Genomic DNA, 55,291 nt, shown 5'->3' with positions numbered 1-55,291 from the left:
AACATGAAGGGTTTCGAGGCCGCCGTCTTGTCCAAACCCGATGAAATTGTCGTGTTCGCTGCCGCCAGCGAGGCTTTCAGCCAGCGCAACATCAACTGCTCCATCGCCGAGAGCATTGAGCGTTTCCGTCCCGTGGCCGAGGCCGCCCGGGCCCACAACATCCGTGTGCGCGGTGCGATTTCCTGCGCCGTGGGCTGCCCTTACGAAGGCGAGGTCGCGCCCGAACGTGTCGAGATGGTGGCGCGCCTGCTCAAGGACATCGGTGTGCAGCACATCGGAGTGGCCGACACGATTGGCGTGGGCACGCCGCTGAAGGTGCAGCGCGCGATGGAAGCCGCGCTGAAACACTACGCCATCGACGAGCTGTCCGGGCATTTTCACGACACCTATGGCCAGGCGCTGGCCAACACGCTGATCTGCCTCGAAATGGGTATCTGGAACTACGACACCTCGTCGGCCGGCCTGGGCGGCTGCCCGTATGCCAAGGGCGCAACCGGCAATGTGGCGACCGAAGACGTGGTCTACCTGCTGCAAGGTATGGGCATAGACACCGGCATCGACCTCGACAAGCTGATCGATGCCGGCAAGTTCATCAGCGACTACCTGGAGCGCAAGCCCAATTCGCGCGCCGCCACCGCCTTGCTCAACAAGAGGTTGGGGTGATGTGTGGCAGTGAGCTCAAGGTGTTGCCAGAAGGCGTGCAGCGCGTTGCCGCGGAACTGCAGGCCAGGGGCCACCCGCATTCGCCGGTGATGCTGGACGACGCGGCGCGCACTGCGCAGCAGGCGGCCGATGCCCTGGGCATTGCGTTGGGCCAGATTGCCAAAAGCATCATCTTTCGCCGCAAGTCCGACGACGCGGCGGTGCTGGTCATCACGGCCGGCGACCAGCGTGTCGACGAGCGCAAGGTCGAAGCCCTGGTCTGCCCCGATGGCAAGCGGCTGGGCCGGGCGGACGCAGAGTTTGTCAAAACCCGCACCGGCTTTTCGATAGGCGGCGTCTCGCCGCTGGCGCATGCCACACCGCCCGTCACCCTGATCGACCAGAGCCTGTTCCGTTTTGAAGAGGTCTGGGCAGCGGCCGGTCACCCGCATGGCGTGTTCAAACTCAGCCCGCAGGCGCTCGTTGCTCTCACCGGCGCGCCTGTGGCCGACGTGGCGGTGGACCCGGTGCAGGAACAGGTCGCGCAGCAACATGCTATCTTTTTTGTAGCGGCCCGCGCCCGTGACATAAAGGATCAGACCGAAAACCTTCCTTCGCCCTGCATCTCGGTGTGCCGCATGGACGCGGTCAGCGGCTGGTGTGAGGGCTGCTTCCGGACGCGCGACGAAATTGCCGGCTGGAGCGGGGCGACGGATGCGGGCAAACGTGTGGTCTGGACCCTGATCGAGCAGCGCATGGCCGCGCTGCAAGCCTGACGGACACCGTCCTCAACGCATCCACTCCGGCGAGCGTGCCATGAAACACATCACCTGCTACCTTGACTTCATCTCGCCCTATGCCTACCTGGCTTTCGAGAAGCTGCCCGAGGCCCTGAAGGGTCTCAGCTACAGCGTGACCTACAAGCCGCTGCTGTTTGCCAGCCTGCTCAAGCACCACGGCCAGCTCGGTCCCGCTGAAATCCCCGCCAAGCGCGACTGGACTTACCGCCAGGTGTTGTGGCTGGCCCACCAGCACGGCATCAGGCTGCAACTGCCTGCCAGTCACCCGTTCAACCCGCTGGGCCTGCTGCGCCTGGCCGTGGCCTGCGATGCGCACGGCACGCCCAACCGGTATGTCTGCGAGACCGTGTTTCGCCATGTGTGGCAGAGCGGGCTGGAGGCGGCCGATCCGCAGCGGCTCGTTGCACTGGCGGCGTCACTGGCGCCGCAACGCGACATCGAGGGTGCGGACGTGAAAGCGCAGTTGAAGGCGCACAGCGACGAGGCCATCGCGCAGGGTGTGTTTGGCGTGCCCGCGCTGGCGGTGGACGGCAAGCTGTTCTGGGGTCTGGATGCGCTGCCCATGCTGCGCGCCTTTCTGCTCGGCGATGCCTGGTTTGACGGCCCGGACTGGGACGCGGCCAGTCAGCTTGCGACGGGTGTCGCGCGCCGGAAATAGCTTGCCGCCCCGGCATTCTCCGCATGCCGAAAATTTCTCCGGGGGTTTTCCCTTGACTTGTCAGGGGGCGATAAGTTTGGCGCAAGCTCCTGTTGGTTTCGCGTCAGAGCAGGGTCAGCGTCTCCAAAAATAATCTGCACAACCTCCATGTCGGGGGTGTTCAATTATTGGAGACAACATCATGGCAACTGCAGCCGCCCCCAGGCCGATGAGCGCCGAGGAGAAGAAAGTCATCTTCGCTTCGTCACTCGGCACTGTTTTCGAGTGGTACGACTTTTACCTCTACGGTTCGCTGGCAGCCATCATTGCCAAGCAGTTCTTTAGCGGACTCGATGAAGGTTCGGCCTTCATTTTTGCCCTGCTCGCGTTTGCGGCCGGTTTCATCGTGCGTCCCTTCGGCGCACTGGTGTTCGGCCGCCTGGGCGACATGATTGGCCGCAAATACACCTTCCTGATCACCATCCTGATCATGGGCCTGTCGACCTTCATCGTCGGCCTGCTGCCCAACTACGCCACCATCGGCGTTGCCGCGCCCGTGATCCTGATTGCGCTGCGCATGTTGCAGGGCCTGGCGCTTGGTGGCGAGTACGGTGGTGCAGCCGTGTATGTGGCTGAGCACTCGCCGCACGGCAAGCGCGGTGCCTATACCTCGTGGATCCAGACCACGGCCACGCTGGGCCTGTTCCTGTCGCTGATGGTGATCCTGGGTACGCGTACCGCGCTGGGCGAGGCGGCTTTTGCCGACTGGGGCTGGCGTGTTCCTTTCCTGGTGTCCATCCTGCTGTTGGGCGTGTCGGTGTACATCCGACTGAGCATGAACGAGTCGCCGGCCTTCACCAAGATGAAGGCCGAAGGCAAGACCTCCAAGGCACCTTTGTCCGAATCCTTTGGCCAGTGGAAGAACCTGAAGATCGTCATCCTGGCGCTGATCGGCCTGACGGCCGGTCAGGCGGTGGTCTGGTATTCGGGCCAGTTCTATGCACTGTTCTTCCTGACACAGTCCCTCAAGGTGGACGGCGCCACAGCCAACATCTTTGTTGCTGTTTCGTTGCTGATTGGCACGCCTTTCTTCGTCGTTTTCGGCACGCTGTCGGACAAGATCGGTCGCAAGCCCATCATCCTGGCCGGTTGCCTGCTGGCTGCGCTGACCTACTTCCCGGTGTTCACTGCACTGACCAAAGCTGCCAACCCTGATCTTGCTGCTGCCCAGGCGAAGAACAAGGTCGTCGTGACGGCTGACGCGAGCGAGTGTTCGTTCCAGTTCAACCCGACTGGCACCGCCAAGTTCACCAGCTCCTGCGACATCGCCAAGCAGGTGCTCGCCGGCGCGTCGGTGAGTTATGAGAACGCGCCTGGCGCCACCGGTGTGCCCGCCACCATCAAGATCGGCGAAACGGTCATCTCCAGCTATTCCTCCAAAGGCCTGCCTGCGGATGAAGCCAAGAAGAAGGACGCTGCCTTCAAGAAGCTGGTTGCGGACGACCTGAAGGCTGCCGGCTACCCGACCAAGGCCGATCCGGCCAAGGTGGACAAGTTCATGGTGATCGCCATCCTGACCTACCTGGTGCTGCTCGTGACCATGGTCTACGGCCCGATTGCGGCCATGCTGGTGGAACTGTTCCCCACGCGCATCCGCTACACCTCCATGAGCCTGCCGTACCACATTGGCAATGGCTGGTTTGGCGGCTTGCTGCCCACCACGGCCTTTGCCATCGTGGCGCAGACCGGCAACATGTACAACGGCTTGTGGTATCCGATCATCATTGCCGGCATGACCGTCGTGATTGGCACCTTGTTCATCAAGGAAACCAAGGACGTCGACATCTACGCTGACGACTGAGCCCGGGAATGACAGCCCTCTGGTTCCGCCCGCTCCCGGGCGGAACCAGCGAACCAATTTTTTTAAAACCCCCGCGTTGCCGGGGGTTTTTTTCTGGAGACATAGCATGTGGAAAATAGCACTCGCCTTCGTGGCCTTTGCCGGTCTGGCCATCTTCATCCTGAGCAAGGGCGGAGACATTGACATGGGAGGCGAAAAACATGGCATCGACGTTACGCATGAAGCCCCGCCGCCGGCATCGGCCGCTTCAGCTGCTGCGTCTGCCGCGTCCGCGCCTGCACGTTAGCCCACCCCCGCACCGGACCCGCACCATGATTTACGCCAAGACCGAGGCCGGGCAGCAGGCCTTGAAAGACCGGTCCCTGCTCACGCCCCGACAGCGCTCCGCCTTCATCCTGTTTGACGGCAAACGTTCCGTTTCGCAGGTGCTGGAGGCGACGGTGGGCCTGGGTGTCACATCGGCGGAGTTGGTTCAGCTGGTGGAGTTGGGTTTTCTCACCCCCAGCCAGCAGTCACTCGACACGGCCGCCACCGCGGCGGCGCAGGCGGCGGCCATGGTGGCCAGGAAGGAGGGCAGCGATGCCGCCAATGACCGCTACAAGCAGGCCTACCCGATCGCTGCACAGTTGACGGGCGCGCTGGGGCTCAGGGGGTTCAGGTTGAACCTGGCCGTCGAGGGTGCGGCAGATGTGGAGGCCCTGCTCGCGCTGTTTCCCAAAATCAGGGAAGCCGTCGGGGCCGACAAATGCAGCGCGCTGGAACAGGCCCTCAAGGGCTGAGGGCCCTGGGCTGTTCTAGCGCTTGAATTTCCCGTCTGTGCCAATGATGGACAGGTCGGCGAAGTCGAGTCCGGTGTGGTCCTCGAGCGAGTAGTTCACTTCCAGCCCGCCGATGTCGAACCTGCGTATGTTTTCCAGGGCGGCCTGGATTTTTTCGCGCGTTGGTTTGGCGCCGGCCCGTTTCAACCCTTCGACCAGCACCTTGGCAGCGGCAAACCCTTCGAGCATGGCCGGGCTGATGTCGCCAGCGCCTTTGGCTTTGGCCAGTTCCTGGGCTTCCTTGACCATGGCATAGGCAATGGAGCGTTCATAAGGAAAGACCTGGGTCACGATCACGCCGCGCGCATTGTCGCCCAGGCTTTTGATGAAGCCGCTGGATGCATTGTTGGATAGCGTCACGATCTGCGCAGCGGAGCCGGCGGCACGAAAGGCTTTCATGCCATCGACCACCGCCTGGCCGGAGGCCACCATGATGATGGCTTGCGCATTGGACTGGACCACCTTGGGCGCGATCGGCCCGAAGTCGGGCTTGCCTCGGTTGAATTTTTCCAGCACCACAGGCTGCAGCTTGGCGGCAGCGAAGCCTTTTTGCGCGCCGGCCACGCCGTCGGCACCGAAGCTGTCGTCGGAATAGACAATGCCGATCCGGGTGATGCCCATGGAATGGAGGTGGGTGATGGCTTTTGCAGCCTCGCGCTGGTAGGTGGCGCGCACATTGAAGATATGTTTTTGGACGGGCTGGTGCAGCACCATGGCGCCGGTGGACGGGCCGACGAGCGGCACGCCGTATTTGTCGAGGAGAGGAAGCATGGCTTCCGTGTGGGGTGTGCCACGGGTCAGGAACATGGCGGCGACGTTCTGTTCCTCGATCAGCTTGCGGGCATTTTCGCCGGCCAGCTTGGGGTCGAACTTGTCGTCGAGCGAGATCAGTTCAATCTTCTGCCCATTGACACCGCCCTTGGCATTGATGGCGTCGATGTAGAGCTTCGCTCCGTCCGTGGTTTCCTTCACGCCGGCGCCCACGGGGCCGGTAAAGCCCGCGGTCTGCCCGATCAGGATTTGTGCCTGGCTGGCGTGGCTCACGGCCGCGAGCAAAAGTGCAGCGCACCAGAAATTCAGCTTTTTCATGTCATATCTCCTTGGTCTGTCGAGTTTACGCTGTCAATCTCACCGTTAGCTGGGGAAACTACGGGCGGGATAACCAGAAGACGGGTCAACGCCAAGGGCTGGCGGACGGCTTATTGGTTAACCCTACGCTGCCGACTCGCACGAGCGCTGTCTAGAATGTTTGACCTACAAGGAAAGCCCCCCACCCATGACCCAGGGAACCATCCGCATTCGCGGCGCGCGACAGCACAACCTCAAAAACATTGATCTGGATATCCGCACGGGGGAAATGACGGTGGTCACCGGCCCCAGCGGGTCCGGCAAGTCCTCGCTGGTGTTTGACACGCTGTTTGCCGAAGGCCAGCGCCGTTATGTGGAAACTTTCTCGGCCTATGCACGGCAGTTCCTGGACCGTATGGACAAGCCGGCGGTGGACAAGGTGGAAGGCGTGCCACCGGCGATTGCGATCGACCAGACCAACCCGGTCCGCAGTTCGCGCTCCACCGTGGGCACCATGACCGAACTCAACGACCACTTAAAACTTTTGTACGCACGTGCCGCGCAGTTATTCGACAAAAAGACAGCGCAGGCCGTGCGCCATGACACACCGGAGTCGATTTATGCCGAGTTGATGGCGCGCACCGCAGGCAGCGATGCAAGAGTCATCATGACCTTCCCGGTGGAACTTCCGGGCAATACCAGCGCCGAGGAAGTGACGCAGTGGCTGTCGGCCAGCGGCTTCACGCGTGTGCATGCGGAGCGCGACGTGGCGACACCTGCCGGGCCGCATAAATTGCTCGACGTGGTGGCCGACCGCTTTCGTGTGCAGACGGCCGAGAAGGCGCGGGTGATCGAAGCCATCGAGTTGGCGCTGAAGCGGGGCGGCCGGCTCAATGTGTATGTGCAGCCGGCGCAGGAGGGTGCCGTGGAGGAGATGTGGCGCTTTTCGACCGGCCTGCATTGCCCCGAGAGCGACCTGCGTTACGGCGAACCGACACCCTCGCTGTTTTCCTTCAACTCGGCCATGGGTGCCTGCGACACCTGCCGCGGTTTTGGCCGCGTCATCGGGGTTGACTACGGCCTGGTGATTCCCAACGACAAGCTGACGCTGCGCTCGGGCGCCATCAAGCCCATGCAGACGCCGGCCTGGAAAGAAGCGCAGGACGACCTGATGCGCCATGCCGAGACGGCCGGCATCCCGCGCGACACGCCCTGGTACAAACTCACACCCGAACAGCAGGGCTGGGTCATCAACGGCTCGCCGAACTGGAATGGCAAATGGAACCAGCACTGGTTCGGCATCAAGCGCTTTTTCGCCTACCTGGAAAGCAAGGCCTACAAGATGCACATCCGGGTGCTGCTGTCCAAGTACCGCAGCTACACGCCGTGCGAGACCTGTGGCGGCGCGCGCCTCAAGCTCGAGGCCCTGCTCTGGCGTCTGGGCTCGAAAGAAGCCGCCGATGCGGCGCTGCCGCCGGCCAAACGTTTCATGCCGGTCGGTGTGGACTGGACACGTGCGCAGCTCGAGGCCCTGCCCGGGCTGAGCCTGCACGACCTGATGCAGTTGCCGATCGACCGGCTGCGCGAATTTTTCAACGGGCTGGCACCGGCCGCGCTGCAGGACGGCAGCGCGCCCGATGCCGAGTTCAAGGCGCTCAAGTCGCTGTTCGAGGAAATCCACACCCGCCTCAAGTACCTTTGCGATGTCGGCATCGGTTACCTGACGCTGGACCGGCAAAGCCGCACGCTGTCGGGCGGTGAGGTGCAGCGCATCAACCTCACCACCGCGCTCGGCACATCATTGGTCAACACGCTGTTTGTGCTCGACGAACCCTCGATCGGCCTGCATCCGCGCGACATGAACCGCATCACCCAGGCCATGCACCGGCTGCGCGACGCCGGCAACACGCTGGTGGTGGTCGAGCACGACCCGGCGGTGATGCTGGCCGCCGATCGCATGATCGACATGGGTCCGGGCCCGGGCGAGAAGGGTGGCCAGATTGTTTTCGACGGCACGCCGGAAGACCTCAAACACGCCGACACGCTGACCGGTGCCTACCTGGGTTCGCGCAAGCAGGTCGGCATGGGTTTCAAGCGCCCGGTGACGGACAACACGCCGCGCCTGATTCTGGAAGGCGCGCGCGACCACAACCTGAAAAACCTCACGGTGGAATTTCCGCTGCAGCGCCTGGTCTGTGTGACCGGTGTCAGCGGGTCCGGCAAGTCCACGCTGATGCAGGACATCCTGGCGCCGGCGCTGCTGCGCCAGTTCGGCAAGGCCACCGAAACACCGGGCCTGCATGACCGCCTGCTGGGCGCGGACTACCTGACCGATGTGGTGTTTGTCGACCAGTCGCCGATCGGCAAGACGGCGCGCTCCAACCCGGCCAGTTATGTGGGCGCCTGGGACGCGGTACGCGAGCTGTTTGCGCAGGCGCCCCTGGCCCGCCAGCGCAGCTACACCGCCTCCAAGTTCAGTTTCAACAACGGCGACGGGCGTTGCCCGACCTGCGGCGGCTCAGGCTTCGAACATGTGGAGATGCAGTTCCTCAGTGACGTCTACCTGCGTTGCCCCGACTGCGACGGCAAGCGTTACCGGCCCGAAATCCTGGAAGTCACGATTGAACGCCAGGCGATCGGCAAGGTGCGCGCGCGCCTGCTGAATGTGTCCGATGTGCTGGACCTGACGGTCAGCGAGGCCTGCGCGCTGTTTGCGCAGGACCGCGAGGTGATCCGTGCGCTGCAGCCGATCGTGGATGTCGGCCTCGAATACGTGAAGCTGGGCCAGCCGGTGCCCACGCTGTCGGGCGGCGAGGCGCAGCGCCTCAAACTGGCCGGCTTCCTGGCTGGCGCCTCAAAAACTGCCAGCCACAGCCGGCAGCCGCTGGCGCTGAAAAACATCAACCGCGGCACGCTGTTCCTGTTCGACGAGCCGACCACCGGCCTGCATTTCGACGACATCGCCAAACTGATGCGTGCGCTGCGCAAGCTGCTCGACGTGGGCCATTCGCTGATCATCATCGAACACAACCTCGACGTGATCCGTTCGGCCGACTGGCTGATCGACCTGGGTCCCGAAGGCGGCGAGGCCGGCGGCTTGCTGGTGGCCCAGGGCACGCCCGAAGCCGTGCGCGAGCACCCGACCTCGCACACCGCGCTGGCGCTGCGCGAGTACGAGCAGGCCATGGGCAAGGTGCACGGGGTGGAGGAAGCCCGCGCCAAGGTCTGGACCACCAAACCGGCGTTTTCCAACCTGATCCAGATCGTCAACGCCAAGGAGCACAACCTCAAGAGCCTGTCGGTCAACATCCCGCGCGGCCAGTTCAACGTGGTGACCGGCGTGTCGGGGTCCGGCAAGTCCACGCTGGCGTTTGACATTTTGTTCAACGAGGGCCAGCGGCGTTACCTGGAGTCGCTCAACGCCTATGCCCGCAGCATCGTGCAGCCGGCCGGCCGGCCCGAGGTGGACGCGGTCTACGGCATTCCACCGACCGTGGCGATCGAGCAGCGCCTGTCGCGCGGCGGGCGCAAGTCCACCGTGGGCACCACCACCGAGGTCTGGCATTTCCTGCGCCTGCTGTACGTGAAGCTCGGCATCCAGCATTGCACCAAAGACGGTGCGGCGGTGATGCCGCAAAGCGCCGAAAGCATTGCCGCGCAACTGCTGAAGGCGCACCGCGGCCAGCACATCGGCCTGCTGGCGCCGCTGGTGATCAACCGCAAGGGCGTCTACACGGAACTCGCCGACTGGGCGCGGCCGCGCGGCTACACGCATCTGCGCGTGGACGGCGAATTTTTGCCGACCACGGGCTTTCCGCGCATCGACCGCTTCAAGGAACACACGGTGGAGCTGCCGGTGGCCGACATCCACGTGACCCCCGCCAACGAGGCCGCGCTGCGCCAGGCGCTGGCCACCGCGCTGGAGCACGGCAAGGGGGTGGTGCATGTGCTGGCCCCGCTGGATGGCCTGCGCGGCGCGATGCTGGCCGGCACCTCCACCCGGCAGATCGGCAGCTTGCAGGCCTCGTCCACCAAGCGCGCTTGCCCGGTCTGCGCCATCTCTTACCCTGAACTCGATCCGCGCCTGTTCAGCTACAACAGCAAACACGGCTGGTGCCCGGACTGCGTGGGCACCGGCGTCAGGCTGACCAAGGAGCAGCGCAAGGTGTTTGACGACTCGGTGCGTGACGACGACAACAAGGGCCGCGAGCAGAGTTTTGTCGAGGCCGATGTGGACGAGGTGCTGGACACCGTCTGCCCGGCCTGCGCCGGCTCACGCCTGAATGCGCAGGCGCGCGCCGTGAAGTTCGCGGGGGTGGGCATTGCCGACATCGCCGCGCTGTCGGTGACCGACGTGCGCTGCTGGGTGGAAAAACTCGCGCTGTCCGGGCGCGAGGCCGGCATTGCGCGCGACCTGATCCCGGAGATCAAGAGCCGGCTCGAATTCCTCGAAGACGTGGGCCTGGGTTATCTGACGCTGGACCGTGGCGCACCCACCCTGTCGGGTGGCGAGGCGCAGCGCATCCGGCTGGCGGCGCAGCTGGGTTCCAACCTGCAGGGGGTTTGTTATGTGCTCGACGAGCCGACCATCGGCCTGCACCCGCGCGACAACCAGATCTTGCTGCGCGCCCTGGGCAAACTCAGCGAACGGGGCAACACGCTGGTGGTGGTGGAGCATGACGAAGACACGATTCGCCGTGCCGACAACATCATCGACATCGGGCCCGGCGCCGGCAAGCGCGGCGGCCAGCTCGTGGGCCAGGGGACGGCCGACCACCTGGCGACCCTGCCGGATTCACTGACCGGGCGCTACCTGGCCAACCCGCTGATTCATCCGCTGCAGATTCGCCGCGAGACACGCAGCGGCGCCGCACCCGCCGAGGTGGCGGCCTTGCCCGTCGCTGCCGGCGCCAAACCGGTCAGCAAGCAGAAGGCCGCAGCGCTGAAGGCCCAGGCGCTGAAAACCGCGGCGGCCAGCGCCAGCGCGCTGCACAATGCCGCACCTGCGGCAGCCAGCCCGTTCACCTCCTGGCTCACCGTGGCCGGGGCCGACCTGCACAACCTCAAGAACGTCTCGGTCAAGGTCCCGCTGTACCGGCTGGTGGCGGTGACGGGCGTGTCGGGCTCGGGCAAATCCACCCTGGCGCGCGATGTGCTGCTGGCCAACGTGCAGGCCGGCGTGGCGCAACGTTCGACGCGCGCCGGGCGTGAGGCCGACGATGCCGGCCAACACCCGGCCTGGACCGGCTGCGGCCACATCGAGGGTTACGAGGTGGTGGACCGCGTGCTCGAAGTGGACCAGACGCCGATCGGCAAAACGCCGCGCTCCTGCCCGGCCACCTACATCGGTTTCTGGGACACGGTGCGCAAGCTGTTCGCCGACACGCTGGAAGCCAAGGCGCGCGGTTACGGCGCCGGGCGCTTCAGTTTCAACACCGGCGAAGGCCGCTGCCCGACCTGCGAGGGGGCCGGCGTACGCACCATCGGCATGAGTTTCCTGCCGGACGTGAAGGTGCTTTGCGAGACCTGCCACGGCGCGCGTTTCAATCCCGAGACCCAGGCCGTGACCTGGCGCGGCAAAAACATTGGCGACGTGCTGAAGATGGAAGTCGATGAGGCGGTGGAGTTTTTCGCGTCCATGCCCGCCATCGCGCACCCGCTGCAACTGCTCAAGGATGTCGGCCTGGGCTACCTGACCCTGGGCCAGCCCTCGCCCACGCTGTCAGGCGGCGAGGCGCAGCGCATCAAGCTGGTGACCGAGCTGTCCAAGGTGCGCGACGACATCACGCGGCGCGGCCAGAAGGCGCCGCACACGCTGTACGTGCTGGACGAACCCACGGTGGGCCTGCACATGGCGGATGTCGAAAAACTGATCCATGTGCTGCACCGGCTGGTCAATGGCGGCCACAGCGTGGTGGTGATCGAACACGATCTCGACGTGATCGCCGAAGCCGACTGGGTGATCGACCTCGGGCCAGACGGCGGCAACGCCGGCGGCCAGGTGGTCGCGGCCACGACGCCGGAGCAGGTGGTCAAGCTGGGCACGGCGACCGGGAAGGCGTTGGCCCCGGTGCTGGCGCGGTAGGGGGGAAAGACCCGCAAAAGTGGCGGGATATGGGTGGGCGACGGGGAAAAAGAATGATGAGGTCATAAAATTACCAATCAGTAATATTATTACCTTTTGTTCCAATCGAAGGGCCAGCCACCATGACTCCGACTTCCCTGAACCGTTGCCTGCCCGGTTTTTCTCTCTCCGCCTTGCTGCTGGCCATCGCCATGCCGGTTGCCGCGCAGAGCCCTGCCTCGCCAACGGAAGCGGCTGACGTCACGTTTCATCCCTGGGAGGTGCCATCGCCTCGTTCGGCTGAAACCTACTTCACCAATCTGAAAGATGGCGGGGTGTATGAAGCGCCGTTTGTCGCGCGGTTTGGCCTGTCCATGCGCGGTCTGGTGCCCGCGGGCAAGACCGCCGGGCGAGCCGGCCACCACCATTTGCTGGTGAATCAGGAGTTGCCGCTGGACTTCAAGAAACCCCTGCCTTTCACCGACCAGTACATCCACTTCGGCAAGGGCCAGATGGAAATGCTCGTCAACCTGCCACCCGGCAAGTACCAGTTGCGCCTGCTGCTGGCGGACCAGGGCCACATCCCCTACTTTGTCTATAGCAAGCCGCTCCAGCTGACCGTCAGCAAACAGAACAAGGCAGTCACACCGGCGGCGGTGCAGGGGCCGCCACGCGTCGAGCTGCTGAGCCCGGCAGACCGTGAAACCGTCAAGGGTCCGTTTCGGGTGCAGTTCCATGCCAGCGGCTACAGCGTGTCGCATGTGGCTGCCAAGGCTGCGGATACCGGCCACTTCCGGCTGACCATGGAGCGTGCCGGGCGCAAGCCGGAGGTGCTCAACTTCACCGGCGGCCAGACGGAAACCTGGCTCAACCCGCCCGCGGGCGACTACAACATGCGGCTGGAAATGGTCAGCAATGCCGCAGATGGCAAGGTGCTCAGTGCGGCCAAACCATCGACCCTGTCGGTCGCCGCGCGCTAGGCGTCTGGGCGGCAGAAGGCGTCGAGGCTTTGCAGCCGAGGGGCCTCCTGCCGCTCCAGCCTCCCGGGTTTGCTCAGGCCGGCACGCGTCGCGCCGCCAGCAGCGCCGCCGCGACTTCTGCAAAACCCGCGCCGCGCTCGCCCTCGGTGATGTAACGCGGCTTGTGGCTCAACGCCGCTTCAAAGCGGCGGATGTTGGCCACGCCCACAGAATGCGCAAAGGCCTCGAACATCAGCTGGTCGTTGGTCGAGTCGCCGACGTAGACCCAGCGCCCCATCTCCGCGTCGAGGTCGCGGCCGAACAGCTCGCGGACGATCCAGCGCGCGCCTTCGAGCTTGTTGTGTGCGCCGAACCAGCCGTTGATGTGGATGGAACTCACCGTCGCATTCATGCCTTCGCTTTGCATGATTTGCACCGCCTGCGCGACCTGCGCCGGCGGCAGGTGCACAAACTCGCTGTGGTCGATCGCAATGTCGGTTTCCCGGCTGGGGCTGTCCTCAGACAACACGGCGCCCGGCACCTCCTGCATCACGCGACGGGCCACCTGCTGCATGCGGGCGTAGTTGGCCAGGCGCGTCGGGGCGTCCTGCTGATACAGTTTTGATAGCTGCCCACGTCCACCGGACGCGGGCTGGAGGCCGATTTGGCTTGCAAGCAGGGCCACGGCGCCGTTTTCAGCGACGATGGCATCGACCGGCCAGCGCAACGCAAAAGGTTCACTCCAGCCGACCGGCCGCCCGGTGATGGGAATCACATGCAGGCCGGCGGCCTTCAGGTCGCCAAGGGCTTGCAAAGCGTCGGGCGTGATGGCGCCGTCGGTGGTCAGGGTGTCGTCAATGTCGGTAAAAATACCGGTGATGAGTTGCCGGTCTTGCGTGGGCCAGGTTTTCAGGGCTTTCATGACGAAAGTGTCGCATGTCTGTATAATTGCCTGTTCCTGAGGAGCGTTGCAACCCACGACATGTGGTCTAGGCTCAGGACTTTCATTTGCAACCACGCTCACCCGCATGTGCTGTCAAGCCGGGTGAGATCCAACCAGCTCCCCGCCGACTTGTCGCCATGTGGCCGTGGCTATTTTGCCCAATTGCCCCCTTGATCCTGGAGATACCCCAATGAACGCCGTATTGAAAACCGCCCAGACCGCCGCCGACTATGTGATTGCCGACATTTCGCTTGCCGCCTGGGGCCGCAAGGAACTGAAAATCGCCGAAACCGAGATGCCCGGCCTGATGGCGATTCGCGAAGAGTTCGCCAAGGCCCAGCCGCTCAAGGGCGCGCGCATCACCGGCTCGCTGCACATGACCATCCAGACCGGCGTGTTGATCGAGACGCTGCAGGCCCTGGGCGCCGACGTGCGCTGGGCGTCGTGCAACATTTTCTCGACGCAGGACCATGCCGCCGCCGCGATTGTGGCCGCCGGCACGCCGGTGTTCGCGATCAAGGGCGAGACCCTGGCCGACTACTGGGACTACACCCACCGCATCTTCGAATTCAGCGGCGCCAAAGGCACGCCTGAAGAAGGCCCGAACATGATCCTGGACGACGGCGGCGATGCCACGCTGTTGATGCACCTGGGCACCAAGGCCGAAAAAGACGCCAGCCTGATTTCGAAGCCGACCAGCGAAGAGGAGATCTGCCTGTTCAACGCGATCAAGGCCAAGCTGGCCATCGACCCGACCTGGTACAGCCGCCGCCTGAAAAACATTGTCGGCGTGACCGAAGAAACCACCACCGGCGTGCTGCGCCTGAACGAGATGTCGGCCAAGGGCACGTTGGCCCTGCGCGCCATCAACGTCAATGACTCGGTGACCAAGTCCAAGTTCGACAACCTGTACGGCTGCCGCGAATCGCTGGTGGACGCGATCAAGCGTGCCACCGACGTGATGATCGCCGGCAAGGTGGCTTGCGTGGCCGGTTACGGCGACGTGGGCAAGGGCTCGGCGCAGGCGCTGCGCGCCTTGTCTGCGCAAGTCTGGGTGACCGAGATCGACCCGATCAACGCCCTGCAGGCCGCGATGGAAGGTTACAAGGTCGTGACCATGGAATACGCTGCCGACAAGTGCGACATTTTTGTGTCCGCCACCGGCAACAAGAACGTCATCACCTACGAACACATGGCGGCCATGAAGGACCAGGCCATCGTCTGCAACATCGGCCACTTCGACAACGAAATCGACGTTGCCGCGCTGGAAAAATGCACCTGGGAAGAGATCAAGCCACAGGTCGACCACGTGATTTTCCCGGACGGCAAACGCATCATCCTGCTGGCCAAGGGCCGCCTGGTGAACCTCGGCTGCGGCACCGGCCACCCGAGCTTCGTGATGTCGTCCAGCTTCGCCAACCAGACCATCGCGCAGATCGAGCTGTTCACCAAACAGGCCGACTACGAAGTGGGCAAGGTTTATGTGCTGCCGAAACACCTCGACGAAAAAGTCGCGCGTCTGCACCTGAAGAAAGTCGGCGCGATGCTGAGCGAACTCAGCGACGAGCAGGCGGCCTACATTGGTGTCAGCAAGGCTGGCCCCTACAAGGCAAATACGTACCGTTATTGAACGGCCGTAGTTCGCCCTCTTCCCTCCGGAAGAGGGCCGGGGTGGTGAGGGCAGGCCGCCGGCAGCCCTCACCCCCACCCTCTCCCAAAGGGCGAGGGGCACAACCATGGAGCTCGATGCCTAGATGCGCGCTGACTTATTCCTCGTCGACAACGGCTTTGCCGCCACCCGTTCCCAGGCCCAGCGCCTGATCGCTTCGGGGGTGCAGTGGCGCGCCGAGGAAAGCGCGCCCTGGAAGAAGGTCGCCAAGAATGGCGACGAGATTCCGGAGGGCGCCGAGTTGCAGATCCCCGACACCACCGAAGCCAAGTACATCTCGCGCGGCGGGCTCAAGCTCGAAGGTGCGCTCAAAAGCACCGGCCTGAGCGTGACCGGCCTGCGCTGCCTGGACATCGGGCAATCCACCGGCGGCTTCACCGACTGCCTGCTGCAGCACGGTGCCGTGCAGGTGGTGGGCGTGGATGTGGGCCATGGCCAGCTGCACCCCAGCCTGCGCGGCGACCCGCGCGTGCTGTGTATCGAAGGCCTCAACGCCCGCTCCATGACCGCTTCAGATTTGATAGCAGGTCCTGCCCATGCGGCGGAGGCTGAAGGCCAATTTGACGATGACGATTTCGAGGCGGACGAGGGCGAGGCCGTTGACGCCGACTTCGATTTCCTGACCGGCGACCTGTCCTTTATCTCCCTGACGCTGGTGTTGCCCGCCGTGGTGCGGCTGCTGAAAGCCGGCGGTGATCTGCTGATGCTGGTCAAACCCCAGTTCGAGCTGCAGCCCGGCCAGATCGGCAAGGGCGGCATTGTGCGTGATGCCGTGCATTTCGAGTTTGTCGAAAAACGCCTGCGTGATGCCTGCGCGGCGCTGGGGCTGGACGTGAAAGCCTGGCTGGCCTCGCCGATTGAAGGCGGGGACGGCAACCGCGAGTTTTTCATTCACGCGGTCAAAGGCCTGCACACGACCGGGGAAGACCAGCCGCTGCCGGCGGCGCCGCCGCGCAAGGCCGCCAAACGCACACCGCGCAGCGAACTGCGCGCGCTGCATGAGGCGCATGAGGACTCTGAAGAAGCCCACGCGGGCCAGCACGGCCCGGCGCGCGGCAAACGCCGCGACAAAGACGACTGACCCGCGCTGCGCGGCCCCGAAGAAAAAGTGAGACTGGTGATGAATCTTCCGATCAGCTTTGAATTTTTCCCGCCCAAGACACCCGAAGGCGCCAACAAGCTGCGCCTGACGCGCCAGGCGCTGTACGCGCACCAGCCCGAGTTCTGCTCGGTCACCTTTGGCGCGGGTGGTTCCACCCAGGAAGGCACCTTTGGCACGGTGGGCGAAATCCTGAAGGAAGGCATGGCTGCCGCCTGCCACTTCTCCTGTGTCGGCGCGACCAAGGCCACGGTGCGCGAGCAGCTTGCCGCCCTGCAGGCCATGGGCGTCAAGCGCCTGGTGGCCCTGCGTGGCGACCTGCCCAGCGGTTACGGCATGGGGGGCGAGTTCCATTACGCCAGTGACCTCGTGGCTTTCATCCGTGAGTTCACCGGCGATGCCTTTCACATCGAAGTGGCGGCCTACCCCGAGATCCACCCGCAGGCCAAATCGGCCGATGCCGACCTGCAGGCCTTCGCCGCCAAGGTCAAGGCCGGCGCCAATTCGGCCATCACCCAGTATTTTTTCAACGCGGACGCCTACTTCCGCTTTGTGGAGGACACCCGCCGGCTCGGCGTGGATGTGCCCGTGGTGCCCGGCATCATGCCGATCACCAGCTCGACCCAGCTGATGCGGTTTTCCGATGCCTGCGGTGCCGAGATTCCGCGCTGGATCCGCCTGAGGCTGCAGGGTTTCGGCGACGACACGGCATCGATCAAAAGCTTCGGCCTCGACGTGATCACCGACCTGTGCGACCAGTTGCAGACCGCGGGTGTGCCCGGCATTCATTTTTATACGATGAACCAGGCCGCCGCGACGTCCGAGATCATCCGACGTCTGCGGCCGGTTTGAAGCGATGCCTGTTTTGGCCGGCCTGCTGAAGATGCGCTCCATCGGGCAGGCCTTCGCGCTCGGCCTGCTGGTGCTGCTGGCGGCCTGCACCACAGCGCCGTCGTCACCTGGCCGCGCCGCGCCCGGCCGTGTGCCGCTCGCCGCACCGACGCCCGCGCCAGCCAGCCCCGAGGCCGGGGGTACGCCGACGGACGCTGCGCCGCTGTCCATGGGGTCAGCCAGCGATCTGCCGCGGCCAGCGTTGCTGGCGGGTGAACCCGCACGCGAGTTCGAGCGTGGTGCCGCTTCGTGGTACGGACCCGGTTTTCATGGCCGGCTGACGGCCAGCGGCGAACGCTACAACATGAACGCCTTCACGGCCGCCCACCGCACCTTGCCGTTTGGCACCATGGTGCGGGTGCACAGCCTGGTCAACGGCCGTGACGTCGATCTGCGTATCACCGATCGCGGCCCTTTCAGCCGCAACCGCATCATCGACGTGAGCCGCGCTGCGGCGGCAGAACTCGGCATGCTGGGCCTGGGCTTCAAGGAGGTGGTGTTGCTGGTTCCGGAATCCACAGCGGCCCCGGTTGCCGCACCGCCGCGACCGGTCAGGAAATCCCAGCGCAGCGCCCGCCGCGTGCCGGTGCCCAGCGCACGCTAAGCAGCTGCATATAAAATTGGCCTTCAGCCCTTATTCCACGGGCGCCGCCAGCTCCTGAATAAATAGCTAAATAGCCATTGTCCGGCGGTGTTGAGTCGCACCGGTGCGGCCTGATCGACTGCAGACAAAAACCGCGATGGAAGCACGGGCCCAGCCCGGCCACGGGCCACCCTGACCCCGCAGTCCGGCGTCCAGGGCTTGTCCGCGCCCAGCGCATCCAGCCAGTGATGCAGCGCGATTTGTTGTTGGCCTGAATCCGCAATAGCCCCTCGTGCAGGTACGGCAAGTCCTTCGTGCCGGCGCCCACTTCCTTGGCTTACTAGAATTTCAGTAATTCCTGAAAATTCAGAAAACACGGACTGCCATGAACCTCGCCCCCCTGACCCAGCGTTTTGTCCTTCACTTTGGCGAAATGGGTAGCCGCTGGGGCATCAACCGCACCGTGGGGCAGATTTACGCGCTGCTGTATGTGTCGCCGCGCGCGCTCAATGCCGACGACATTGCCGAGGCGCTGGCGTTTTCGCGTTCCAACGTCAGCATGGGGCTGAAGGAACTGCAGTCGTGGAACCTGGTGCGGCTGCAGCACCTGCCCAACGACAGGCGCGAGTACTTCCAGGCGCCGGAAGACGTGTGGGCCATTTTTCGCACCCTGGCCGAGGAGCGGCGCAAGCGCGAGATCGACCCCACGCTGTCCATGCTGCGCGACGCGCTGATGGAGCAGCCGTCGGCGCCTGATGACATCCACGCCCAGGCGCGCATGAAGCAGATGCACGACCTGATCGAACTCATGACGGGCTGGCTGGCCGACGTGCAGAAGATGGACTCGGCCACGCTGGTCAGCCTGATGAAGATGGGCGCCAAGGTGCAGAAGCTGCTGGAGGTCAAGGACAAGGTGACCAGCACGGTGAAGGCCGGCTTGACAGGCCGCGCCGCTACCCCCAAGCTGGCAGCTCCGCCGGCCGCTGTTCCCGAAGAAAACAACCGGAGCTGATGATGGATGGATTCGACGCATTCCTGCTGGCACGCATCCAGTTCGCGGCCAACATCACTTTTCACATCCTGTTTCCGACGATCAGCATTTCGCTGGCCTGGGTGCTGCTGTTCTTCAAGCTGCGCTTCGTCAAGACCGGCGAGCAGCACTGGATGGACGCCTACCAGTTCTGGGTGAAGATTTTTGCGCTGACCTTTGCCCTCGGTGTGGTCAGCGGCATCACCATGAGTTTCCAGTTCGGCACCAACTGGCCGGGCTACATGGAAAAGGTCGGCAACATCGCCGGGCCGCTGCTCGCCTATGAAGTGCTGACGGCTTTTTTCCTGGAGGCGACCATGCTGGGCGTGATGCTGTTCGGGCGCGAACGTGTCAGCGAGACCCTGCACACCGTGGCCACGTTGCTGGTGGCCGGCGGGACCACGCTGTCGGCGTTCTGGATCCTGGCGCTCAACTCCTGGATGCAGACGCCGGCCGGCTTTGAAATGATCAACGGCCAGGCCCATGTGACCAGCTGGTTCGAGGTGATTTTCAACCCCTCCTTTCCCTACCGCTTGGTCCACATGCTGCTGGCCTCGGGCCTGACGGTGGCCTTTCTGGTGGCCGGCATCTCCGCCTACCGCTGGCTGCGCCAGGACCGCGGCGCCGAGGTCATGGCCAGCCTGAAGACCGGTATCTACATGGCGGCGCTGCTGATTCCGCTGCAGATCATCGCGGGCGACCTGCACGGGCTGAACACGCTGGAGCACCAGCCGGCCAAGCTGGCGGCCATGGAAGGCATCTGGAAAACCGAAAAAGGGGCACCGGCCGTGCTGTTTGCCCTGCCCGATGAAAAGGCCAGGGAGAACCGCTACGAAATTGCCATCCCGAAGCTGGCCTCGCTGTACCTGACGCACTCGCTCGACGGCGAGGTCAAGGGGCTGGACCAGTTCGAAGGCAAACACCCGCCGGTGGCACCGGTGTTCTGGGCCTTCCGCATCATGGTCGGCGTGGGTGTGTTGATGCTGCTGGTCAGCTGGGCCAGTGTCTGGCAGTTTGCACCCTGGAAGCGTGACCCCACACGCACCTTGCGGCCCTGGCATGCGAAGCTGCTGGTGGCCATGACCTTTGCCGGCTGGGTCGCGCTGATCGCCGGCTGGTACGTCACCGAGATCGGCCGGCAGCCCTGGCTGGTGACCGGTGTGCTGACGGCGGCCGAGGCGGCATCCAGCGTGCCGGCACCGCGCATCGCCCTCACGCTGGCCCTCTACCTCACGCTGTATGCGGCGCTGATCGTGGCCTACATCTCGGTGGTGTTTTACCTGGCGCGCCACGGAAAACATGCGGACAAGCCGTTGGGCACCGGCCTGGAAGACACGCCCAATCCCGTGACCTACCCTGAACAGGAAGGAGCTCCCCGTGCTTGACCTTGCGCCCGACCTGACCCAAGCCGCGGGCTGGATGCCCATTGTTTTCCTGGTGGTCATGGGCCTGGCGATGCTGGCCTACGTGATCCTGGACGGCTACGACCTGGGCGTGGGCGTGCTGATGCGCCGCGCCAGCGACGACGACAAGGACACCATGATTGCCAGCATCGGCCCCTTCTGGGATGCCAATGAAACCTGGCTGGTGCTGGGCGTCGGCATTTTGCTGACGGTGTTCCCGCTGGCACATGGCGTGATCCTCGGCGCGCTCTACCTGCCGGTGGCCTTCATGCTGATCGGGCTGACGCTGCGCGGCGTGGCCTTTGACTTCCGCGTGAAGGCGCGTGCCGCGCACAAGCCGCTGTGGAACCGCCTGTTCTACACCGGCTCATTGCTGGCCAGCTGGGCCCAGGGCTACATGCTGGGGTCGCTGATCACGGGGTTTGCCGACACCTGGTGGACCCTGGTGTTCAACGCCGTGATCGGGCTGGCGCTGGTGGCCGCCTACTGCCTGCTGGGCGCCGGCTGGCTCATCATCAAGTCCGAAGGCGCACTGCAACTGCAGGCCGTGCGCTGGGCGCGTGCCAGCCTGCTGTTCACCATGGCCGGCGTGGCCGCCATCTCGATCGCCACGCCGCTGGTCAGCCAGCGCATTTTTGAAAAATGGTTTTCCTTTCCGAACATCGTGTTGCTGCTGCCGATTCCGGTGGCCACCGCCGTGCTGTTCGCCATCATTTTCCGCAGCTTGCAGCGGCTGCCGGTGCGCCTGGGCCAGGGCAATGAATACGGCGCCTGGGTGCCCTTCGGCGCGACGGTGGGTGTGTTCCTGCTGGCGTTTTACGGCCTGGCTTACAGCCTGTTTCCGTGGCTGGTCATCGACCGCATCACGATCTGGCAGGCGGCCACGGCGCCCGAAGCGATGGGCGTGATTCTGGTGGGCGCGCTGGTGGTGCTGCCCATGATCATCGGCTACACGGTGTTTGCCTACCGCGTGTTCTGGGGTAAAAGCACGGCGCTGAAATATTGAGGGCGTTGCGGCCGGCTGGCGATAGAATCCAGCCTTTCCTCACGTTGCCAACCCATCCTCATGAGAACGCAGAGCAAATACAACGCATCCCTGCAGTCGGCCGTCGGGCTGACAGACGCGCAGCGCCAGACCGCCGAGCAAAAATTCCTTGACGTGATGGAGTACGCGCTGGGCGGCGCGTCCGCGGTGCGCGGCGCCTATGTGGAATGGCTGGCGGCGCGTTCGATGCGCGCCGAAAACCCCGATGCCCCGCGCTCGGCCGAAGAAACCATGGCGATTGCCCGCTGGGAACAGGCCGCAGACCACGCCACCCGCGCCGTCTTCCGTCAGATGAAAATTGCAGCCCAGAACGCGTTTTTCGAACTCCACGTCTGGAATTCGAGAACCCACTGAGAACACAATCCGCCGGCGTGCGGATGAAGCGCACGAGGCAACATCCCCTTCAAGCAGGGGCCGCGGATCTGGCTTTGCCAGTCCGCAGGCGCAGCGGCCCCCCCCCGGGGGGCAGGGCGCTACACGCAGTGAGCAACCGTGGGGGCTACCTTTCGTCGTAGCTGATGGACACGCTGTCGCTCAGGGGCCGCGCCTGGCAGCTCAGCACAAAGCCTTTTTGCACTTCCCAGTCTTCCAGCGTGAAGTTTTTTTCCATGGTGACCTGTCCCTCGAGCACCTTGGCGCGGCAGGTGCAGCAGACGCCGCCCTTGCAACTGTAGGGCAGGTCCAGGCCGGCGGCCAGCGCCACGTCCAGCACGCGTTCATGCGCAAACATGCGCAACTCGTGCGCCTTGCCATCGAGCTGCACCGACAGGCGGACGGTGCCCGTGGCCTCCCCGTTTTTCAAGACTTTTTGGCCTCCAGCGCCCGTCTCTGTTGCGCCGGCAGCTCCTGATTTCATAGCGTCGGCGGGTTGCACCGCGCTCGTGAAACGTTCGGCATGGATGCGGTCTTTGGGCACGCCGGCCGCCAGCAGGGCCTGCAGGCAGCCTTCGATCATGGCTTCCGGCCCGCAGACAAAGGTCTCGTCGATGCTGGCCGGCGGGATCAGGGTGGCCAGCAGTTCGCTGACCTTGGCCGCGTCGAGCCGGCCGTTGAACAGCGGGACATCCTGCGACTGGCGCGAAAGCAGGTGGACCAGGCTCAGGCGGGACGGATAACGGTCCTTGAGGTCCTGCAGCGCTTCATTGAACAGGATGCTGCTGCTGCGCTGGTTGCAGTACACCAGCGTGAAGGTGGCGTCGGCTTCGCCGGCCAGCGTGCTGGCGATGATGGACAGCAGCGGCGTGATGCCCGAGCCGGCCGCCCAGCCGACGCGGTGCACCGCACCGCTCAGGCGCGGCGTGAAGCGGCCGTCCGGCGGCATCACGTCCAGGGTGTCGCCGGGCTGCAGTTGCGTGGCCCAGTTGGAGAAGATGCCGCCTTCGACCGGCTTGATGCCGACCTCGATGTCGTGGTCGGCGGCCAGGCGCTGCGTGCTGCTGCAGATGGAGTAGCTGCGGCGCACCGGCGCGCCGTCTATCGTGGCCTTGAGCGTGAGGAACTGGCCCGGCGTGAAGCCATACAGGCTGCGCAGTTCGGGCGGAATCGCAAAGCTGACGGCCACGGCGCCGGCCGCTTCGGGGGTGACACGGGTAACGACCAGCGGGTGAAAGTGGGGAACAGACATGGGCGGCTCAATCAATAGGGTTTGAAGTAGTCAAACGGCTCCAGGCAGTCCAGGCACTTGTACAGCGCCTTGCAGGCGGTGGCGCCAAAGTGCGAGGTTTCGGTGGTGTTGACCGAGCCGCACTGCGGACAGGCCACAGCGTCCGCCGCCTGGTGCCGGGGCGCAAAGCGAATGACCTTGTCGTTGCCGGGCGCGGTGGTGTGCGGCGGCGCAATGCCGTAGCTGTGCAGCTTGGCTTTCGCGGCTGCAGTCATCCAGTCGGTGGTCCAGGCCGGCGCCAGCTGGGTGGTGATGCGCGCGCTGAGCTGGTGCAGCGCCAGCGCGGCGCGGATGTCGTCCTCGATCTGCCCCATGGCCGGGCAACCGCTGTAGGTCGGTGTGATGATGACTTCCACGCCGCCCTCGACATGGCGCACGTCGCGCAGAATGCCCAGCTCGCGGATGGACACCACCGGGATCTCCGGGTCGGGCACGGCTTCGAGCACGTCCCAGACCTGCTGCAGGGTGTTCACCACCACCTTCCCGCTTGCGGGAGGTGTTCCATAACCGCTCTCCGGAGCTCGTGGTGGGTGCGAAGCGCTCACCATAGAGCGTTCGGGTGAGCGCGCGCCAGGCTTTGCATTTCGGCCAGCAGCGGCGCCAGGTGGTCGCTGTGTTGTCCGTTTTTTCCCTGTGGCAGGTCGGCACCAGGGGCCGGCCGCTGCAACCCGGCTTCCTGCAGGGCGTCGTTGACGAGATCGTCCCAACTGCTTTTCAGCGCGGCGACATCAATGCCGTGGCCTTCCATGTTTGCTATCTTTTCAATAGCTGATACCGACCAGTACTCCTGGGTGTAAGGCATTAAATGTTTCAAGGCAGCCTGGGTGCGGGCCTGCGATTCGGTGGTGCCGTCGCCCAGGCGCACCAGCCAGTCGCGCGAGTGGCGAAAGTGGTAACGCACTTCCTTGAACGATTTGCCCGCAATCGCGGCCAGCTGCGCGTCCTTCGATTTCTGCAAGGCTTCCCACAGCAGCAGCATCAGGGCGCTGTAGAGGAAATTGCGGACGATGGTCACTGCATAGTCGCGCTCCGAAGCGCTGGACGCATGAGGCAACTCGAGCAGCGTGTAGTTGCGGAACTCCTCGGCGCTACGGAAGTAGGCCAGCGAATCTTCGGTGGCACCATTGCCGGCTACGGCGGCTGCGTGCTGGTACAGCATGCGCGCCTGGCCGATCAGGTCCAGGCTCATGTTGGCCAGCGCGATGTCTTCCTCCAGCACCGGACCGTTGCCGCACCACTCGGCATTGCGCTGGCCCAGCACCAGCGCGTTGTCGGCCAGGTGCAGCAGGTGGTCCAGTGGGGCTGTTCTGACGGGGGCTTCAACGGTATTCACATGTGGCCCACTTCGTCAGGGATTTCGTAAAAGGTCGGGTGCCGGTAAATCTTGTCGGCCATGGGCTCGAAAAACGCGGCCTTGTCGTCGGGCTCGCTGGCGGTGATGGTGGTCGACGGCACGACCCAGATGCTCACGCCCTCCTGGCGCCGTGTGTAGACGTCGCGCGCCATCTGCAGCGCCTGCTGCGCATCGGTCGCATGCAGGCTGCCGCAGTGTTTGTGCTCTAAACCTTGCTTGGAGCGCACAAACACTTCCCAGAGTGGCCAGTCGTTGTGTGTGTTGCTCATGCTGCTTCCTTCATCTGGCGGGCTTTCTGTTTGGCCGCATGCGCTTGCGCCGCATCGCGCACCCACTGGCCATCCTCATGCGCTTTCACGCGGTTCGCCAGGCGTTCCTTGTTGCAGGGGCCGTTGCCGTTGACCACGGCCCAGAACTCGTCCCAGTCGATGGCGCCGTAGTCGTGCTGCTGGCGTTCCTCGTTCCACTTCAGGTCGGGGTCGGGCAAGGTCACGCCCAGCACCGCGGCCTGCGGCACGGTGGCGTCGACAAACTTCTGGCGCAGCTCGTCGTTGGAAATGCGCTTGATGCCCCAGCGCATGCCTTGCGCGGTGTTGGTGCTGGCCGCATCGGGCGGGCCGAACATCGCCAGCACCGGCCACCACCAGCGGTTCACCGCGTCCTGCACCATGGCGCGCTGCTCGGGCGTGCCCTGCATCTGCACCATCAGGCTTTCAAAACCCTGGCGCTGGTGAAAACTTTCTTCCTTGCAGATGCGGATCATGGCGCGCGCATACGGACCGTAGGAGCAGCGGCAGATCGGCACCTGGTTCATGATGGCCGCGCCGTCGACCAGCCAGCCGATCACGCCGACATCGGCCCATTGCAGCGTCGGGTAGTTGAAGATGGAGCTGTACTTGGCCTTGCCGGTGTGCAGGGCATCGAGCAGGCTGTCGCGGCCCACGCCCAGGGTTTCGGCGGCCGAATACAGGTAGAGGCCGTGGCCGCCTTCATCCTGCACCTTGGCCAGCAAAATCGCCTTGCGCTTGAGCGAGGGCGCGCGCGAGATCCAGTTGCCTTCGGGCTGCATGCCGATGATCTCGCTGTGCGCGTGCTGGCTGATCTGGCGCACCAGGGTGCGGCGGTAGGCCTCGGGCATCCAGTCCTGCGGCTCGATCTTCTGGTCGGCGTCGATTTTTTCGTCGAAGCGGGTCTGCAACGCGTCGGGGGCGGGCGGCACCGACGCCAAGGCCGGGGTCAACGCATCGGGCACGTCGAGTGATTGCGTGTACATGTCTTGTCTCCTGTCACCCGGTCTGCAGGACGGGGCAAGCCGGAGTATAGCGAATTAACCGACCGATCGGTCGGTTAATTGTTGACTCCGCTGGAGGGGGCTTTCAGCTCGCCCGCGCGAAATCCGCGAGCAGGGCGTCGGCCGATGCGTAACGGTGGTCGGGGGTTTTCGCCATCAGTTTGTTGACGATGGGCCGCAGGCAGCATCGGCGTGTCGGCGCGCAGGTGCCTGGCCAGCAGCAGTTCCAGCGATTCCGCGATGAAGGGGCGCCGTCCGGCCAGCATCTCGAACAGCATGACGCCCAGGCTGTACAGGTCAGAGCGGGCCGTCACGGCTTTGCCGCTGACCTGGGCGAGGCCGGACCGGCCATCGGCGGCCGCTACCGTCCCGAGACCCTCCAGCGCCGCACGCGGGCGAGCTTGCTGCGGATTGCGTCGTCGTTCTCCACCACCAGGATCACATGCTTGCGCTGACCCTTTACCGGTGGCAGTTTCCAGTCAGCCGCCGTGGTCCAGCGTGAAGCCGGCGTTGCGGTCCTGTCCCAGGCGCGCCACCAGCTGTGGCAGGGCCGCCTGCAGGTCGGCCTTGAGCGTGTGCGGCGGGTTGATCACAAACATGCCGCTGGCCGGCAGGCCGGGGCGTTTGACGTCGCCGGCCTCGTCAGTGGTCAGCTTGCTGGACTTGACCGTGAGCGTGGCATTGAGCCAGCTGCGGCCGGCCTTGGTCGCCAGCGTCTTGAGCTTGCGCGGCAGGTCATGCGCCTCGGGGCGCGGAATGATGGGGTACCAGACCACGTAGGTGCCGGTGGCAAAACGCTTGACGGCATCGCCCATGCAGGCGGCGACGCGGGCGTAGTCGCTCTTGATCTCGTAGCTCGGGTCGCACAGCACCATGGCGCGGCGCGCCGGCGGCGGCAAAAAGGTTTTCAGCACCTCGAAGCCGTCCTCGCAGGCCACTGTGACCTGGCGGCCCACACCCAGTTGCGCGATGTTGCCGGTCAGCGACTTGAAATCGGTCGGGTGCAGTTCAAACAGCTTGAGCTTGTCGCGGCCGCTGAGGAACTGCTGTTCGATGAACGGCGAGCCAGGGTAAATCTTCAGGTGCGCCGGATCGCCGCTTGCGGCGAACTGCGGGTTCAGGCCGCGCAGCAGGTCGACATAGTCCTGCAGCGCAGGGGCCAGGGGCTCGTCGGCCGGGGCTTTCGCGGCGCCTGGGGTTTTGGGGCTTGCTACTTTTTTTGTAGCGGTTGGCGCTGATCCGGAAACGACTACAGGTGTTTTTGATGCAGAAACCAGGCGGAAGATGCCTTCCTGCGCTTCGCCGCTGGTTTCGGTGTAGTCGCCGTCGAGGCGGTACAGGCCGGCGCCGGCGTGCGTGTCGATCACGGTCAGCGCCGTGTCTTTCTGGGTCAAATACTTCATCAACGCAATCAGCGTGGTGTGCTTGAGCACATCGGCATGGTTGCCGGCATGGAAGGCGTGGCGATAACTGAACATGTCGCTATGTTAACGGGCGCCGGCCGGCAGGCGCTTTTTTGGGGTGCCGGGCTGCCGGGCCGGCTGCTTGCAATCTGCAACACAATACCGACGGTCGCCGGGCTGCTGCCGACCGGGCGCCTTGACGGCAGCAGGGCGTCCATGCCTAATGACAGCCCTTACGCTGCCTCAGCCCGCTTCCGTTCATGACCGCTCCGTCCAGTCCGACCCCCGTTTCGCTGATCACGCATGTCGATGCCTTGCCGGTGGGCACGCGGCTGGCTGAGTTCGAAGTGCTGGGGCTGCTAGGGGCCGGCGGCTTCGGCATGGTCTACCAGGCGTTTGACCACTCGCTGCAGCGGCCGGTGGCCATCAAGGAGTTCATGCCGGCCACGCTGGCCTGCCGCGGCGCGGATAGCGCGGTGGTGGTTCGCGACCCGGCTGACCAGACGGCCTTCCAGGCCGGGCTGCAGTCGTTCGTGGCCGAGGCGCGGCTGCTGGCGCAGTTCGACCATCCCTCGCTGGTCAAGGTTTTTCGTTACTGGGAGGCGCACCAGACCGCCTACATGGTGATGCCCCTCTACCGCGGTATCACGCTGCAGGCGGCGCGCAGCCAGATGCGCAGCCCGCCGACCGAGGCCTGGCTGCGCAAGGTCCTGTGGGCGGTGCTGGGCGCACTCAAGACCCTGCACCAGGGGCACGCGGTGCACCGCGACGTCTCGCCCGACAACATCTTCCTGCAGGACATCGGCCCGCCGGTGCTGCTGGACCTGGGCGCGGCGCGCCATGCCATGGGCGGCAAGACGCAGGACCTGACCGACGCCCTCAAGCTCAGTTACGCGCCGCTGGAGCAGCACGCCGGCGCCCCCGACATGCGCCAGGGGCCGTGGACCGACCTGTATGCGCTGGCTGCCGTGGTGCACGGCGTGCTGTGCAACAAACCCCCGCTGCCGGCCACCTTCCGGGCCGTGCGCGACCGCCTGCCGCCGTTTGCCCGGGTGGCGCGCACGGTGCAGGAGCAGTTTGGCCTCGGTTATTCGCAGCCGTTTGTTCAGGCGATCAGCCAGGCGCTGGCGATCGAGGTCAAGGACAGGCCGCAAAGCGTGGGGGCCCTGGTGCAACTCATGGCGCTCGAAACGCCCAATGGCATGTCCCGTTTCGACTGGCGCGCCGAGCTGGGCCCGATCTGGGCACCGCCGGGTTTGTCTGCCCTGCAGCCGGCGGCCCGGGCGGAGTCGCCGTTGCCTTCACCGCAGCCCCCGGCAGCGGTGCCTCGCAATGATCCGACACAGCCCATGGCGGCTGCGCCCCGGCGACGGGAACTTGCTGCCCCGCGGCCGGCTGCTTCCGTCTCGGCGCCGACTCCCGCCGCGGACGCGCCCGCCCGGTCCGGCCTCTCGTGGCGTGTGAGTGCGGGCGTGGTGGCCGTGGCCGTCGTGGCCCTGTTGCTGGGGCTGATGCTGGGACGCGGCGCCCGCGTGCCCGAGACCGGGGTCGCGCAGTCCCCGGCCCTTGCTGCGCCCGTGCAGCGGGTCGCGGATCGGCCACTCGCCCCACTTGCCGCACCCGTGGCGGTGGCGCTTGCACCGGTGCAGCAGGTCGCCGCTGCTGCCGCTGCCAGGGCGCCTTTGCCAACGGAGCAGCGGCCAAGCCCCGCCGCCAGGCGCGCCCCACCGAAAAAGACAGCGCCGACTGTTGATACCGCGAGCCCGTCGCCGCCGCCGGTGGTGGCGGCGACACCGGAACGGGTGGAGGTGCTGCAGCGTGTGAAGCCCCCCGATCCACTCGCCTTGTGTGCCGATAGCAACTTCGTGGCCCGACCCATGTGTATTTTCCGGCAGTGTCAGAAGCCGGAGATGGTCAGCCTCCCGGTGTGTGTTGAAAACAACGCCCGGCTGCAAAACAGCCGGCGGGCCGACGGTTTTTAGCTCCAAGAGGCTTGAAAAGGTTCAAAAAAGGCCGCCGAATGGCCTGAACAGGGCGCTTTGGCGGCCCGCCCCCGCAATGCTGCCCGCGCAGCCCCGGATTTTGTATAATGGAAGGCTTCGCAGCGATCGGCTGGCCCCGCGGCGAAGCTTGAACCCCACCTAAGAGGTTTCCATCAGAGAAACACCGACCGTGGAAAAGGGCTGCTCAAACCAACTTTTGAAAAGTAAACCATGACAACTTTCAGCGCAAAACCCGCTGACGTGGTGCATGAGTGGTTTGTGATTGACGCGACCGACAAGGTCCTCGGACGAGTAGCCAGCGAAGTTGCTCTCCGTTTGCGCGGCAAACACAAGGCCATTTATACGCCTCACGTCGATACCGGTGACTTCATCGTCATCATCAACGCAGCCCAGCTTCGTGTCACCGGCGCCAAGTCGACTGACAAGATCTACTATCGCCATTCGGGTTACCCCGGCGGTATCTCGGCTACGAATTTCCGCGACATGCAGACCAAGTTCCCGGGCCGCGCCCTGGAAAAAGCCGTCAAGGGCATGCTGCCCAAGGGCCCGCTCGGTTACGCCATGATCAAAAAACTCAAGGTGTACGGTGGTGCAGAGCATCCGCACACCGCCCAACAGCCTAAAGTGCTGGAAATTTAAGGAGCCTTGAGATGATTGGTGAATGGAACAATGGCACCGGCCGTCGCAAATCAAGCGTCGCCCGTGTGTTCATCAAAAAAGGCACTGGCAAGATCACGGTCAACGACCGTGACATCCAGACCTTCTTCGGTCGCGAAACCTCGATCATGATCTGCAAGCAGCCCCTGTACCTGACCAACCATGTCGAAACCTTCGACATCATGGTCAACGTGCACGGCGGCGGCGAGTCCGGCCAGGCCGGTGCGATCCGCCACGGCATTACCCGCGCGCTGATCGACTATGACACCACCCTCAAGCCGGCGCTGAGCCAGGCCGGGTTTGTCACGCGTGATGCACGTGAAGTCGAGCGTAAGAAAGTCGGCTTCCGTTCGGCACGCCGTCGCAAGCAGTTCAGCAAGCGTTAATCCGCTTTTGCTGTCCCCGAAAAGCCGCCTGGTTTGCGCCTGGCGGCTTTTTTCATGGCATTTGCGGCAAGCCCTGGGCGCTGCTGCCGATACAAATCCTTGCCGCTGCCTGTCGGGCCGCGTTCAGCGGAGGCGGCATCTGCGTGCACAATGCACTCCCTGGAAGACAACCCAAGGTCGCTTTTGAAATTCCGTCTGTTTCGCCGTCGCCTGACCATCAGCTCTCCGCGCATGGCCATTCGCACGTCTTTGCCCTGGCCGCTGCGCTGGGCGCTGGGCGCGATGATGCTGGGTTTTTCGGCGGCCATCGCGCTGTGGACCTTCGAGCTCGGCGTCAGCATCGCGGGGCTGGACAAGGATGCCAAGCTGGAGCTGACCAGGCTGCGGGAAGAGGTGGCCGCACTGCGCGCGGAGCGCGACAAATCGCAATCGGTCGCCAATATTTCGGGCAGTCTGCTGACCGCTGAAAAGGCCGCGCAGGACAAGATGGTGGCCCAGATCCGCCAGCTCGAAGCGGACAACCGGCTGCTGCGCGACGATCTCGGCTTCTTTGAAAAGCTCCTGCCTGCCGGCGGTGCAGAAAGCGCCGCCATCCGCGGCCTGCAGGCCGAAGCCCTGACCGACACGCAGCTCAAGTGGCAGGTGCTGGTGATCCAGCCGGTCAAGGACGCCCCGGTGTTCAACGGCAAGCTGGAACTGACGTTCAGCGGCACCCTGGCGGGCAAACCATGGACAACAAGCTTGCCGGGTGGTGCCCAGCTCCTGCAATTCAAGCAGTACCGCCGCATCGAAGGGGTGCTCGACCTGCCCCCCTTGGCCGTGGTAAAAACGGTGACCGCCAAGGTCCTCGAAGGAACGGCCGTCCGATCCGTCCAGACCATCAAGCTCTGAACCCCCGCTTCAACACTCAGAATCTCACAGGATTTGTCCATGTTCGGTAAAAAATCGCAGCCTCCGATCAAAAGCCTGATTGCACAGGGCAGTTGCATAGAAGGCAACCTGAAGTTCACCGACGGCTTGCGCATCGATGGCGAAGTGATTGGTGACATCCGCGCCAACGAGGGCAGCCCCAGCATTCTGGTGATCAGCGAGTCGGCCTGTGTCACCGGGGCCATCCATGCCGACCACGTCATCATCAACGGTCGCGTCATGGGGCCGGTGCATGCGGCGGAACTCCTCGAGTTGCAGCCCAAGGCCAAGATCCAGGGTGATGTGGCCTACAAAGCGCTTGAAATGCACCAGGGCGCCGTCATTTTTGGTCAGTTGCGTCCCACCAACCACGAGGTCAGCGACAAGCCCCTCTTGAAACTGGCAGCCAACAACGCCTGAGGGAGAAATCCTGTCAGTAAGTGCTTACAGTCTTGTAGAAGCCAGTATGGGCCTTATGGTTGATTGAATTGCTGTAGTATTGAAAACGTCAAGTTCTGAAAAACGGAGTTCCCCATGAGCGCAGTAGCTGAAAACATCCAGACCGAAATGCCCGCCCCCTTTGTCTTTACCGACAGCGCGGCGGCCAAGGTGGCGGACCTGATTGCCGAAGAAGGCAATCCGGACCTGAAGCTGCGCGTGTTTGTACAAGGTGGCGGCTGCTCCGGCTTCCAGTACGGCTTCACCTTCGACGAAATCACCAATGAAGACGACACCACCATGACCAAGAATGGCGTGTCTCTGCTGATCGATGCGATGAGTTACCAGTACCTGGTGGGCGCTGAAATTGATTACAAGGACGACCTCGAAGGCGCCCAGTTCGTGATCAAGAACCCCAACGCCGCCAGCACCTGCGGTTGCGGCTCCAGCTTTTCGGCCTGAGTTTTCACGACCTCAAAAAAAGGACCTGCGGGTCCTTTTTTCATGCCCGCCTGGCAAAACCTCAGAGCTGCGCCACCCGGCAGGCCCGATACAGGGCACCCAGCACGCGCGGGCCGCGGGCGCCCGTGACGGCTGGCAGGCTGCCCGGCTGCCGTTGGTGCCAGGCCCGGGCCAACCAGGCAAAGGCGGCGGCTTCCACCTGCAGTGGCGGCAGGCCGCGCGCGGTGGTGGGCTGGACGCTCACCCCGGGCAGGACCAGGGCCAGTTGCCGCATCAGTTCGTCATTGAAGGCGCCGCCGCCGCAAACCAGCAGTTCGGTGGTGTGGGGTGCGTGGCGCACCAGGTCGCGCGCGCAGGCCTGTGCCGTCAGTGCTGTGAGGGTGGCCTGCACATCCTGCGGTGCGTTGACCTCCGGGCCGCAGAGTTGCCCCGCCAGCCATTCGGGGTTGAACAGGTCGCGCCCCGTGCTTTTGGGCGGCGCCTTGGCAAAGTAGGGCGCCGCCAGCAGACGCGCCAGCAGGCCGGGGACCACGCTCCCCGACGCGGCCCAGGCGCCCAGCGCGTCGTAAGGCTGGCCGGTGTGCTGCAGGCACCAGAAGTCCATCAGGGCGTTGCCGGGTCCGCAGTCAAAACCTGTGACCGGGCCGCCGTGCCTCGGCAGCAGCGTCAGGTTGCTGATGCCGCCGATGTTGAGAACCGCGACATCCCGCTCGGGCTGCGCAAAAACGGCGTGGTGGAACGCAGGCACCAGCGGCGCACCCTGGCCGCCGGCCGCGAGGTCGGCGGTGCGGAAATCGGCGACCACGTCCAGCCCGGTGAGTTCAGCCAGCAGCGCCGGGTTGTTCAGTTGCAGCGTGTAGCCTGCATCTGATCCGCCGCTGAGCGTGTCGTCCCCGAATTCCTGCGGCCGGTGGCGCACGGTCTGTCCGTGGGCGCCGATGGCGCGCACCTGGCCGGTTGTGATGCCCTGGCGGCCTGCCTGCGCCAGCAGGGCCTGGACCACCTGGGCGTACACCAGGGCCAGTTGGTTGGCCGCCAGCGCCGCGCGGTGCAGTTCATTGTGGCCGGCGGTGTTGAGGGCCAGCAGTTCGGCCCGGAAGGTGGCCGGGAAGGGGACGGACGCAGAGGCCATGACACGCGGCACCGGCGGGTTGAAGTCCACCAGAACGCCGTCTGCGCCATCGAGCGAGGTGCCCGACATCAACCCCATGTAGTAATCAGCCATGCGCCATTTTGCCGCATGGGGTGGCTAGAGGCAGCGTTCTATGGAATGGGCGAAGGAGGGGCTCTTCAATCAAGCCAGGGCCGCGGAACCGGCTTCGCCGGGCCGCAGGCGCAGCGGCCCCCGCGGGGGGCAGAGAGCTACGCGCAGCGAGCGAACGTGGGGGTCAATTTATTCAGCCCGGGTCTGCGTGATGTCCGCTGCAGCCTGCAGCTGGTGCTTCACACTGCTTGCGAGTTTGCGGAACAGGGGTTGCGCTGCCGCCGACAGGGGAACGGTGTCGTTCTGCTGGGCAATGGTCATCGGGTCCTGGTGGGCGCCGTTGACGCGGAACTCGAAGTGCAGGTGCGGTCCGGTGGCCCAGCCGGTCGAGCCGACGGCCCCGACGTTCTGCCCCTGGCTCACGCTCTGCCCTCTTTGTACGTTGATACGGCTCAAATGGGCATAAACGGTGGTGTGGTTGTTGCGGTGTTTGACAAACACGACGTTGCCAAATCCGTTTTGCACGCCGGCAAACTCGACCACGCCATCGCCGATGCTGCGCACGGCGGTGCCTGTAGGCGCGGCGTAATCGACACCGAGGTGGGCGCGCCATGTCTGCAGGATGGGGTGAAAGCGCATCTTGAAGCCGCTGCTGACACGCGAGAACTCCATGGGCGAGGCCAGGTAGGCGCGGCGCAGGCTTTGGCCGTCGAGTGTGTAGTAGCCACCTTTGGCTGTGCTGTTGCCGCCCGCCTGGTCGCGGAACCACATGGCCTGAAGTGTCTTGCCGTTGTTCATGAATTCGGTGCTGACCACCCGGCCGGTCCGCAACGCTTCACCGTCGGCTTCCAGCGTTTCGTAAACCACGCTGAAACGGTCGCCTTTGCGCAGGGCGCGGTGGAAGTCAATGTCACCCGAGAAAATTTCTGCGATCTGGACCGCCACGGCGTCAGGGATGCCTGCATCGTCGGTGGCGGCAAACAGGGAGGTGCGGATGGTGCCACTGGCCAGCTGGGTCGAGCTGGTGTAGGCCGCAGTTTCCACGCGGGACGCAAAACGGTTGTCGGCCGCACGTTCGACCACCAGCCGGGTGAATTTTTCCTCGTCGTCGGTGGCCCAGCGCACGGTCAGCTTGAGCAGCTGGTTGCTGTCGGTCGCTTCAACCGTTACATTTTTGCCGGGGCGACCCATCAGGGTCAGGCGGCCGTTGGCATCGCTGCGCAAAAAGGCAGCGGCTGCAGCGTCGTCAATGTTCAGGCGCTTGAGCAGGGCGTCGGCCGTGTCGGTGCTGCGCGTGGTTTCGGTGCGAAACAGCTTGAACTGGAAGTTGTCGAGGGCTTCGGTCTGTGCCTCGGTGGGCAGGCTCTGGACGGCTTCCAGGACCTGGCGGACCGGCAGGTCGGCAGCATCGGGTGCGAGCGGTGCGACGCCGAAGGCGGTGACTCCGGTTCCCAGCAGCAAGGCTGCCAGCGTGCCTGTAATTCTTTTAGGATGGCGGCGAAGCAGGGTTGCAACTGCTTGCAGCGCGTAAGCGAGATCGGCTTTGATCAAAACTGGGGTTCCCAACCTTTGTAGGCTTCAGGCTGCAGAAGCAGCCCGATAGCGACTGATGATGGTGTTGTGCATTGCCCTGCAAAAGACGGACGGTGCAACAACTTAGAATCGGTTTGCAATTTGCGGGCCAACCTGCTTTGGGCCCCGCAACGGCAGAAAGCCCATTATATCTGTCAGACAACTGCCCGACCTTTGAAAAATCCTTATGAATCAAGAGCTTGTTACAACCTTTCCCGTGACGGACCGAGCCAGGGAGGCTTTGGCCGTGTCCCTGCGGGGCTGTGAAGAACTGATTCCCCAGGATGAATGGCTGAAAAAACTCGCACGTTCGGAGGCTACCGGCGTTCCGCTGCGCATCAAATTGGGGCTGGACCCGACGGCGCCTGACATTCATGTCGGACATACCGTGGTGTTGAACAAAATGCGTCAGCTCCAGGATCTGGGTCATACCGTCATCTTCCTCATCGGCGACTTCACCAGCCTGATCGGCGATCCGTCGGGCCGCAACAACACGCGTCCTCCGCTAACCCCGGAGCAGATCAAGGCCAACGCCGACACCTACTACCGCCAGGCTTCCCTGGTGCTGGACCCGGCCCGGACCGAGATCCGCTACAACAGCGAGTGGAGCGACCCGCTGGGCGCACGCGGCATGATCGAACTGGCGGCCAAATACACGGTGGCGCGCATGATGGAGCGCAACGACTTCCACGATCGTTTCAAGGCCGGCACACCGATCAGCGTGCATGAGTTCCTTTACCCGCTGATGCAGGGCTACGACTCCGTGGCCCTGAAGTCTGACCTGGAACTCGGTGGCACCGACCAGAAGTTCAACCTGCTGATGGGCCGCCACCTGCAGGTCGAATACGGTCAGGAGCCGCAATGCATTTTGACCATGCCGCTGCTCGAGGGGCTGGACGGCGTGGAGAAGATGTCCAAGAGCAAGAACAACTACATCGGCATTTCCGAAGACGCCAACACCATGTTTGCCAAGGTGCTGTCGATCTCCGACGTGCTGATGTGGAAGTGGTTCACCCTGCTGAGCTTCAAGACCGAGGCCGAGATCGCCGCGCTGAAGAAGGAAGTCGAGGGCGGGCGCAACCCGAAAGACGCCAAGGTGGCGCTGGCCAAGGAGATCACGGCCCGTTTCCATTCCGCTGCCGCCGCAGATGCCGCCGAGCAGGACTTCATCAACCGCAGCAAGGGCGGCGTGCCCGACGAGATTCCGGAAGTTGCCCTGAGCGGCGCGCCGCTGGGCATTGCCGCGCTGCTGAAGATGGCCGGTCTGGCCGCCTCCACCGGCGAGGGCAACCGGCTGATCGAGGGAGGCGGTGTGCGCCTGGACTCCAGCGTGGTCAGCGACAAGGCGCTCAAGCTGGGCCCCGGCACCTACGTTGTGCAGGTCGGCAAACGCAAGTTTGCGCGCGTGACGCTTTCCTGAATCGTCGGCAAGCCATGAAGCTGCCCACACTGCAATCCCTGACACCGCAACGCCTGCTGATGGCTTCGGTGGTGGTGGCGCTCGTCACCATCGTGCTGAAAACCGGGGCCTGGTACATCACCGACTCGGTGGGCTTGCTGGCCGACGCCATGGAGTCCTTCGTCAATCTGGCCAGCGCAATCTTCGGGCTGACCATGGTCACGATTGCCCAGCGGCCTGCCGACGACGAGCATCCCTACGGGCACCACAAGGCCGAGTATTTCTCTTCCGGGTTTGAGGGGGTGCTGATCATCGCCGCGGCACTGGCCATCATCTGGGCGGCGGGGCACCGGATTTTCGACCCGCAGCCCCTGCAGCAGGTGGGCTGGGGTCTGGCGCTGTCCGTGGCCAGCTCGGGTCTCAACGGCTTGCTGGCCTGGCTGATGTTTCGCTCCGCCAGGGCGCACCGCTCGATTGCGCTCGAAGCCGATGCCAGGCACCTGGTCACCGACGTCTGGACCTCGGCGGGCGTGGTGGTGGGCATTGTTGCCGTCACGCTGACGGGCTGGCTGTGGCTCGATGCGCTGGTGGCGATCGGGGTGGCACTGAACATTCTCTGGGAGGGCGGCCACCTGATGTGGCGCTCGTCGCAGGGTTTGATGGACGAGGCGGTGGAGCCCGAGGTGCTGGACGACATTCACAAGACCCTGGCAGAGTTCCAGCACCACACCATCCGCTTTGATCACATCAGCACACGCCGCTCGGGCCAGCGCCGTTTTGTGGACATGCACATGCACATGCCGGCCAGCTGGTCGCTCGGGCGCGCAGCTGCGGTTCGCACCAGCGTCGAGCAGGCGCTGATGAGCGCCGTGCCGGGCCTGCGCGCGACTATCGAGCTGCTGCCTTCGGACGTGGAAGCGCACTTTGACGACAAGAAGGACCTGATTTGATCAGCGTGGTCCAGCGCGTCAGCCAGGCGCGGGTGGTGGTGGGTGGAGAAATTGTGGGCCAGATCGGCGCCGGACTGCTGGTGCTGCTGTGTGCCGAGCGCGGTGACGCCGATGCGCAGGCCGACAAGCTGCTCGCCAAAATCCTGAAGCTGCGCATTTTTTCAGACGAGGCCGGCAAGATGAACCGCAGCCTGCAGGACATCGGCGGTGGCCTGCTCATCGTGAGCCAGTTCACGCTGGCCGCCGATGTGTCGGGCGGCAACCGGCCCAGCTTCACCGGCGCGGCGTTGCCTGACGAAGGACGGCGCTTATACGATTATTTCGTGGCGCAGGCGCGGCTGGTCCATCCGCAGGTAGAAACCGGTCAGTTTGCCGCGGACATGCAGGTGCACCTGGTCAATGACGGGCCGGTGACGATTCCCCTGCGCATCCCGCCCGACGCCTGAAACAGCGCCGTCCGGCATCGGCCCTAGCCCTTGCAGAGGAAGGGCCAGATCAGTTTGGCGCCAGCCGGGACAATCTCGCCGCTCTTGCGTTTGTAGGCAGCGGGGGTCACCTTTTGCGCTGCGGGCAAGTCCCGCATCAGCGCTGTGTCCATGGGCAACTGGCCGCGAAACAAGGCGACCGGATCGATGAAACGGCCCCCTTCCGGAACCACCGTATCGTTTGCCACCGCATAGCGGGGCGACTCGCCGGTGAAGGCGGACAGGTGCAGATGGGGCTCCCGGCTGGCGCCCGGAACGCCGCTTCTGCCGTTCGGCCCGAGGTATTCGCCCATGCGCACGCGCTGCCCGATTTCCAGTTCGGGCGCCTTGCTGAAATGCGAATACAGGGTGTACGACCACACCGGCAGGCCGCTGTCCTGCGGGGAATGCTGCAGGACGATCAACACGCCGCGGTTCTTGCGCGGACCTTCACCGCCGCCGTCGGCCTTGGCCACCACCACGCCGTCGGCCATGGCATGAATCGGCTCACCATAGGGGGCAGGAATGTCGGCACCCGAGTGCAGTTTGTTTTTGTCCGGCCCGCCCTGCCAGGGCTCTCCGAAAACGTGATCGATCGGGTTGCAGCCGCCGCCCTGCGGGAAGACCGCTGTCAGGCCGCTCTCCTGCATGCCGATCGCGTGCATCTGCTCTTTCGGCGTCCTCCCGTTCAGAAAGGCCTGGCTGTTGACGTTCTTGAGCTGGAACAGCGGCACCTTGTGGGGTTCTGACGAGTTGGCCTTCGCGCCGCCTTCCCGGGCTTCGCCGGCCGGACCTGCCCCTGCGGCGGCATTGTCGAAAGCCGCTGCCAGTTCCTCAGGTGTGACGAAGCCGTCCCCGTTGGCATCGATCTTCTGGAACCGGCGCTTGTTGCCCAGCCACTCGTCGGCAGAGATCTTCCCGTCCCCATTGGTGTCGAAGCTTTTCATCAGCGCCTCGGCCCGGGGATTGGCGTGAGCGGCTCCATAGAGCAGGCATGAGATGGAGAGCGACGCCAGCATCGCTTTGCGGATGTTTTTCATGGGAAGCCCTCTTTTATCGTTGTTGTCGATACCCCGGAACCAGGGCGCGCCGCCGGGTTCAGGCGCCATCATAGGCGGTCCCGTTCAGTAGGGGTTGGGGAAACCCAGCACGTCCAGCAGCATGATTTCCAGCGCTTCCATCTCCAGGGCATCCGCTTCGTTCGTCTCGTGGTCATAGCCCTGGGCGTGCAGCGTTCCGTGCACCAGCAAGTGGGCGTAGTGCGCCTGCAGGGTTTTGCCCTGCTCGCGGGCCTCGCGCTCCACCACGGGTGCACACAGCACCAGGTCGGCCGTGACCAGCGGCGCCTGCGTGTAGTCGAAAGTCAGTACGTTGGTGGCGTAGTCTTTTTGCCGGTAGCTGCGATTCAGCGCCTGGCCTTCTTCGGCGCCCACGATGCGCACCGTGATCTCGGCATCGCTGTCCAGCGCATGGCGTATCCAGCGCGCCACGCTCTGGCGCGGCAGGGCGGCGCGGTGGCGCCTGGCGTCCTGGATGTCGCCGAACTGCAGCGACAAGCTCAGCTGTTTAAGAGCCATTTCGGCTTTTTGTCCTTGTGGGGCGGGCGACGGGTACTATCGAATCGATAGCGTCGTCGATGTCCGGGGTTTTGCCCTTGTAGCCGTCATAGGCGTCCACGATGCGTGCCACCAGCGGGTGCCGCACCACGTCGGCGCTGGTCAGGCGGGTGATCGCAATGCCCTTGATGCGCTTGAGCACACGTTCGGCATCAATCAGCCCGCTGAGTTGTGTGCGCGGCAAATCGACCTGGCTGACGTCGCCGGTCACCACGGCCTTGCTGCCGAAACCGATACGCGTCAAAAACATCTTCATCTGCTCGGGGGTGGTGTTCTGCGCCTCGTCGAGGATGACAAAGGCGTGGTTCAGCGTGCGGCCACGCATGAAGGCCAGCGGCGCGATTTCGATCTGCTGGCGCTCGAAGGCTTTCTGCACACGCTCAAAACCCATCAGCTCGTACAGCGCGTCATACAGCGGACGCAGGTAGGGGTCCACCTTCTGATTCAGGTCGCCGGGAAGAAAACCCAGGCGTTCACCGGCCTCGACCGCCGGGCGCGTCAGCACGATGCGCTGCACCGCGCTGCGCTCCAGCGCATCCACCGCGCAGGCCACGGCCAGGTAGGTTTTGCCGGTGCCGGCCGGGCCGATGCCGAAGGTGATGTCGTGGGTGGCGATGTTTTCCAGGTAGGCGCCCTGGTTGGTGGTGCGCGCGCGCAGGTCGGCGCGGCGGGTGGACAGCGCCATTGCACCGTCGGGGGCGATGCTCAGCGCGGTGTCGCCGGCCAGCATCAGCTGCACGGTTTCCTCGGGAATCGGGCGCTGCGCCATTTCGTAGAGCGCCTGTAGCACTTCCAGCGCCTGCTGCGCCTTGGCTTTGGGCCCGTCGATCTTGAACTGCTCGAAGCGGTGCGCAATCGTGACCTGCAGCGCCGCCTCGACGGTGCGGATGTGCGAGTCCATGGGGCCGCACAGGTGGCCCATGCGGGTGTTGTTGGGCGGGGTGAAAGTGTGACGGAGGATCAAAAGGGTGTTTTCCTTGAGGCAAGGCAGGCAGATGGGTGATTGTCCCCCGATATTCAAGTCAGCGGGCACGCGGGAACGACTGCTAAGATTTGCCCATGATCGGACGAATAAGTGGCCTGCTGGCCGAAAAGAACCCCCCGGAACTGCTGGTGGACTGCAACGGCGTGGGTTACGAGGTGCTGGTGCCCATGAGCACCTTCTACAACCTGCCCGGTCTCGGCGAAAAAGTCTCGCTGCTGACGCACTTCGTGGTGCGCGAGGACGCGCAAATCCTGTACGGCTTCGGCAGCGCCAGCGAACGTGCCGCCTTTCGCCAGCTGATCAAGATTTCCGGGGTCGGTCCGCGCACCGCGCTCAGCGTGCTCAGCGGCATGAGTGTGGACGAGCTGGCCCAGGCCGTGACCCAGCAGGAAGCCGGCCGCATCATCAAGGTGCCCGGCATTGGCAAAAAAACCGCCGAACGCCTGCTGCTCGAACTCAAGGGCAAGCTCGGCGCCGACATGGGCATCACCGTCAGCGTGGCCGACGACATGCAGTCCGACATCCTGCAGGCACTGGTGGCGCTGGGCTACAGCGACCGCGATGCGGCCCTGGCGCTGAAGGCGCTGCCGAAAGACATTGGGGTCAGTGACGGCATCAAGCTGGCTTTGAAAGCCCTCGCCAAATGAGCGCCGCGCAGAACCGCTTCAAGCAAGCTCGCGCCCCCGAGGGGCTGGAGTCTGCGGCTCCAAACCTGCTTGTGCAGGTTTGGACAGGCTACAGAAGCGACGCCTCTGGCGAGCGGCGGCCTGCAAGGCCTCGCGCAGTACACGCAGTGACAAGCGTGGGGGCCACATGACCATCCAGACCGACGACTTCGACATGTCCGGCGTGCCGCCGGTGAAGCGCGTCATGTCCGCGGCGCCGGCCTCGCCCAATGAGGAAGCGATCGAACGCGCCTTGCGGCCCAAGCTGTTCGACGACTACGTGGGCCAGTCCAAGGTGCGCGAGCAGCTCGAGATTTTCATCGGCGCGGCCCGCAAACGCAGCGAAGCCATGGACCATGTGCTGCTGTTCGGCCCGCCCGGCCTGGGCAAGACCACGCTGAGCCACATCATTGCGCACGAACTCGGCGTGAACCTGCGCCAGACTTCGGGGCCGGTGCTGGAAAAGCCGAAGGACCTGGCCGCGCTGCTGACCAACCTCGAAAAAAACGATGTGCTGTTCATCGACGAGATCCACCGCCTGAGCCCGGTCGTCGAGGAAATCCTGTATCCGGCGCTGGAGGACTACCAGATCGACATCATGATCGGCGAAGGCCCGGCGGCGCGCTCCATCAAGCTCGACCTGCAGCCCTTCACCTTGGTTGGGGCCACCACCCGCGCCGGCATGCTGACCAACCCGCTGCGCGACCGCTTCGGCATCGTCGCGCGGCTGGAGTTCTACAGCGCCGACGAGCTGGCGCGCATCGTGCGGCGCAGCTCGGGCCTGCTCAACGTGCCCATGGACGAAGACGGTGGGTTTGAAATTGCACGCCGTTCGCGCGGCACGCCGCGCATTGCCAACCGCCTGCTGCGCCGCGTGCGCGACTATGCCGAGGTCAAGGGCGCCGGCCACATCACGCTGGACATCGCCAACAAGGCGCTGGCCATGCTCGATGTGGACCCCCAGGGCTTCGACGTGATGGACCGCAAGCTGCTCGAGGCCGTGATTCACCGCTTTGACGGCGGCCCGGTCGGCCTCGACAACATCGCCGCCAGCATCGGCGAAGAGCGCGACACGATCGAAGACGTCATCGAGCCCTACCTGATCCAGCAGGGGTATCTGCAGCGCACGCCGCGCGGCCGCATCGCGACGCTGGCGGCCTACCGGCATCTGGGCGTGACACCGCCCGGAACCGGCGCCGGCCTGTTTGAACCCGGAACCTGAACTTCCCATGAACCTGGCCCACACCCTTTCCCTGAAACGCGGCTGGATCTGGATGGGGGTCGCGGCCATCGTTGTGGTGGCCGCCGGTGTGGCCTGGTTTGTCCAGAAAAGTCCCCGGGTCGATGTGCTGGAACTGCGTTACGCGCCGCTGCTGCGAACCCTGCAGTTTTCTGCCCGCGTGGCGACCCTGTCGCGCGTGGACGTGGGCAGCACCGTGACCGGTCGCGTCGCCCAGGTGCGGGTGGCCGAGGGTGCGCAGGTGCGCCAGGGCGACGTGCTGGTCCAGCTGGAGACCGAGGAGTTGCGTGCCGCCGTGACGCAGGCGCTGGCTTCCGAGCGCCAGGCCCAGGCGCGGCTGGCCGGCTTGCGCAGCACCGGCCGGACGGCCGCCCAGGCCAGCCTCGCGCAGGCCGACTCGACGCTGAAGGCGGCCGAGGCCGAGCTGGCACGCACCCAGCAACTCGTGAAGCAGGGTTTTCTCAGCGAAGCGCGGCTCGATGAAGTCCGGCGCGCCGTCGAAGTGGCCCGGGCGCAGCAGGCCGGCGCGCGCGCCCAGACCCAGGCCAACGCCGATGCCGGGACCGATGTGGCCCAGGCCCAGGCGCAGCTGGCCCTGGCCAGCGCTGCCACGGCGGCGGCGCGCGCCCGTCTGGCGCAGGCGGCCGTGCTGGCACCGACCGATGCGCGTGTGTTGACACGCGATGTCGAGCCGGGGCAGATCGTGCAACCCGGCAAGGCCCTGATGAGCCTGGCGCTGGCCGGCCCCACGCAACTCACGGCGCAGGTGGACGAGCGTTTCCTCGACCAGTTGCAGCCGGGGCAGAAGGCGGCCGTGGTGGCCGATGCTTTTGCCGACCAGCGTTTTGCCGCCCGCGTGTTGTCGATTGCCCCCGCGGTCGATGCCCAGCGCGGCGCGATCGAAGTCAAGTTTGCGCTCGAGCAGCAGGCCCCGGCCTTTTTGCGGGAAGACATGACCCTGTCGGTCGAGGTCGAAACCGGCCGGCGCGAACGCGCCCTGGTGTTGCCGCTGAGCGCTTTGCGCAGCCAGGCCTCGCCCGCTACCGCGACGGTGCTGGTCGCCGACGCGGGTCGCGCGCAGGAGCGCCAAGTGCGCCTGGGCCTGCGCACGCTGGACGCGGCCGAGGTGCTCGAGGGCTTGGCGGAAGGGGACGCCGTGCTGCTGGGCAGCAGCGTCGCGGCCGGCGCCCGCATTCGCGCGCGCGCTGTGGCCTGGACGCCCGGGCAGTCGGTCGCCAAAGCTGCGGCCACGTCCGAAGCGGGCTCTGCCATGAGCAACGCCATCGGGCGCTGAAGCGGCATGATCCCCGGGCTCGGTTTTGAATGGCGCGTGGCGCTGCGTTTCCTGCGCGAGGGGCGCATGCAAACCGTGCTCATCATCGTCGGTGTGGCCGCCGGCGTGGCGGTCATTGCCTACATTTCGGCGCTGATCAGCGGACTGCAGGGCAGCACCTTGACCAAGACCCTGGGCGCGCAGGCGCACATCAGCGTGCGTGCGCCGGACGACGTGGTCACGCCCGCGTGGCCGGCCGTGCCGGGCACCACCGCGCTGACCGACACCCAGCCGCGCGCGCAGCGCCTGCGCTCGGTCGCCAACTGGCAGGCGCTGCTGCCGCTGCTCGAAGCCATGCCGGCCATCGCCGGCGTGTCCCCCATGGTGTCGGGCGCCGGCCTGGCCCTGCGCGGTGAAGCCACCCAGGCGATTGCGCTGCTGGGTGTGGACCTAGACCGCTATGACCGTGTCGTCGGGCTGCGCAGCAAGGTGATCAGTGGTACCGCGCGGCTGGCGCCGGGCGAGGCCATCGTGGGCCGCGAACTGGCGGCTGACCTGGGCGTGCGTGCCGGTGACCGCCTGACCGTGCAGACCGGCCTGGTCAGCGACTCGGTGCGTGTCACCGCGCTGGTGGACCTCGGCGTCAAGGACCTGAACCGGCGCACCGTCATCGTGCCGCTGCGCGCAGCGCAAAACCTGCTGGGCCTGCCCGGCGGCGCCACCAGCCTGGACCTGACGGTGAAAGACGTCTGGTCGGCCCAGGCCCTGGCCGGTGACCTGCGCCGGCAGTTTCCCTACAAGATCGAAAGCTGGCAGGAGAGCAACGCGCAGCTGGTGTCGGCCCTCAATGCCCAGTCGGTCAGCACCGCGCTGATACGCGGGGTGGTGCTGGTGGTGGTGGTGCTGGGCATTGCCAGCGTGCTGGTCGTGTCGGTCGTGCAAAAGCGCCGCGAGATCGGCATCCTGCGCGCCATGGGCGCCACGCGCGGGCAGATCCTGCGGCTGTTCCTGGTGCAGGGCGCGGTGGTTGGCGCGCTTGGCTCGGCGCTCGGAATTGCGCTGGCCGTGCTGATGATCTGGCTGTTCACGACCTTCGTGCGCGGCTCCGACGGGCTGCCGCTGTTTGTGATCGGCCTTCCGCTGGCCACGGCCGTGCAGGTGGCGCTGATCGCCACCGTGTGTGGTGTGCTGGCCGCGGTGGCGCCCGCGCGCCGCGCCGCCGCGCTGGACCCGGCGCAGGCGATACGGATGTGACCCCATGACGGCTGCCACCGACCCCCGCGCGCTGATCGACATGGGCGAGGTCCGCAAGAGTTACAACATCGGCCTGCCCAGCGAGGCCGAGGTGCTGCACGGCGTGTCGCTGCAGGTGCAACGCGGCGAATTCATCGCGCTGATCGGCCCCTCCGGCTCCGGCAAAAGCACGCTGCTCAACATCGTCGGCCTGCTCGAGGGCATGACGGCCGGCAGCTACCGGCTGCAGGGCCAGGAGGTGCACGGCCTGGACGACGCGGCCCTGACCCTGCTGCGGCGCAGCGCCCTGGGCTTTGTGTTTCAGTTCCATCACCTGCTGCCGGCCTTCACGGCGCTGGAAAACGTCACGCTGCCCGCGCTGATGCGGGGCGGCCACGTCAGTGTGAAGCAACGCGAGCATGCCCGCGCGCTGCTGGCCTCGGTGGGCCTGGCCAACGCCATGGACAAGCGGCCGGCCGAACTCTCGGGCGGCATGCAGCAGCGCGTGGCGATTGCCCGCGCCCTAGTCATGGAGCCGGCACTGGTGCTGGCCGACGAGCCCACCGGCAACCTCGACACCGCCTCGTCCGATGAGGTGTTTGTGCAGCTGCGGCGCATGCACCTTGAACTCGGCACCACCTTTGTGGTGGTCACCCACGACCCGCGCCTGGCCGCGCGTTGCGACCGGCTGGTCGAGCTGATCGACGGGCGCATCGCGCGTGACGAAGCCGTTACTCACACTCCGGCTAGTTGACCCGCGAGTATCGCTGGCGGAACAGCAGAAACGTGACTGTTCTTGAGCGTGCTCAGGGGACAGTCACCAGAGAGTAGGCTCAGAAAACTTGGTTAAGAAAAGTGTAAAAGTGTCAACGAAGACGATGCAAGCTCCACGTCCGCGTCGATCGAATGGTTAGGCATCGCTGCTCGCGTGGGCCATGACCGGTGAGGCGTGCCTTTGTGAGGGTTCTGCTATCCCATCAAGAGTTGATCGTGCTTTGGCAAAGCAATCAACGCCCTCGGGCAATGCGGTTCCGCTTTGTGCTGACCGCGTCCAGATGTGGCTCGAAACAGTGACGGCGTTTGGATCGTCGTAGCAACCACGAGAAATCCCCCTGATGTCAGGCCAGCGTTCAAATGTGAGTGACACAGTCGTTCCACAGTTCGGGCAGAAGTGAACAAAGACCTTCTTGTTGCTTCCATCCGAGGTGTGCTCGTAGCAATTCATCTTTCCGTCGTTGAACTGCACAGCATTTATTGGGAACATTGATTCTGCGAAATACGCGGAGCCTGTTACCTTTTGGCAGAACGTGCAGTGACAGGCAAGCGTCCGCATTGGTGCTTGAGTTGTACTAAACCGGACTGCTCCTCAGAGGCAACCGCCTTCTAGCTTTTCGATCATGACTTGTGTTCCTTGGAGGCGCCAGCCGCTGCGCCCGTTTGAATTGCGATGCCTAACTTTGATATATCCCGAAAAACTGCGGAATAACATGGCGCCTTGGCAGATAACGTGGCGCAGAAAAATCGAAAAAGATGTTGGCAGTCATGTCGTTATCTCGATCGACTGCGTGTTGATACAGACGGATTGAACTTGGTAAGTTGCCGTCACGATTCAGTTCAAGGTGCGTCATTCTCAGCTAACTGCCGTATTTAGACCAGCTCTGCGGTCGCACCCTCGTTTAGGGGCTCGCCCCGCCTGACTACACTGGTGCCAATGAGCAACTTGCCCTCATCACCCCTCGTGCGAGACCGCCTTACTTCCTATTTCCGCAGTGGCGATGCCATGCGCAGCCGCAGCGTGAGTGATGTCGTGCTGTCCGGCATGGTCGATGTGCCTGCGCCTCCTGCCAGGCTGGTGGCCGACTGGGAAAGGGAGATTTCGCTGCACCTGGAACTGGAACCCGGTGACGTCGAGGCCCTGCCTCTGGTGCGAGCGCGTGCGCGCTGGCCGGACTACCGGCGTTGCGTGCAGGCGGTGTCGGACTGGACACACACGCTGGGACTTGCGGACGAGCTCGCCGACGGCGACGTCGCCCTGATGGCCTGCCGTGGCGCGCGTTACCACCACGATGGCGCGCAGTATGGCGGTGCGGCCTTCTGCAATCTCTTTCTGAGCGAGGACAAGGGGCTGGACCTGCATTTTCCGGCAGCAGATCTTCGCATTCCCTTACGCCGGGGCTCGGTGGTGGTCTTCGATACCGGTCAGCCGCATGCGGTGATCAAGCGCCACGACTCTGGCTTTGATGCGGCCGATTTCCCAGCCGGGCAAGACTGCAGCCTGGTGTTCCTGACCTGGGAACTGCCCATTGAAGATGCCGCTGTCGGGCACGCACTGGGGATCAGCTTCGACACCGACCCTTCGACCGCCTTGCTGCTGGTCGAAGAGCAGGTCTGGCTGAACGGTGCGCCGGCCAGTGTGTGCCAGGCGTCCGGTCGGTGGTGCCAGGAAAACTGACCGGCCCGGCACATTCCACCGCGGCCCGTCGGCGGCTATTTGCCCATTTTTCCCTGGAGCACCGCCACCAGATGTCCCTTGGCCTCGGCCAGCTGTGCCTTGTCGCTGTCGTGCACTTTCTGGAAAAATGCGGCGCATTCGGCGGAGCCGGCCTGCTCGGCATCCTTGATGTATTGGTCGTAGGCCATGAGCGCTTGCGCCTTGTTCTGGATCAGCGTGATCCAGTCATACTCAAGGTTGCTGATGGGGTGGCGGTCGGTGGATTGCTCTTGCATGAAAACTCCTGTTGAAATGCAAAAGCATAGGAAGCCGTGGACCTGTCATCTGTAGGCCCGCACCGACGGATGAGCTTCCGTATCGCCGCGAGATGCGTTTCGCGGCTTGGCGTTCAGCTCGCCCGCTGCTCGGCAGTGGCCGGCCGCGCGTAGTGGACGATCAGGATCTGCGCGATGTAATAGGTGCCCAGCACCCACAGCTGCGCCATGGGCAGGGGCTGGGCGAACTTGTTGGTGGCCAGCAGCGCGTCACTGAGCATGAAAAAGCCGGCACCGATGGCCACGCCCAGTGCAGCCTTGTCGCGCAACACCGTGGCCCGGCCGATGGCCTGCGCGGCCATCAGTGCAATCACGATCACGTAGGCGGCCACGGCAAAACGCAGCACCGGGTTGAGCCCGTTGAACAGGACGGCGTACATCAGCGCGCCAATGCCCAGCGTGGCTGCCAGTGCGCGCCGGCTGGGAAACCAGGCCTGGCCCTGTTTGAACAGGGCGATGTAAAACAGGTGCGCGACCAGGAAAGACAGCAACCCGGGGATGAAGAAGCCCTGAAACATCAGAAAGCAGTCACCGGCCAGTGAAAAGGCCAGCCCCGCCAAAAGATACATGTCAAATCTGCCTAAAACCCTTATGGAATATGCGCGAGCAGCTACAAAAACAAGAGCAAAACACAGCGCCAGCGGCTTGAACACGCGGTGCAGTTCCACCAGCCCCAGGGCGCTGGTCGCGGTGGCCAGCGCCGCGGCCTCGATCAGCAGCACCTCGGTCATCGTCAGGCGACCCTGCAGCGCGGCGCCCACGGCCCAGAGCCCGGTGGCCAGCACCCCCAGCCAGATCGCTGACTGCGAGGCCGGCAGGCTGTCGGCGTACCAGAGGAACAGGGCCACGCCCTGCAGCAGCACAACAAACTGCACGGCACCGAACCACATCAGGGGCCGGCTCATGGGCGGGTGGTAACGCTGCAGCCGTGTGATGTCAAAGGCCGGCCGCGGAAAACGCGCCGCCACATCGGCCGGACGCCAACCGGGCGGCTTGAACCAGATGCGTAATTTGTCGCCCCAGTTCCTGGCGTGCCAGGAGTCTTTGGCCAGCGCCCAGTACACCTCGGCGTTGGACCAGAGCGGGTCCCAGCTGTTGAGCGGGCTGCGTGTGCCGTAAATACATTTCTCGTCTTCCTCGCGGAAGCTGCCGAACAGCCGGTCCCAGATGATCAGGATGCCGCCGTAGTTTTTGTCGAGGTAGTTGTCGTTGACCGCATGGTGCACCCGGTGGTTGGACGGCGAGCAGAACCAGCGGTCGAACCAGCCGAGTTTGGGCACGTGTTCGGTGTGCACCCAGAACTGGTAGAGCAGGTCGATCAGCACCACCACGCCGAAGACCAGCGGCGGCACACCGGCGATCGCCATCGGCACATAGAAAATCCAGCCGAGCAGGGCGCCGCTGCTGGTCTGGCGCAGCGCGGTCGAGAGGTTGTAGTCCTGGCTCTGGTGGTGCACTACATGCGCGGCCCAGAAGACCGCGCTTTCATGGCCGGCGCGGTGCAGCCAGTAGTAGCAGAAGTCGTAGAAGACCAGCGCGATCAGCCAGCCGTACCAGGTGGTCCAGAAGGCTTCGTCGGGGAACAGCGCCACCGACGAATAGATGGCGGTGTAGATGCCGACGCGAAACAGCCGGGTGAACACCGCGCTGATCTGGCTCAGCATGCCCAGGCTGATGCTGTTGATCGCGTCGTTCAGGCGGTAGGTGTTGCGGCCCTTGGCGTAGCCCCAGGCGAATTCGATTGCGATCAGCAGGAAGAAGACGGGCGTGGCGAGGACGATGACTTGACTAGGGCTCATCCCCTGATTCTGGCCGGAATCAGGTCAAAGCGCCTCTGGCATCAACCCTGATGATCTGCTCGACCGTACCGCTCTCCAGGCCGCCGCGCACGCCCAGCAGGTGCTCGTGCAGGTTCACGGTCGGGTCGCAGTGGCCGGGGATCAGCCACACCGTGTCGCCCAGCGCCGGCAGCACCGCGCCGCGCAGGATGCCGTGTTCGTCGCCGCCGTTGGCGTAGTCCAGCGCCAGGCCGTGCACCGTCGGCAGGCCGGAGTCGATGGCATGGCTTTTGTGCCCGGCGTCCACCACGGCATGGCTGGCGCAGACGCTCATGACCTGGCTTTTGACGAACAGCGCGTGTTCGAAGGGCGGCTGCGCCGGGTCGCGCTCGTTGTCGGCGTAGTCGCGGTCCATGAACAGGTAGGAGCCCGCCTGCAACTCGCCGTACACGCCGCTGGCGGTTTCCAGCGCAAAGGTGCCGGTGCCTGCGCCGGTAACCAGTGGCACCGCGTGGCCGGCTGCCTGCAGCGCGGCGCGGGTGGTCTGCACATGGGTGATCACCTGCGCAATTGCCGCCTGCCGCTCGGCCACGGTGCGCAGATGCTGGGCGCGTCCGTGGTAGGCCTGCAGGCCGCCAAACTGCAGCGCCGGGTGCCGGGCCATCTCATTGGCCAGTGCGACGGCGGGCGCGCCAGGCGCGAGGCCGCAGCGGCCATGGCCGACATCGATTTCGATGAACACGCGGAGGGCCGCATGCTGGCCGTGCGCGGCCTGGGCCAGCCGGCGCAGGCCTTCGAGGCTGTCGACCGCGATGGCCAGCTGGCCGCCCAGCGCCTGCAGCTCCCGGGCGAGCGCCACCACGCGCTTGAGCTTGAAGGGCGAGACCACCTCGTTGCTGATGTAGATGTTGTTCACGCCCAGCGCCGCCAGGGCTTCGGCTTCCGAGGTTTTCTGGACGCAGACACCGACCGCGCCGCGGGCCATCTGCAGCTTCGCCAGGGTGGCGCTTTTGTGCATCTTGGCGTGCGGCCGCAGCATGACGCCGTGCTGCGCCGCGAACGCCGCCATGCGCTCCAGGTTGCGCTCCATCGCGTCGAGGTCGATCACCAGCGCGGGGGTGTCGATGGCCGCGGCAGGGCGGCCCAGCAGGTCAGACAGCAGGTGCATCAGGTTGTCGTTTCATCGAGGGAGGTGTTGTTGTCCAGGTGCTGGGTGTCGGCCCAGCCGACCAGCGTGAAACCTTCCGGCGTCCAGAGCAGGCGGTTGATGGCCGCATTGCCCAGTGCCCAGGTGCGCGGCGCCTGGATGTCCAGCCGGGTCGCGGCCCGGTACAACACGTCCATCACGCCGCCGTGGCCGACCAACACGATCAACTCGCCCGGATGCCGCGCCGCGAGTTTTTCCGCGGTGGCGACGACGCGCTCGCGCAGTTGCAGCAGCGACTCGCCGCCTGCCGGGGCAAAAGCCGGGTCGCGGGTGCGCCAGAGCCTGGCCTGCTCGGGCAGAACGGCTTCGATCTCGGCAAAGGTCCTGCCCTGGAACTCGCCGAAATGCCGCTCGCGCAAGCCTTGTTCGGCGGTGACCGCCACACCGGTGACGCGGCTGATCGCCATCGCCGTTTCATGGGCGCGCCCAAGGTCGCTGGTGTAGATGGCGCGTATGGGTTCCGCCGCCAGCGCGCGGGCTAGGCGCTCGGCCTGCCAGCGGCCGGTGTCGTTGAGCCCGACATCGAGCTGGCCCTGGATGCGGGTATCCACATTCCAGGTGGTTTCACCGTGGCGTATCGCCAGCACGCGCGCGGACTCGGTCAACGCTTGATCTCGATATTGACGCGGCGCGGCCCGGCCGGCGGCACGGGGAAGCCGCGCAGGGCGGCGTCCAGCATGGCCGACAGCACCGGGTCGGTGTCCAGCCAGGGCTCCTCGCTGACCGCACGTGTTTCATACACGGCCACGTTGCTGCGCAGCTCGCGCATCACGATGCTGACTTCGCGCCGGTAAATCGGCGTGTCCATGCCGCCCAGCGGAAAACCAAAGCCGAAACCGACACCGACGCTGCTGACACCCCCGCCGCTGCCGCCGCCGATAAAGATGTTGGGACTGCCGTAGGGGTAGTAGCCGCCGTCCCAGCGCGAGCGCAGCATGGGCTGGGAGCTGGCGCTGACCTGCACGCTCAGGCTGGCCGCCTGCGGGTTGTGCTGCAGGCCCACCTTTGCCAGTGCGGCCTGGGCCAGGCCTTCGAGCCGGGCCTGCGGCAGGTCTGCCTGCTGTTGCGAGGGCAAACGTTCAAAGCGGTAGCTGCTGCCCGGCGCCGGCGGTGCCGGCGACCAGCGGGCGAAGCTGTTGACCTCGCTGCCGACCACGCGGCTGCTGGCGCAACCGCCCAGCAGTCCGACCAAGAAAAATGCAAAAATGATAGCTGCCAGCGCTTTTTGCATAAGGCCTCCAGGTCTGAATGGCTTGTAAAACCTACAGCGTCACGACGCCCAGCCCGGGCCGGACGGGTTCAAAAAACTCTTCCATGTCAAAGGCCTTGTCGCCTTCCGGGTCCGGCATGCCGGTGCTGCGCAGGCCCTTGAAGTCATGCAACTTGCCGTCCATCAGGTGCGAGGGCACGATGTTTTGCAGCGAGGTGAACATGTTCTCGAGGCGGCCCGGAAACTTCTTGTCCCACTCGCGCAGCATGTTGCCAACCTGCACACGTTGCAGGTTCTGCTGGCTGCCGCACAGCGTGCACGGGATGATCGGAAAGTCGCGCACCTGCGCCCACTTGATCAGGTCTTTCTCGGGCACATAGGCCATGGGCCGGATCACCACGTGTTTGCCGGTGTCGCTGACCAGCTTGGGCGGCATGCCCTTGAGGCGCGAGGCGAAAAACATGTTCAGGAAAAAGGTCTGCAGCATGTCGTCGCGGTGGTGGCCCAGCGCGATCTTGGTGGCGCCCAGCTCCTCGGCCACGCGGTACAGAATGCCGCGGCGCAGGCGCGAGCACAGCGAACACATGGTCTTGCCTTCGGGAATCACGCGCTTGACGATGCTGTAGGTGTCCTGCGTCTCGATGTGGAAAGGCACACCGAGTTGTTCCAGGTACTGCGGCAGGATGTGGTCGGGAAAGCCGGGCTGCTTCTGGTCCAGGTTGACGGCGATCAGCTCGAAGTTGATGGGCGCGCGTTTTTGCAGCTTGAGCAGGATGTCCAGCATGGCGTAGCTGTCCTTGCCGCCCGAGACGCAAACCATGACCTTGTCGCCCTCCTCGATCATGTTGAAGTCGACAATCGCGCGGCCGACCTCGCGGCACAGGCGTTTTTCGAGCTTGTGCTCCTCGCGTTCTATCTTCAGGCCCGCCTTGGCCGGCACCACCGCTTCCTCACCGGCTACGTCATTCATCATTTCATTCAATACGGCACTCATGGATTTACCTCTGGTTGTCGGCGCGGTGCTTCACCACTGGCCGGTCTCGACGCGAATGGCTACTTCGCAGTCGTCAAAAATTTCAAGTTTGGCGATTTTCACGCGCACCCCCAACACGCCGGGCAGCAGCATCAGCCGGTGCGCCAGCTTGCCGATCAGGCTTTCCAGCAGGTTCACATGTTCGGCCGTGCATTCGTTGATGATGATCTGGCGCACCTTGCGGTAGTCCAGCACATGGTGGATGTCGTCGTCGCTGGGCAGCAGCGGCTGCGTGCCCAGGTTGAGTTCGGCGTCCACCTGGATCGGCTGCGGCGCGTTCTTTTCCTGTTCCAGGATGCCGAGGTTGGCGTCGAAGCGCAGGCCGGTCAGCGTCAGGATTTGGGTGCCACGGGTGGTGAACATGGTGAGGGCAGTCTGCATGGAGGGCAAGAGGTGGCGGTGTAGGAGGGTGCGCTCACATCAGTGAGAAATCGCGCTCGAATTTCATCAGGTGCTGGCCGCCGTCCACCAGCAGCGTGGTGCCGGTGATGGATGCGTTTTCCAGCGCAAACCGGACGGTGGCCGCCACGTCGGCCGCGCTGGACGAACGGCCCAGCGGCGAGAGTTTGTGCAGGGCCTGGAATTTCTCGTCGCTCAGCAGGTGGCTGGTCAGCGTCAGCCCGGGCGCCACGCCCACCACCCGCACCTGCGGCGCCAGCGCCATGGCCAGCATGGTGTTGGCGGCTTCGAGCGCAGCCTTGGACAGGGTGTAGCTGAAAAAATCGGGGTTGGGGTTCCAGAGTTTCTGGTCCAGCAGGTTGACGACCGCAAACCGGCCGGTTGGCCCGGTCACCGCCGCGCTGGCCTGCCGCGCCAGCACGTGCGCGTGCAGGGCCTGCGCCAGCATGATCGCCGCGCCGGTGTTGCTGCGCAGGTGTTTTTCAAGGGACGCAAAACCGAAGCTGGTGGCGCTGTCATGTTCGAAGGTGGAGGCGTTGTTGACCACCGCATCGACTTGGCCGAAGTGCTGGATCACTTGCGGCAACAGGCCGCGGACGGCGGTCTCGTCCTCAAGATCAGCATAAAAAAGCTCTGAATCCACCGCCAATGCTACGCAGTCAGCTACTGTTTTGGTAGCATCCTCCTTCGAGCCGCGGTAGTGCACGGCCACACGCCAGCCGCCTGCGGCCAGCGCCAGCGCGATCTCGCGGCCCAGCCGCCTGGCGGCGCCGGTAACGAGAACAACAGGAGCGGGAGACGCTGGTTTCATGTGGTGAAGGTTGGGCAAGCTGGAGGCAGGGCAATCGCCGACAATCCGGGGGTGAGCACCTCTCCCATGACGACACCCCCTAGTTTAACGAGCCCCCTGGCCGCCTACATCCGTGAGGCCATCACCGCGGCCGGTGGCTGGATCGGCTTTGACCGGTTCATGGCCCTGGCCCTGTACACCCCGGGTCTGGGCTACTACGCCCGGGATGCGCGCCAGTTCGGCCTCATGCCCGCCGGCGTGAAGGGCGGCGGCAGCGATTTTGTCACCGCGCCCGAGCTTTCCCCGCGTTTTGGCCAGGCGCTGGCACGGCAGGTGGCGCAGGCCCTGGCGGCCACCGGGACCACGGAGGTCTGGGAGTTTGGCGCGGGTTCCGGCGCGCTGGCGCAGCAACTGCTCGAGGCCCTGGGGCCGCAAATTCGGCGCTACACGATTGTGGATCTCTCCGGCAGCCTGCAGGCGCACCAGCGCGAGCGCCTGGCCGCTTGGGGCGACACCGTGCAGTGGGTCAGCGAACTGCCGGCGCAGATGCAGGGTGTGGTGGTCGGCAATGAGGTGCTTGATGCCATGCCGGTGCAACTGCTGGCCCGCGTGGACGGCGTCTGGCAGGAGCGCGGCGTCGCCGTTCATGGCGGTGTGTTTGTGCCGGCGGATCAGCCGACCGCCCTGCGGCCGCCGCTCGACGTGGCGGGCAGCCACGACTACCTGACCGAGATCCACCCGCAGGCCGAGGCCTTTGTGCGCACCCTGGCCGACCGGCTGCAGGCCGGCGCGGTGTTCCTGCTGGATTACGGTTTCCCCGAACACGAGTATTACCACCCGCAGCGCAGCATGGGCACGGTCATGTGCCACCGCGCGCACCTGCTCGACGCCGATGCGCTGCAGGACGTGGGCGAGAAAGACATCACCGCGCACGTCAACTTCAGCGGCATCGCGCTGGCCGGGCAGGAGGCCGGTTTCCAGGTGCTGGGTTACACCAGCCAGGCGCGCTTTCTGTTCAATTGCGGCGTGTTGGCCGGCATGGAAGATACGCCGCTGGCCGAACGGGTGATGGTGCAAAAACTGATCAATGAACATGAGATGGGTGAGTTGTTCAAGGTCATAGCCTTTGCCGTTGACTCGACGGCCTGTCCGTGGAGTGGGTGGCAGGCGCTGGGGTTTGCGCAGGGCGACAGAAGCCATACCTTGTAGCGGGTTGCACTGCTTCGGGGGCAACCTGTGGTGCTCGCCAAAAGCGGGGGCTAGCTCGAACTCGCCTGCGGCTCAAACAATCGCTCGCCCTTGTATGCTTTCAAAAGGACGATTAAGAGACGCCAACAAGATTTGTTTTGGGAAGTTATCCACAGCCCGTCAGCCCTGTGAGTCGAGAGCTCGAGGATCAGCTTTTGGCGTGGATGACTTGCCGCTTGTT

General features: G+C 64.7%; 54 protein-coding genes, 2 pseudogenes and 1 riboswitch (1 of these 57 cut by a window edge). Of the genes and pseudogenes, 33 read left to right on the top strand and 23 right to left on the bottom strand.

All coding sequences use genetic code 11. From position 1 onward, the window contains the following. The 7 genes and pseudogenes from B7G53_RS10665 to B7G53_RS10640 all read left to right on the top strand — a co-directional run. A protein-coding gene (locus tag B7G53_RS10665) for a hydroxymethylglutaryl-CoA lyase (RefSeq protein ID WP_096667388.1) crosses the window boundary here: on the top strand, positions 1-663 show its 3' portion. It extends 246 nt beyond the left edge of the window; only the last 663 of its 909 coding nucleotides appear in the window; its start codon lies beyond the left edge, outside the window; it ends in the stop codon at positions 661-663. Continuing rightward, positions 663-1,169 (top strand): annotated as a pseudogene (locus B7G53_RS10660) (YbaK/EbsC family protein); the annotation flags it as partial. The gene B7G53_RS10665 and the pseudogene B7G53_RS10660, both read left to right, overlap by 1 nt. Beyond that, the gene (locus B7G53_RS23375; protein ID WP_369680278.1) at positions 1,146-1,418 is read left to right on the top strand and encodes a DUF1289 domain-containing protein; all 273 of its coding nucleotides are present in this window, start codon (positions 1,146-1,148) and stop codon (positions 1,416-1,418) included. The pseudogene B7G53_RS10660 and the gene B7G53_RS23375, both read left to right, overlap by 24 nt. Positions 1,419-1,458: 40 nt before the next feature. Beyond that, the gene (locus B7G53_RS10655) at positions 1,459-2,100 is read left to right on the top strand and encodes a 2-hydroxychromene-2-carboxylate isomerase (RefSeq protein ID WP_096667384.1); all 642 of its coding nucleotides are present in this window, start codon (positions 1,459-1,461) and stop codon (positions 2,098-2,100) included. Between the two features lie 181 nt (positions 2,101-2,281). Continuing rightward, on the top strand, positions 2,282-3,940 hold the full coding sequence (locus B7G53_RS10650) for an MFS transporter (protein WP_096667382.1): 1,659 nt from the start codon (positions 2,282-2,284) through the stop codon (positions 3,938-3,940). A 106-nt stretch (positions 3,941-4,046) separates the two neighbouring features. Further along, positions 4,047-4,226: a hypothetical protein gene (locus B7G53_RS10645; RefSeq protein ID WP_096667380.1), complete on the top strand. Its 180-nt coding sequence runs from the start codon at positions 4,047-4,049 to the stop codon at positions 4,224-4,226. 25 nt (positions 4,227-4,251) lie between these two features. After that, positions 4,252-4,719, top strand: a complete 468-nt coding sequence (locus B7G53_RS10640; RefSeq protein WP_096667378.1) for a hypothetical protein — start codon at positions 4,252-4,254, stop codon at positions 4,717-4,719. 15 nt (positions 4,720-4,734) lie between these two features. Here the strand turns inward: B7G53_RS10640 and B7G53_RS10635 are convergent, their stop codons facing one another. Next, positions 4,735-5,847 carry an ABC transporter substrate-binding protein gene (locus B7G53_RS10635; protein WP_096667376.1) on the bottom strand — a complete coding sequence of 371 codons (1,113 nt, stop codon included), beginning with the start codon at positions 5,845-5,847 and terminating at the stop codon, positions 4,735-4,737. A gap of 187 nt (positions 5,848-6,034) precedes the next feature. Here B7G53_RS10635 and uvrA point away from each other — a divergent pair, with 187 nt between their 5' ends. Continuing rightward, entirely contained in the window at positions 6,035-11,911 is a 5,877-nt protein-coding gene (uvrA, locus tag B7G53_RS10630) for an excinuclease ABC subunit UvrA (RefSeq protein ID WP_096667374.1), read from the top strand. 122 nt (positions 11,912-12,033) lie between these two features. Then, positions 12,034-12,870, top strand: coding sequence for a DUF4399 domain-containing protein (locus B7G53_RS10625; RefSeq protein ID WP_096667372.1), 837 nt, complete (start codon positions 12,034-12,036; stop codon positions 12,868-12,870). Positions 12,871-12,943: 73 nt separating this feature from the next. Here B7G53_RS10625 and B7G53_RS10620 read toward each other — a convergent pair whose 3' ends face one another. Then, a complete protein-coding gene (locus B7G53_RS10620; RefSeq protein WP_096667370.1) occupies positions 12,944-13,771 on the bottom strand; it encodes an HAD-IIB family hydrolase in 828 nt (275 codons plus the stop codon). 32 nt (positions 13,772-13,803) lie between these two features. After that, a riboswitch (S-adenosyl-L-homocysteine riboswitch) is annotated at positions 13,804-13,878 on the top strand. A gap of 104 nt (positions 13,879-13,982) precedes the next feature. Here B7G53_RS10620 and ahcY point away from each other — a divergent pair. The 8 genes from ahcY (at position 13,983) to B7G53_RS10580 (ending at position 21,866) form a co-directional block, all read left to right on the top strand. Continuing rightward, on the top strand, positions 13,983-15,422 hold the full coding sequence (gene ahcY / locus B7G53_RS10615; protein ID WP_096667368.1) for an adenosylhomocysteinase: 1,440 nt from the start codon (positions 13,983-13,985) through the stop codon (positions 15,420-15,422). A gap of 124 nt (positions 15,423-15,546) precedes the next feature. After that, positions 15,547-16,542, top strand: a complete 996-nt coding sequence (locus B7G53_RS10610) for a TlyA family RNA methyltransferase (RefSeq protein WP_096667366.1) — start codon at positions 15,547-15,549, stop codon at positions 16,540-16,542. 39 nt (positions 16,543-16,581) lie between these two features. Beyond that, positions 16,582-17,412, top strand: a complete 831-nt coding sequence (metF, locus tag B7G53_RS10605; protein WP_096667363.1) for a methylenetetrahydrofolate reductase [NAD(P)H] — start codon at positions 16,582-16,584, stop codon at positions 17,410-17,412. Between the two features lie 4 nt (positions 17,413-17,416). Further along, the gene (locus B7G53_RS10600; RefSeq protein WP_176491332.1) at positions 17,417-18,055 is read left to right on the top strand and encodes a septal ring lytic transglycosylase RlpA family protein; all 639 of its coding nucleotides are present in this window, start codon (positions 17,417-17,419) and stop codon (positions 18,053-18,055) included. Between the two features lie 364 nt (positions 18,056-18,419). Then, positions 18,420-19,046, top strand: coding sequence for a GbsR/MarR family transcriptional regulator (locus B7G53_RS10595; protein ID WP_096667361.1), 627 nt, complete (start codon positions 18,420-18,422; stop codon positions 19,044-19,046). 2 nt (positions 19,047-19,048) lie between these two features. Beyond that, complete coding sequence (locus tag B7G53_RS10590) at positions 19,049-20,449, top strand: cytochrome ubiquinol oxidase subunit I (RefSeq protein WP_096667517.1); 1,401 nt, start codon at positions 19,049-19,051, stop codon at positions 20,447-20,449. Beyond that, entirely contained in the window at positions 20,442-21,473 is a 1,032-nt protein-coding gene (locus B7G53_RS10585) for a cytochrome d ubiquinol oxidase subunit II (RefSeq protein WP_096667359.1), read from the top strand. Before B7G53_RS10590 ends, B7G53_RS10585 begins: the two co-directional genes overlap by 8 nt. Positions 21,474-21,533: 60 nt before the next feature. Beyond that, positions 21,534-21,866, top strand: coding sequence for a hypothetical protein (locus B7G53_RS10580; protein WP_096667358.1), 333 nt, complete (start codon positions 21,534-21,536; stop codon positions 21,864-21,866). A gap of 145 nt (positions 21,867-22,011) precedes the next feature. Here B7G53_RS10580 and B7G53_RS10575 read toward each other — a convergent pair whose 3' ends face one another. The 7 genes from B7G53_RS10575 to B7G53_RS10545 form a co-directional block, all read right to left on the bottom strand. After that, positions 22,012-23,136 carry a 2Fe-2S iron-sulfur cluster-binding protein gene (locus tag B7G53_RS10575; RefSeq protein WP_096667515.1) on the bottom strand — a complete coding sequence of 375 codons (1,125 nt, stop codon included), beginning with the start codon at positions 23,134-23,136 and terminating at the stop codon, positions 22,012-22,014. 11 nt (positions 23,137-23,147) lie between these two features. Beyond that, on the bottom strand, positions 23,148-23,723 hold the full coding sequence (gene paaD / locus B7G53_RS10570; RefSeq protein ID WP_096667356.1) for a 1,2-phenylacetyl-CoA epoxidase subunit PaaD: 576 nt from the start codon (positions 23,721-23,723) through the stop codon (positions 23,148-23,150). Further along, positions 23,717-24,508 (bottom strand): 1,2-phenylacetyl-CoA epoxidase subunit PaaC, encoded by a 792-nt coding sequence (gene paaC, locus B7G53_RS10565; RefSeq protein WP_096667354.1) that lies wholly within the window; start codon positions 24,506-24,508, stop codon positions 23,717-23,719. Before paaC ends, paaD begins: the two co-directional genes overlap by 7 nt. Continuing rightward, complete coding sequence (paaB, locus tag B7G53_RS10560; RefSeq protein WP_096667352.1) at positions 24,505-24,798, bottom strand: 1,2-phenylacetyl-CoA epoxidase subunit PaaB; 294 nt, start codon at positions 24,796-24,798, stop codon at positions 24,505-24,507. The genes paaC and paaB overlap by 4 nt, the downstream gene beginning before the upstream one ends. Next, positions 24,795-25,802 (bottom strand): 1,2-phenylacetyl-CoA epoxidase subunit PaaA, encoded by a 1,008-nt coding sequence (gene paaA, locus B7G53_RS10555; RefSeq protein WP_096667350.1) that lies wholly within the window; start codon positions 25,800-25,802, stop codon positions 24,795-24,797. Before paaA ends, paaB begins: the two co-directional genes overlap by 4 nt. 74 nt (positions 25,803-25,876) lie before the next feature. Beyond that, positions 25,877-26,098, bottom strand: coding sequence for a hypothetical protein (locus tag B7G53_RS10550; protein WP_141396320.1), 222 nt, complete (start codon positions 26,096-26,098; stop codon positions 25,877-25,879). Positions 26,099-26,299: 201 nt separating this feature from the next. Next, entirely contained in the window at positions 26,300-27,298 is a 999-nt protein-coding gene (locus tag B7G53_RS10545) for a 23S rRNA (adenine(2030)-N(6))-methyltransferase RlmJ (RefSeq protein ID WP_096667347.1), read from the bottom strand. 185 nt (positions 27,299-27,483) lie between these two features. Here B7G53_RS10545 and B7G53_RS10540 point away from each other — a divergent pair, with 185 nt between their 5' ends. The 6 genes from B7G53_RS10540 (at position 27,484) to erpA (ending at position 32,078) form a co-directional block, all read left to right on the top strand. Continuing rightward, the gene (locus B7G53_RS10540; RefSeq protein WP_096667345.1) at positions 27,484-29,205 is read left to right on the top strand and encodes a serine/threonine protein kinase; all 1,722 of its coding nucleotides are present in this window, start codon (positions 27,484-27,486) and stop codon (positions 29,203-29,205) included. 231 nt (positions 29,206-29,436) lie between these two features. Then, positions 29,437-29,865, top strand: coding sequence for a 50S ribosomal protein L13 (gene rplM / locus B7G53_RS10535; RefSeq protein ID WP_077593211.1), 429 nt, complete (start codon positions 29,437-29,439; stop codon positions 29,863-29,865). Between the two features lie 11 nt (positions 29,866-29,876). Beyond that, positions 29,877-30,269 carry a 30S ribosomal protein S9 gene (gene rpsI / locus B7G53_RS10530; protein WP_096667344.1) on the top strand — a complete coding sequence of 131 codons (393 nt, stop codon included), beginning with the start codon at positions 29,877-29,879 and terminating at the stop codon, positions 30,267-30,269. Positions 30,270-30,452: 183 nt separating this feature from the next. Beyond that, a complete protein-coding gene (locus tag B7G53_RS10525; protein ID WP_096667342.1) occupies positions 30,453-31,160 on the top strand; it encodes a DUF6776 family protein in 708 nt (235 codons plus the stop codon). Between the two features lie 39 nt (positions 31,161-31,199). Next, the gene (locus B7G53_RS10520) at positions 31,200-31,598 is read left to right on the top strand and encodes a bactofilin family protein (protein WP_096667340.1); all 399 of its coding nucleotides are present in this window, start codon (positions 31,200-31,202) and stop codon (positions 31,596-31,598) included. 114 nt (positions 31,599-31,712) lie between these two features. Continuing rightward, positions 31,713-32,078: an iron-sulfur cluster insertion protein ErpA gene (gene erpA / locus B7G53_RS10515; protein ID WP_096667338.1), complete on the top strand. Its 366-nt coding sequence runs from the start codon at positions 31,713-31,715 to the stop codon at positions 32,076-32,078. A gap of 61 nt (positions 32,079-32,139) precedes the next feature. Here the strand turns inward: erpA and B7G53_RS10510 are convergent, their stop codons facing one another. Continuing rightward, a complete protein-coding gene (locus tag B7G53_RS10510) occupies positions 32,140-33,303 on the bottom strand; it encodes an anhydro-N-acetylmuramic acid kinase (protein WP_096667336.1) in 1,164 nt (387 codons plus the stop codon). A 168-nt stretch (positions 33,304-33,471) separates the two neighbouring features. Next, positions 33,472-34,833, bottom strand: coding sequence for a M23 family metallopeptidase (locus B7G53_RS10505; RefSeq protein ID WP_096667334.1), 1,362 nt, complete (start codon positions 34,831-34,833; stop codon positions 33,472-33,474). A gap of 208 nt (positions 34,834-35,041) precedes the next feature. Between B7G53_RS10505 and tyrS the strand changes: the two genes are divergently transcribed. The 3 genes from tyrS to dtd are packed head-to-tail and all read left to right on the top strand — an operon-like array spanning position 35,042 to position 37,649. Further along, positions 35,042-36,274: a tyrosine--tRNA ligase gene (gene tyrS / locus B7G53_RS10500; RefSeq protein WP_096667332.1), complete on the top strand. Its 1,233-nt coding sequence runs from the start codon at positions 35,042-35,044 to the stop codon at positions 36,272-36,274. 14 nt (positions 36,275-36,288) lie between these two features. Then, positions 36,289-37,203, top strand: a complete 915-nt coding sequence (locus tag B7G53_RS10495) for a cation diffusion facilitator family transporter (RefSeq protein WP_096667331.1) — start codon at positions 36,289-36,291, stop codon at positions 37,201-37,203. Continuing rightward, on the top strand, positions 37,200-37,649 hold the full coding sequence (dtd, locus tag B7G53_RS10490; protein WP_096667329.1) for a D-aminoacyl-tRNA deacylase: 450 nt from the start codon (positions 37,200-37,202) through the stop codon (positions 37,647-37,649). Before B7G53_RS10495 ends, dtd begins: the two co-directional genes overlap by 4 nt. Positions 37,650-37,672: 23 nt before the next feature. On the opposite strand, the gene B7G53_RS10485 is transcribed toward dtd, so the two are convergent. The 3 genes from B7G53_RS10485 to B7G53_RS10475 all read right to left on the bottom strand — a co-directional run bounded on the left by B7G53_RS10485 (position 37,673) and on the right by B7G53_RS10475 (position 40,247). Further along, entirely contained in the window at positions 37,673-38,707 is a 1,035-nt protein-coding gene (locus B7G53_RS10485; RefSeq protein WP_176491331.1) for a M23 family metallopeptidase, read from the bottom strand. 84 nt (positions 38,708-38,791) lie between these two features. Further along, complete coding sequence (ybeY, locus tag B7G53_RS10480) at positions 38,792-39,244, bottom strand: rRNA maturation RNase YbeY (RefSeq protein ID WP_096667326.1); 453 nt, start codon at positions 39,242-39,244, stop codon at positions 38,792-38,794. Further along, complete coding sequence (locus B7G53_RS10475; RefSeq protein WP_096667324.1) at positions 39,234-40,247, bottom strand: PhoH family protein; 1,014 nt, start codon at positions 40,245-40,247, stop codon at positions 39,234-39,236. The genes ybeY and B7G53_RS10475 overlap by 11 nt, the downstream gene beginning before the upstream one ends. Positions 40,248-40,342: 95 nt before the next feature. On the opposite strand from B7G53_RS10475, the gene ruvA reads away from it, so the two are divergent. The 5 genes from ruvA (at position 40,343) to B7G53_RS10450 (ending at position 45,433) form a co-directional block, all read left to right on the top strand. Further along, a complete protein-coding gene (gene ruvA, locus B7G53_RS10470; protein WP_096667322.1) occupies positions 40,343-40,915 on the top strand; it encodes a Holliday junction branch migration protein RuvA in 573 nt (190 codons plus the stop codon). Positions 40,916-41,081: 166 nt separating this feature from the next. Beyond that, entirely contained in the window at positions 41,082-42,155 is a 1,074-nt protein-coding gene (gene ruvB, locus B7G53_RS10465) for a Holliday junction branch migration DNA helicase RuvB (protein WP_096667320.1), read from the top strand. Between the two features lie 7 nt (positions 42,156-42,162). After that, the gene (locus B7G53_RS10460) at positions 42,163-43,467 is read left to right on the top strand and encodes an efflux RND transporter periplasmic adaptor subunit (protein WP_255249969.1); all 1,305 of its coding nucleotides are present in this window, start codon (positions 42,163-42,165) and stop codon (positions 43,465-43,467) included. A gap of 6 nt (positions 43,468-43,473) precedes the next feature. After that, positions 43,474-44,700, top strand: a complete 1,227-nt coding sequence (locus B7G53_RS10455; RefSeq protein ID WP_096667318.1) for an ABC transporter permease — start codon at positions 43,474-43,476, stop codon at positions 44,698-44,700. A gap of 4 nt (positions 44,701-44,704) precedes the next feature. Continuing rightward, a complete protein-coding gene (locus B7G53_RS10450; RefSeq protein WP_096667316.1) occupies positions 44,705-45,433 on the top strand; it encodes an ABC transporter ATP-binding protein in 729 nt (242 codons plus the stop codon). A gap of 156 nt (positions 45,434-45,589) precedes the next feature. On the opposite strand, the pseudogene B7G53_RS10445 reads toward B7G53_RS10450, so the two are convergent. Continuing rightward, positions 45,590-46,033, bottom strand: a pseudogene (locus tag B7G53_RS10445) (GFA family protein); the annotation flags it as partial. Positions 46,034-46,390: 357 nt separating this feature from the next. Between B7G53_RS10445 and B7G53_RS10440 the strand changes: the two are divergent. Beyond that, a complete protein-coding gene (locus B7G53_RS10440; RefSeq protein WP_096667314.1) occupies positions 46,391-47,131 on the top strand; it encodes a hypothetical protein in 741 nt (246 codons plus the stop codon). A gap of 35 nt (positions 47,132-47,166) precedes the next feature. On the opposite strand, the gene B7G53_RS10435 is transcribed toward B7G53_RS10440, so the two are convergent. From B7G53_RS10435 to B7G53_RS10400, 8 genes are all read right to left on the bottom strand, one after another. Beyond that, a complete protein-coding gene (locus tag B7G53_RS10435; RefSeq protein ID WP_096667312.1) occupies positions 47,167-47,406 on the bottom strand; it encodes a hypothetical protein in 240 nt (79 codons plus the stop codon). A gap of 113 nt (positions 47,407-47,519) precedes the next feature. After that, positions 47,520-49,244, bottom strand: coding sequence for a lysoplasmalogenase family protein (locus tag B7G53_RS10430; RefSeq protein WP_096667310.1), 1,725 nt, complete (start codon positions 49,242-49,244; stop codon positions 47,520-47,522). A gap of 19 nt (positions 49,245-49,263) precedes the next feature. After that, on the bottom strand, positions 49,264-50,391 hold the full coding sequence (locus B7G53_RS10425) for a DSD1 family PLP-dependent enzyme (protein WP_096667308.1): 1,128 nt from the start codon (positions 50,389-50,391) through the stop codon (positions 49,264-49,266). Further along, entirely contained in the window at positions 50,391-51,035 is a 645-nt protein-coding gene (locus B7G53_RS10420) for a histidine phosphatase family protein (protein WP_096667306.1), read from the bottom strand. The genes B7G53_RS10425 and B7G53_RS10420 overlap by 1 nt, the downstream gene beginning before the upstream one ends. Beyond that, positions 51,032-51,661, bottom strand: coding sequence for a DUF4136 domain-containing protein (locus tag B7G53_RS10415; protein WP_096667304.1), 630 nt, complete (start codon positions 51,659-51,661; stop codon positions 51,032-51,034). Before B7G53_RS10415 ends, B7G53_RS10420 begins: the two co-directional genes overlap by 4 nt. A 31-nt stretch (positions 51,662-51,692) precedes the next feature. Further along, on the bottom strand, positions 51,693-52,610 hold the full coding sequence (ttcA, locus tag B7G53_RS10410) for a tRNA 2-thiocytidine(32) synthetase TtcA (protein WP_441338980.1): 918 nt from the start codon (positions 52,608-52,610) through the stop codon (positions 51,693-51,695). Positions 52,611-52,664: 54 nt separating this feature from the next. Further along, entirely contained in the window at positions 52,665-53,036 is a 372-nt protein-coding gene (locus tag B7G53_RS10405) for a dihydroneopterin aldolase (RefSeq protein WP_096667301.1), read from the bottom strand. Between the two features lie 52 nt (positions 53,037-53,088). Then, the gene (locus tag B7G53_RS10400; protein ID WP_096667299.1) at positions 53,089-53,883 is read right to left on the bottom strand and encodes an SDR family oxidoreductase; all 795 of its coding nucleotides are present in this window, start codon (positions 53,881-53,883) and stop codon (positions 53,089-53,091) included. A gap of 66 nt (positions 53,884-53,949) precedes the next feature. Between B7G53_RS10400 and B7G53_RS10395 the strand changes: the two genes are divergently transcribed. Next, complete coding sequence (locus B7G53_RS10395) at positions 53,950-55,071, top strand: class I SAM-dependent methyltransferase (RefSeq protein WP_096667297.1); 1,122 nt, start codon at positions 53,950-53,952, stop codon at positions 55,069-55,071. Positions 55,072-55,291 lie beyond the last annotated feature (220 nt).

The sequence above is a fragment of the Polaromonas sp. AET17H-212 genome (genome assembly GCF_002379085.1).
Classification (GTDB): Bacteria; Pseudomonadota; Gammaproteobacteria; order Burkholderiales; family Burkholderiaceae_C; genus Polaromonas.
The sequence above is the reverse complement of the archived record's forward strand: the minus strand, read 5'-3'. Positions and strand labels throughout refer to the sequence as shown.

What these genes read in the sequence shown, in the direction of transcription:
- B7G53_RS10485 (WP_176491331.1), bottom strand. Translation starts at nt 38,707, where the DNA reads ATGAAAAACATCCGCAAAGCGATGCTGGCGTCGCTCTCCATCTCATGC.
- B7G53_RS10415 (WP_096667304.1), bottom strand. Translation starts at nt 51,661, where the DNA reads ATGCAAAAAGCGCTGGCAGCTATCATTTTTGCATTTTTCTTGGTCGGA.
- B7G53_RS10590 (WP_096667517.1), top strand. Translation starts at nt 19,049, where the DNA reads ATGGATGGATTCGACGCATTCCTGCTGGCACGCATCCAGTTCGCGGCC.
- B7G53_RS10550 (WP_141396320.1), bottom strand. Translation starts at nt 26,098, where the DNA reads ATGCTGTTCGAGATGCTGGCCGGACGGCGCCCCTTCATCGCGGAATCG.
- B7G53_RS10440 (WP_096667314.1), top strand. Translation starts at nt 46,391, where the DNA reads ATGAGCAACTTGCCCTCATCACCCCTCGTGCGAGACCGCCTTACTTCC.
- B7G53_RS10460 (WP_255249969.1), top strand. Translation starts at nt 42,163, where the DNA reads ATGAACCTGGCCCACACCCTTTCCCTGAAACGCGGCTGGATCTGGATG.
- paaD (WP_096667356.1), bottom strand. Translation starts at nt 23,723, where the DNA reads ATGGTGAGCGCTTCGCACCCACCACGAGCTCCGGAGAGCGGTTATGGA.
- B7G53_RS10545 (WP_096667347.1), bottom strand. Translation starts at nt 27,298, where the DNA reads ATGTTCAGTTATCGCCACGCCTTCCATGCCGGCAACCATGCCGATGTG.
- B7G53_RS10450 (WP_096667316.1), top strand. Translation starts at nt 44,705, where the DNA reads ATGACGGCTGCCACCGACCCCCGCGCGCTGATCGACATGGGCGAGGTC.
- ahcY (WP_096667368.1), top strand. Translation starts at nt 13,983, where the DNA reads ATGAACGCCGTATTGAAAACCGCCCAGACCGCCGCCGACTATGTGATT.
- B7G53_RS10430 (WP_096667310.1), bottom strand. Translation starts at nt 49,244, where the DNA reads ATGAGCCCTAGTCAAGTCATCGTCCTCGCCACGCCCGTCTTCTTCCTG.
- rplM (WP_077593211.1), top strand. Translation starts at nt 29,437, where the DNA reads ATGACAACTTTCAGCGCAAAACCCGCTGACGTGGTGCATGAGTGGTTT.
- B7G53_RS10405 (WP_096667301.1), bottom strand. Translation starts at nt 53,036, where the DNA reads ATGTTCACCACCCGTGGCACCCAAATCCTGACGCTGACCGGCCTGCGC.
- B7G53_RS10395 (WP_096667297.1), top strand. Translation starts at nt 53,950, where the DNA reads ATGACGACACCCCCTAGTTTAACGAGCCCCCTGGCCGCCTACATCCGT.
- ttcA (WP_441338980.1), bottom strand. Translation starts at nt 52,610, where the DNA reads ATGAATGACGTAGCCGGTGAGGAAGCGGTGGTGCCGGCCAAGGCGGGC.
- paaA (WP_096667350.1), bottom strand. Translation starts at nt 25,802, where the DNA reads ATGTACACGCAATCACTCGACGTGCCCGATGCGTTGACCCCGGCCTTG.
- B7G53_RS10620 (WP_096667370.1), bottom strand. Translation starts at nt 13,771, where the DNA reads ATGAAAGCCCTGAAAACCTGGCCCACGCAAGACCGGCAACTCATCACC.
- ruvB (WP_096667320.1), top strand. Translation starts at nt 41,082, where the DNA reads ATGACCATCCAGACCGACGACTTCGACATGTCCGGCGTGCCGCCGGTG.
- paaB (WP_096667352.1), bottom strand. Translation starts at nt 24,798, where the DNA reads ATGAGCAACACACACAACGACTGGCCACTCTGGGAAGTGTTTGTGCGC.
- B7G53_RS10650 (WP_096667382.1), top strand. Translation starts at nt 2,282, where the DNA reads ATGGCAACTGCAGCCGCCCCCAGGCCGATGAGCGCCGAGGAGAAGAAA.
- B7G53_RS10435 (WP_096667312.1), bottom strand. Translation starts at nt 47,406, where the DNA reads ATGCAAGAGCAATCCACCGACCGCCACCCCATCAGCAACCTTGAGTAT.
- ybeY (WP_096667326.1), bottom strand. Translation starts at nt 39,244, where the DNA reads ATGGCTCTTAAACAGCTGAGCTTGTCGCTGCAGTTCGGCGACATCCAG.
- B7G53_RS10400 (WP_096667299.1), bottom strand. Translation starts at nt 53,883, where the DNA reads ATGAAACCAGCGTCTCCCGCTCCTGTTGTTCTCGTTACCGGCGCCGCC.
- B7G53_RS10625 (WP_096667372.1), top strand. Translation starts at nt 12,034, where the DNA reads ATGACTCCGACTTCCCTGAACCGTTGCCTGCCCGGTTTTTCTCTCTCC.
- B7G53_RS10595 (WP_096667361.1), top strand. Translation starts at nt 18,420, where the DNA reads ATGAACCTCGCCCCCCTGACCCAGCGTTTTGTCCTTCACTTTGGCGAA.
- B7G53_RS10575 (WP_096667515.1), bottom strand. Translation starts at nt 23,136, where the DNA reads ATGTCTGTTCCCCACTTTCACCCGCTGGTCGTTACCCGTGTCACCCCC.
- B7G53_RS10640 (WP_096667378.1), top strand. Translation starts at nt 4,252, where the DNA reads ATGATTTACGCCAAGACCGAGGCCGGGCAGCAGGCCTTGAAAGACCGG.
- uvrA (WP_096667374.1), top strand. Translation starts at nt 6,035, where the DNA reads ATGACCCAGGGAACCATCCGCATTCGCGGCGCGCGACAGCACAACCTC.
- B7G53_RS10510 (WP_096667336.1), bottom strand. Translation starts at nt 33,303, where the DNA reads ATGGCTGATTACTACATGGGGTTGATGTCGGGCACCTCGCTCGATGGC.
- rpsI (WP_096667344.1), top strand. Translation starts at nt 29,877, where the DNA reads ATGATTGGTGAATGGAACAATGGCACCGGCCGTCGCAAATCAAGCGTC.
- B7G53_RS10580 (WP_096667358.1), top strand. Translation starts at nt 21,534, where the DNA reads ATGAGAACGCAGAGCAAATACAACGCATCCCTGCAGTCGGCCGTCGGG.
- B7G53_RS10425 (WP_096667308.1), bottom strand. Translation starts at nt 50,391, where the DNA reads ATGCACCTGCTGTCTGACCTGCTGGGCCGCCCTGCCGCGGCCATCGAC.
- B7G53_RS10540 (WP_096667345.1), top strand. Translation starts at nt 27,484, where the DNA reads ATGACCGCTCCGTCCAGTCCGACCCCCGTTTCGCTGATCACGCATGTC.
- tyrS (WP_096667332.1), top strand. Translation starts at nt 35,042, where the DNA reads ATGAATCAAGAGCTTGTTACAACCTTTCCCGTGACGGACCGAGCCAGG.
- ruvA (WP_096667322.1), top strand. Translation starts at nt 40,343, where the DNA reads ATGATCGGACGAATAAGTGGCCTGCTGGCCGAAAAGAACCCCCCGGAA.
- B7G53_RS10600 (WP_176491332.1), top strand. Translation starts at nt 17,417, where the DNA reads ATGCCTGTTTTGGCCGGCCTGCTGAAGATGCGCTCCATCGGGCAGGCC.
- B7G53_RS10495 (WP_096667331.1), top strand. Translation starts at nt 36,289, where the DNA reads ATGAAGCTGCCCACACTGCAATCCCTGACACCGCAACGCCTGCTGATG.
- B7G53_RS10645 (WP_096667380.1), top strand. Translation starts at nt 4,047, where the DNA reads ATGTGGAAAATAGCACTCGCCTTCGTGGCCTTTGCCGGTCTGGCCATC.
- B7G53_RS10455 (WP_096667318.1), top strand. Translation starts at nt 43,474, where the DNA reads ATGATCCCCGGGCTCGGTTTTGAATGGCGCGTGGCGCTGCGTTTCCTG.
- metF (WP_096667363.1), top strand. Translation starts at nt 16,582, where the DNA reads ATGAATCTTCCGATCAGCTTTGAATTTTTCCCGCCCAAGACACCCGAA.
- B7G53_RS10610 (WP_096667366.1), top strand. Translation starts at nt 15,547, where the DNA reads ATGCGCGCTGACTTATTCCTCGTCGACAACGGCTTTGCCGCCACCCGT.
- B7G53_RS10635 (WP_096667376.1), bottom strand. Translation starts at nt 5,847, where the DNA reads ATGAAAAAGCTGAATTTCTGGTGCGCTGCACTTTTGCTCGCGGCCGTG.
- B7G53_RS10655 (WP_096667384.1), top strand. Translation starts at nt 1,459, where the DNA reads ATGAAACACATCACCTGCTACCTTGACTTCATCTCGCCCTATGCCTAC.
- erpA (WP_096667338.1), top strand. Translation starts at nt 31,713, where the DNA reads ATGAGCGCAGTAGCTGAAAACATCCAGACCGAAATGCCCGCCCCCTTT.
- B7G53_RS10520 (WP_096667340.1), top strand. Translation starts at nt 31,200, where the DNA reads ATGTTCGGTAAAAAATCGCAGCCTCCGATCAAAAGCCTGATTGCACAG.